Below are 57671 nucleotides of genomic sequence, written 5' to 3'. Positions count from 1 at the left end.
GTCCCTCGATTTTCCTGGTCCCTGGCGGTTGGCCTATAGTGGCCGCGACGCAGTATCGGTTCGTTCCGGCCAGGGTCACAATGTCGTAGAGTTGCGGCAAAATGGGCGCTTTGTGGGGAATAACACGAAATCACGGCGTTATGAACTTTGACGCATGCCGGAGAGTATATCGCTTGCCCCCGTGTATCGCCACCCGGCCGCGGCCTCCTCGTTGCCTTGCAATCTACTCTGCCGCTGCCCGGCCGCAAGACCGCGTTCACATCGGGCAAGGGCTGAAACGATCGGGGGACAAGCCCGCACGGAACGGCGAAAGCGGGACCGGCGTGATAAGCGTAGCGAGTGCCGGCGAGGTGTCGGGACCGTCGCGCTCCGGCGGAACGGACGTCGCAATCTGAGGGGGAGCCTGATCGTCGTGCCCAGCGAGATCGCACGCCGTTTTCTTGATGTCTGTCGGCAGCGACGGGACAGGGAGATCCTTTGCACCTTGAAGCGCGGCAAGGAGGAGTTGCGGTTCACAGGGGGCGGCCTCGCCGAAGCTGCCGAAGCCCGTGCGGCGCAGCTCGGCAATATGGGGGCGGGGGTTTTGGTGTTGGCACTGCCGCCAGGTCCTGTGTTCCTGACGACCCTGTTCGGCTGCCTGCTGGCCGGCATCACCGTGGTGCCCGTTTCCCCGCCGCGCCGCGGCAGCGCTTCCGACAGGCTCACCCACATCGTGCGCGATTGCGGGGCTGCGGCCGTGCTCTGCACGTCGGTGCAGGAGCCTGCCATACGCGAGGCGCTTGCCGGGATTGAGACGCCGGTCGTGGTGCTCGCCGATGCGCCGGAAGAAGCGCTGCCGTCGATTGGTTCCGCCCCGTCCAAGAGCCTGCCCGCCGCCATCGTGCAATACACGTCCGGTTCGACGAAGGATCCCAAGGGCGTCCTAATCACGGGCGACAACATTCTCGCCAACTGCGATCTGGTGATGCGTTCCTGGCAGATGGATGAGCGCTGCCGGTTCGTGAACTGGATGCCGCATTTCCACGACATGGGGTTGATGGGCGGCATTCTCTACCCGCTTCTGAGCGGCGGCTTTTCCGTCCAGATGAGCCCTTACGACTTCGTGCGCAGCCCGCGGCTGTGGCTCAAGGCCATTTCCGATTGGCGCGCGACGTTCAGCGGCGGACCGGCCTTTGCCTTTGCCGATCTCGTCAAGCGCGTGTCGGCGGACGATCTCGATGGGCTGGATCTCTCCACCTGGGAACGCGGTTTCTGCGGGGCCGAGCCTGTTCCACCCGGATTGCTGGAGGCGGTCGCCCGGCATCTGGCACCGGCTCGGCTGCGCCGCGAGGCCTTGTTCTCTTGTTACGGCATGGCAGAAATGACACTGTTTGCCGCCGGTCTTCCCGAGGATGCGGGGCATGAGGGGAACGATAGGCCGGCGCCGTCCCATGCCTGCCGTGTGAATGGCGAGCTTGCGGAAGGCCTGAGGATCGTCGATCCCGATACCCGCCGCGAGGTCGTGCCGGGCGCAGAGGGGGAGATCTGGCTGAAGGGACCTTCGAAGGGGCTCGGTTACCTCAATCTGGCCGACGAGAGCGAGGCCGCGTTTCGCGCTCGCCTGGAAGACGGGGCGGAACACGAGGGGGACGGCCAGACGGATGCGTACCTCAGAACCGGCGATCTCGGCCGCATCGAAGGCGACCGGCTTTTCATTTCCGGACGCTCGAAGGACATTTTGATCAGCCATGGACGCAAGATGTCGGCGGCCGAAGTGGAATGGGTGACCTGCGCCCCGCATCGCGCGCTCAACCCGCTGGCCGCGGCCGCCTTCATGGCCGATGACGGTGCCTCGGGCGAGGCCGTTCTCGCGGTGGAAGCCGCTGATGGCGGCGGCATGCCCGAGGATCGCGAGGCTATCGAAAGTGCAATCCGTGCTCTTGCCCTTGGCGAATGGGGCCTCACCTTCACTGCAGTGCATATCGTTCCCCGCGGCCGTCTGCCACGCACGACAAGCGGCAAGATACGGCGCAGGCAGGTGGCGCAAGACTTCCGAAACGGGCTATTCGACAGCATGTCCCGGAAGAGGTGTTGAGACGTGGTCGCAATCGAGAAGAGCAAATGGAAAAGCCGCGAGCAGCGGGTCGACGATCCCGACCTGATCAAGGAGATCCTGCGCTCGGCGGTGATGACGCCCGGCGATTACGCGCCCTATCTCGATCAGCTCGAGGCGCGCGGAACGCGGCTGCCGCACTTCCGCGCGATGATCGAGCACAGCTTCATTTTCCTGTCGGGCCAGGAGCACCGCGCGCTGCGCCGCCGGGTTGCATCGTTCTTTTCCCATTCCGCCATTGAGCGCTGGCGCCCTCAGATAAGGGCGGCGACCGAGACAGGATTTGAGCGGCTGCGCAAAGCGCACGATCCCGACCTCGTGCGCGATTTCGTCGAGCCGGTCTTCGGCGATGTCATTGCCGACTTCGTCGGCTTTGACGGCGACGATCGCAACGAGCTGGTGAGGCTCATCGGTTGCGCCAACAACGCGACCGAACCGTTGCTGCCGCTCTCCGAACTGAAGCGCATCGACGCGGCGATGGGAGAATTGGCCGATCGCCTCGTTCGCTCCCGCCGCCCGGAAGGATCGCTGATCGCCTTCCTTGCGGGCGATGACCCGGAGCTCGATCCGCTGGGCGCCGACGTCAACATCGCGATCTCCGCCGCGATCGCCGCCTACACCATCGTCCAGACGATGTCGTTCGCCCTTCACGGCCTGTTGCTGCGTCCGCGCGAGGCCTGGGACGAGATCGGCGATCTTTCGAAGGCCGCGCACACGCTGGAACTCGTCGTCTCGCTCTACCTGCCGACGCTGATGCTCGGGCGGGTGGCGGAGAAGGACGCTGAAATCCGGGGATGTCCTTTTGCGGCCGGCCAGACGATCATCCTCGACATGGTGGCGGCGAATGCGGCGTTGCGGGCGCGGACGGGTGAACGTACCGCGCACATGTCGTTCGGTGCGGGCGTCCACAAATGCGTCGGCGAGCCGCTCGGGCGGGCCTTCATCGAGGAGGTTCTGCCGCGCCTCGCCCACACCTTTCCGGGCCTTGCGCTCCACCGCGATCGCATCCGTCCGCATCTGACGTCGATCCTGCAATGTCCGACGACGCTGCCCTGCGTGCTGGCGCCAAAGAACGAACGGCTCAACGCGCGCATGGTCGAGATCCGGTCCAAGGCGGATGCGCGGGCGATCGTCAACGACGACGCAACCTTCATGCCGCCGCCGATGGTGGAGCATCTGGAGGCGCTGCAGGAGAAATCGGGCCGGAACCTCGCGACCGCCATTACGGTTGCGCGCAACGCCCCGTTCTTTCTTTCAGGTCCTCGGCACGAGGCGCTGCGCCGGCTGGTCATGGATCAGCTCGGCGGCAACCGGATTGCCGCCTGGCAACCGCACTGGCAAAACGTCGCCGAAGAGGCCGCATGCGGGCTCAATGGGCGGGCGAAGGTCGATCTCGTCGCTGATTTCACCGAGGCCGTGTTCATGGCCGCGGTCAAGCCGGTGCTGGGGGTGAGAGCCGCCGACGAGGCCCGGTTCGACGCGCTTGCGCCGAAGATCCAGGAAGTCCTGCATCCGTGGCTGGCGATGCGCGACCTGTTGCGCATCCAGGATGTGATGGGCGAACTGCTGGAGCTCATGGTCCCGCCAGGGCAGGCCGCGGACAGGCCGCCGCCGCTTCTGGGCGCGCTCATGGCAGACATGCCCGACGGGCTCGATGCTTCGGATCTGAAGGCGCTGGTGCTCGTTCTATACGGGGCGAGTTTCAATGTGCGCCATACGCTCGCAAACGTGCTCTATCACATCCTCGTTCTGCCGCCCGAAGAGCGCCGTTTCGCGCGTGATCGGGAGGCGTTCGAGAAGCGTCTCGATGGCTTGATCGCGCTCTGCGCCGCCACCAAGTACATCTACCGGGTGGCCCGCAAGCCTGTCGAGGTCGGCGGCGAGCGGCTGGAGGCGGGAACGACGGCGCGGTTGCAGCTCCTGTCGATAAACCGGCACGAGCCGGTCGGCCACCTCGCCTTCGGTCACGGGTTGCACCGTTGCCTCGGCGCGGCCATGGCGCGCCAGATCCTTCGCGTGGCGGTCCCCGCACTTTTTGCGCGCCATCCGGAGATTGCGCTGGACCCGCAGCGACATCGTTATCTAGAGATGTCACAGACGGTCGCGCTCGAACGTCTTCCCTGTATTCTTCCCTGATATCGCAAAGAAAAACAGATGACCGAAAACGCCACACGCAATGACGTTGCCGCATTCCTGACCCGAAGGCTTGCCGAGATCACCAAGCGGGATCCGTCCGCGATCACCGGCTCGTCGGTCTTCGTGGAGATGGGGCTGCAGTCCATCGATGCGGTTCTGCTGTGTGGTGAGGTCGAGGACACGTTCGGCATCGAGCTCGACCCGGCTTCGATCTTCGAGCACGACACGCTGGACAGCTTCCTCAAGCACATCGACGAACGGATCGCTGCCCAGTGACCTTGCGGCCAACGACCTTCCGACCCGAGACGACCTGGTATCTCGGCCTGTCCACCTCGGGCCATGATCCGGCCTTGGCGATTGCCGATGAGACCGGACGGATCCGGTTCGCGGAGGCGACGGAGCGGTTCGTTCAGGACAAGCGCGCCTGGGGTATCGCCCCCGACCACGTCAATCATCTGGAACATGCGCTGAAGGTCTGCGGCGCAGATCCCGAGCGCGATCGCTTCGTGGTCGCGACCTCGTGGAAGTCGGTCAAGGCCGCGCTCGACATTTCCGTTCACGACGCGATGCTGCCGGCCACCGACACGTTGTGGATACGTGGCCTGCAGGCCGGGCTGCAGGCGGGCGCCGGCACCAACCTGTTGCGGCTCGGCGTGGAGGACGCGCGGCGAGAGACGCTTCATTTCGACCATCACCTCTGCCATGCGGCCACTGCGGCCTACTTCGCACCCGTCGATGACGCGGTGAACCTCGTTCTCGACGGCGAGGGGGAAGTGGGAGCGGCCTCGCTCTTTTCGATGTCCGGGCGCCGCCTGACGCGCAAGTGGCGCTCCTGGGGGCCGGGCAGTCTCGGCACTTTCTATGCGTGGCTGACCTTTCACTGCGGCTTCGACTGGCGGCTCGGCGAGGAATGGAAGGTCATGGGTCTTGCGGCCTATGGCACGGTGCTGCCCGACCTGATGAACGAATTGACGGGTCTTCTGTCGGCCGATCGCGGACGGCTGAAATTTACCGATGACCGCACGATTGCCGCCATCGATGCGCTAACGCGCGCCCATGCACGTGCGCCGGGCGCGCCCGTTATGGACGGGGCGGATCTCGCGGCAACGGGGCAGGCGGCCTACGCGGCACTCGCCGATCTGGTGATTTCGGCGGTTCGCGAGGATGGCGTGCCGGATCTGCTTCTTTCCGGCGGCTGTGCGCTCAACTCGTCCTACAACGGCACCATCGCCGGCCGGCTCGGTTTCGAGCGGTTGCACGTCCCGCCTTGTCCGGCGGACGACGGCAACGCGATCGGCGCGGCGCTGCTGGCCTTCATGCAGGACCGCGACGAGGAAGCCGTGCCGCAAAGCCCCGACGCCTCACCGTTTCTGGGCACCACGCCGGAGCGGGCGCTGGAGCGCAAGATGATGTTTGCGGCCAACGGCCTCGTCGTGGCGAACGTTGCGGGACGGTCTGCGGATGTGGTGGCCGGGCGCCTGTCGCAAGGCCGTGTCATCGGCGTGATGCGGGGCGCGGCGGAATTCGGCCCGCGCGCGCTCGGCCACCGCTCGATCCTTGCCGATCCGACCTATCCCGGCATCAAGGATCGCATCAACGCCGAGATCAAGGGCCGCGAGCCCTACCGCCCGCTGGCGCCCGTTGTGCCGGAAGCCGAGGTCGGCGACTGGTTCGAGCGGCCGCAGCCTTCGCCCTACATGTCGGTGACGCTGCCCTGGCGCAACGCGGTGCGCGACCTGGTGCCCTCGGTGGTGCATGCGGACGGGACGGGGCGGCTGCAGACCGTTTCGCCGGAAACCCAGCCCTGGATGAGCGGGCTCCTGGAAGCGTTGCGTCGCACGTCCGGCGCGCCCGTCGCGCTCAACACCAGCCTGAACGTCATGGGCAAGCCGATTGCCCATTCGGTGGAGGACGCGCTGGCGATCCTTGCCACCACCGGCCTCGATGGCGTGCTGTGCGAGGATTTCCTGGTCGAGAAGCCGGTCGTCGACTGACCGGTTCCCACAAGGCGCTGGGGGCTCAGGCGCAGCGCGCCATGGCGGCCTCGTATTCCATGCTTTCCAGCCGGTGGTCGGTATAGCCGCGGCCAAACGGCGGGGCGGGCATCTCACCCCACGCCATGTCGAACATGCCCGTTTTCGTCAGGTTGGACAGGATGGCGAGATAGCGGAACAGGATCTCTGAGACCGCCCAGCCGTTTTCCGGACGCTTGCGGGAAAAGGCCAGGCTGCGATCGATCAGCGAGCGAACGTCCCAGTCCATGGTCATGGCCTCGCGCAGAACCGCGGAGGTCATGCGCGCAACCGCCGGCCGCGGCGGGCGCTTGTGATTCTGCCCGCGCCCGATCCACGGCGGCGGCGCCAGCATGTCGGCGAGCCGTTCCAGCCGGTGAAGGAAGTTCTCCGGGTGATAGAGGCGGCTAATCAGCCAGCGCAGGCCGATATAGAGCTCGGCGCGCGACATTTGTGCGGGCTCGAAATTCGAGGTGAAGTGGCACGGTCCGAAGGAATCGTCGTTGACGAGCCGGCCCGCGGCCCGCATTTCATCGAAAAGTGGGGTGCTGATCGGCGCAACCAACGGGCTCAGCCGCGGCGTGCCGCTCGGCAGTGCCATGGCGAACTCGAACTGCCGTTCGAAGGCGGAAAGATCGTCGCTGTCGAAGCCGACGATGAAGGCCGCTTCCACCCGCACGCCAGCCTTGATCGATGTCTCGCACTGGCCGATGAGGTCGAAGCCCTTGTTCGGCACCTTGTCGCATTCCTCAAGCGCGGCCGGATCGTTCGACTCGATCCCCATGTAGGCGGTCAGGAGCCCGGCCCGGTAGCACGCCTCGAGCATGCTGGCGTGCTTGGTCATGTTGATCGAGAGCTGGGTCTGGAAGGTCACGAAATCGCGGCCCTCGGCGCCGTTCCACTCCTCGATCGCGGCCAGGATCTCGGTCGCCTTCTTGCGGTTGGCCGAAAAATTATCGTCAGTGATCATGATGGACGAGAAACCGAGATCGTAGAGAGCCCGGATCTCGTCCATGACCTGGCCGACCGGCTTGTAGCGCTGGCGGTTGCCCAGATACTGGATCACGTCGCAGAAGTTGCAGGTGAACGGGCAGCCGCGGCTCGTTTGGACGATGCCCGTGGCGAGCCTGTCCGTCGGGTAAAGATCCCATCGCGGAGCCGGAGACAGCGACATGTCCACGCCGGGGCCGTTGTAGTGCGGCTTCAGCGTCCCGGCTTTCATGTCCGCGAAGAAGCGCTCCGCGATGCCTTCCATCTCGCCGGTGAACAGGCAGTCGCAACGGCCACGAAAGAGATCGGGCGAGAGCGTGACATGCGGCCCGCCCATGACGACCGTCTTTCCCCGGGCGCGGAATTCGTCCGCGATCCACAGCGCTCGGCGGGCCTGGCCCACATTGGCGGTGACGCCGACGACCTCGGCGTCCGTGTCGAAATCGAGGGGTTGCGTCACCTCGTTGCACAGCTCGATCTGGATATCCCCGGGCGCCATGGCCGCGATCGTCGCAATCGCGGTCGAGGGGTTCATCTCGTACCCGCCGATCGACGCGTCGAACGCGTTCAGCGGGCTGATCTGTTCGTTTTCGGTCTCATAGCGTGGTGCGATGAGGAGGAACTTCACTCGGCTTCTCCGTTGCGTCCGTCTGGTTTCCTTCGCCTGCGCCGCAAGAGTATAGAGACATTGTCATCATTTGAATAACTCCAGACTGTTCACGAAGGAACGCCACCGTAAAGCCCAACCGCGCAACAGTTCGCTGCGCCGCTCCTGGCGTCCGACGGTTTTCTCCGCATGCCTGAGAGCTGCCGGTCCGAACCCGTTGAGCAGAAAATACCGCCAGATGGCAAGACTGAGCGACTGGTTCTCCGGTCCCGACGTCAGAACCTTCGCGAGCTCGTCGAGATAGCTTTGCGCCCAGCGGGCGCACCACGTGCCCTCCGGCTCGTCTGGTTCAGCCATGGGCAGCTGCGCAACATCGATATGGATCTTTCCCTTGCGCCAGATTGGCTGGACCCAGAAGGTGGGGATCCGCATCGCCCGGCTGATCTTCGGAACCGTATCCAGAATGGGGTAGGGAAAACCGAAAAGCCGGCCGACCGCGAGCGAGGTGGGGTCGTGCATCTTGACAGTGCCGATCGGAAGGTCCGGCAGGGAGTAGATGGAGTTGCCCTGCCTCAGGTTGCGGATGATCTCGACGGCGGTCTCATTTCTTTGCCCCCCGTAGTGAATGGAGCGACCTTCGGTCAATATTGCCCAGTCTTTCTGAAAGGGCTGGAGCAAGTAGCGCAGGCTGTCGTATTGCTCCACGAGAAAGGGGAGCATCGCGGGGCCGGAATGGCTCGTGACGATAAGGGTGGGGAGCCTGTCGCGCATCCGGTCCGTCAATGCGCTGTAATCGTCTTCAAGCTGCAACTGCCTGGGAGGGTCGATGAAGTGCGGGGCGCGTCGGATGATGTCCGCCGTGTTCTCTGCGTCGAGGATCGTACGGCGCCAGGTCTCGAAATGCCGCGAAGAGTTGCCGCTCAGCATCCAGGCGATCCAGAATCCGGGAAGCAGGACATCTCCGGCCACGGCCTTCTCGTCATTGAGATCAAGGAGACGCTCCAGCCTTTCTTTTGGCTGAGGTTGCGGTGATTGCCGTGTGGCGGTGGGACGATGTGGCGACGAGACGGCCTCCACCTCTCCGGTCAGGAGGCGCCTTTCAAACGCGATCTTGTCGCTTTTATGCAGGTGCGGCGGGGCGTTGCGGAGCAGGTCCGATGCCTGCTCGTTTCTGCCTGCCAGGAACATGTTCTTGGCGAGCTCGATATAGTCGGTCTCCGACACTGCCGCCGGGTTTTCCGCCCGCCCGACATTGATGTCGAAATACCGATCGATTTCGCCGCGCAACTGCAAAATCGTATTGTGCAGCCGGATCGTGGCCCGGTCGACCGGATTGCTTTCCAGAATCCGAAGAGCGCTCGTTTCGGCTTCGTCGAAACGAGCCAGTTCGAAGGCGGCCCGGGCGCGCAATGCCGTCAGGGCGAGGTTTCTCGGTTGCGCTCTTTCAAGGGAGGCGACAAGGGGATAAAGCGTCTTCCAGTCAAGGACGGTTGCGAGGACTTTCGCTCTCAGGGCCGAGACGGTGACCGCCGGAAGGCACGCCGCCTTGCGGTCGAGAAGGTCGTTCAGCCCGTTCAGGATCGCATGCACCGCGTCACGGTCGCTCGTTGCGTTTCTGAGGACGAAGAGTACCGCTTCCACCTCTGCATCGGGGACGGCAGTGCCCCCGGCGACGTCAAGGTGCCCGCTTGCTGCGGCTTCGAAGTCGCCTCTGTTCACGGCGATCCTTGTGAGCGCGCGTCGCACAGGCAGGGCGGTTCGCGCGTGCACGGGCAACGCGTCCAGAACCCGGTCACGCGCCTCGTCATCCCCCATGTCCAGACAGAGGTCCAGCAATGTCGCCCAAAGCGGCGGCGCATCGGTGAGGGTTGCAATCGCCGTCTCCGCAAAGGCGCGCGCCTCGGGGAGGTCGCCGGCCAGGCGATAGGCCCTGATCAGGCAAAGCGCGGTGCGCACTGTCTGGTCGCCCTCAGACCATCGCGTCCGAAGTGCCGGCAATGCGCTGTCGATCCGGCCCAGCGCGACATCGCTCTCCAGTCGGGCGAGCTGAAGCGCCGGCGTTTCCGGTCGGGCATCCGTTAGAAGACGGTCGCTTTCGATCAGGAGCCCCGCCTTTCGCAGGAGCATTGCTCTGCAAATGAGAAGGGGCTGCGATCGGGGAAGAGCAGACAAGGCCTCATCAGCTGCCGAGAGGGCCTCTTCCAGCAGCAGGAAATGGGCATGCGTCTCGATACGCTGAAGCCAGGCCGTCTGGTTTTGTGGCTCGCGCTCAAGGACCGCCGCGGCCGCCGCGAGGCTCTCTTCATATCGGCCGGCTTCACGTAATGCCTCGGCAAGCTCCAGTTCGATTTCCCCGCGCTCGGGAGCGTCCGGTGTCATTCCGTCGAGCAACGCCGACAGGCTCGCGGCGCCTTCGTCGGGACGGCCGAGCTGAACCAGCAACCGGCCCTTTTTCAGCTGCATCCTCGTATTTTTTGACGCCAGAGCTCCCGCCTGTTCGATGGTCGCCAGCGCGATCTCCCGCCTGTTGAAGTGAATGTTGGTGTCGGCATGTACACGCAGGGCGGGAATGCTGGTCCGGTCGAGTTCGATCGCCCTGGCGCTTGTCGCGAGGCTTGTGTCGCATTCGCCGGCCAGGCGCAATGAGATTGCAAGTTCGAGCATTACGGCGATGTCGTTGGGGAAACGTCGCAACACATCACGCAGGAGCTCAATGCTCTGCGGAAGCTTGTCTTCCCGGCGCAGGGCCACGGCACTATCGATTTCCTCTCCGGGCCCTCTGTCGGGCTCGGCGTTCGCATGCCGTCGTGCCGGTTCGGATCTGGGATCGCTGATCGGTTCGTCCTGTATCATGTCGGATCGGGAGTTGGCCCCCGCCGCGCGCAATCACGTGATGCCTCGGTCACTGGCTTCGCGCGAGGTGCAGACAAGTTCGGTCGGATCCGGTAACCGCCTACGGTCTTAATCTGGAAGCCGCGGGGCCAAGGTGATGCGGGAGAAAAGAAACGGATCCAAATCAATGTCTTGAGTCAATATTCATTCGGCGCAAGGCCACCTGAATCAGTCTGCCGGCTCGTAGGGCACTTTTCAATGGGAAATGTGCCGAAGGCCTCGCCGCCTGATCAGGCCGGGAGCCAGCGCGTGGTGCCGTTGCGCTCCACGACGCGCGCCCGTGAACGCGGGAAGGCGGCAAGCGCGTCCTCCAGTCCTTGCGTTCCCAGAACCAGTGCCGCAGTGGAAAGCCCGTCGGCGATCGCCGCGGAAGTCGCAATCACGCTTGCGCCGCGCAAGGGGCCGTCTGCGGGAGCGCCGCTGCGCGGATCGAGGATGTGGCCGATGCGCCCTTTCGCATCGAAGGTCGTGGCCGTGACGGCGGAACTGGCGACCGCCCTGTCCTTCAGCCGGATGCGTTGTGCGGCATTGCCCACACGTTCCGGATCGAGAGCGATCGGCCAGCCCGCGCCATCCGGGGGCGTGCCGTTTGCGCGGATCTCGCCCAGATCGACAAGAATATCCGTCAGTCCCTCTTCGCGCAGGAGCGCGCTCACCCGGTCGCTGATGAAGCCTTGCGCAATGCCGTTCAGCGTCAGCGCCATGCCGGGTCGGGCGAACGAGATCGCGTCGGTGTCGATGGAGACCCCGTCGAAGCCGACGCGGGCGCGCGCGGCCCGGATCGTCTCCTCGTCCGGTCCCGTCGCGGAGGTTGAAAAGCCTTCCGCGTAGGCCGCCCACAGCGGCTGGACGGACGGATCGAAGGCGCCGCCGGTTTCGCGGTGAAGCCGCTTGCTCAGTGTCAGCAGTTCCAGAAGCTCGAATGGCGGTGTTTCCAGCCGGCCGGTTTCATTAAGTCGGCTAAGCGAACTGTCGTGGCGGTACAGACTGAAGATCGCTTCCAGCCGGCGGATTTCTGCCTCTGCACGGGCAAAGATCCGCTGTGCCTCCGCTGCGTCGGGATGATAGAGGCGCATCTCGGCATCCGCGCCCAGAGCGATGCCGCGCCAGCTATGAAGGGGCGTATCCTGCACGACTGCAGCCCCGGCAGGGCCTGCGAGACCCGCCGCGCAGACGGCGAAGCCGGCGGAGATCTGCAGGAACCGGCGGCGGCTGACGGGCGTTGGCGTGATCCGTTGGTGCGCGTTCATGGTCAAAGCTCCCTGGCGGCGGATGTGTGCGCCATGCCGGTCGCATCGGCGGCGTTCATGTCCTTGGGCATCTCCACCGGCGCCAGCACGTAATCGTCGGGAATGTCGGCGAACCGCAGGATGCGTCCGCCGTTCGCGGCGACGAACGTCTCGGCATCCGTCTTCGCGCCGAACGGAATGGCCTCCGGCGCGCCCATGCCGCCGCGCCGTCCGCTTTCGATGACGAACCAGGCGGCGTCGGCGTCGATCCAGTTGTCCCGGCCGGGATGATCCCAGCTTTCTGCCTTGCCCATGTCGCTGACATAGATGGCGACGTAATCCTTGGGCTCCTCCGGCAGGCGGGTGAAGGCGACGGCGTCGCGTACCTGGGTGAACCACAGCGGCGCGGGATTGCCGGCCAAATGGATCTGCGCCTTCGGACCGTTGTGCTCCAGAACCGTCATCTGGCAGTAGTGGCCGGCGGCCTCCGCGGTGAGTTCGACCGGGGCGGGTTTCTCCGCGACCTTCTCCTCCTGACAGCCGCCCAGAAGCAGGGCAGCGACGGCCAGCGGGGCGAACAGGCGGGAAAACGTGGTCATGGCGTGATCCTCCGAACCAGCGCGACGGCGATGCCGAAGGCGGCGAGCGTGAAGGCGGCGATTGCCGCGAGCGCGGCCTCGGGCGGGAAGGGCAGGGCGTCGGAAACGCCGGCCATGCCGCCGACGAGATCGCTCGCGCCAAGGGCGGCGAGATTGAACAGGCGGAACGCGTCCGCCGGATTGGCGAGGATGGCGAGCGGGAAGATGCGGGTCGCAAACGTTCCCTCGGTATCCGCCACCAGCGCGCCGAGTAGCGCCAGATCGTAGAGCACGACGAGCACGAGCCAGGCGACGATGGCGAGCGCGGCCGCTGTTGAAACCTGGCGCACCGCTGCGCTCAGCACGTAGCCGACGGCGAGAAACGCCAGTCCCAGGAACGCCGATGTCGCGATCAGCCGGACGAAATCGACAAGTCCGGCGGAGCTTCCCGTGCCGACCGCCATCAGGAGCCCGGCCGTCACGCCGTAGCCGATGACGAGCGAGAGCGTGAGCACGGCGAAATGGCCGAGCCCCTTGCCGACGAGGAATTCCATCCGCGAGATCGGGCAGGAGAAGATGAGCAGCAGCGTTCCCCGGTCGATCTCGCCGGCCACCGCATCGAAGGCCAGCAGCAGAGCGATCAGCGGCACGAGATAAACCGACAGGCTCGCCAGCGAGGCGACCGTGATGGTCATGCGGTTGACGCCGAGCGTGCCGGCGGGCGCCGAGCCCAGCAGCGCCAGTGCCAGCGAGAAGGCGGCGAGGATCAGCGTTGCGAGCACGATCCAGCGATTGCGCAGGCCGATGCGCATTTCCTGACCGGCCACGGCGAGAATGCGGGTCAGCATGGCTCAGTCCTCCCGGGGCCGGGTGCGGGAACCGCGATGCCCGAGAAATGGCGGTAGACGTCGTCGAGGCTCGGCAGATGCACGTCGATGTCGATGACAAGATCGCCCAGTTCCGAAATCGCGGCGAGGCGCTGCAGCTTCTCGCTCGGATCGCAGACCAGTTCGACGGAACGGCCGTTGAGCCTGTGGCCGCCGAGCCGGTTCTCGATTTCCTCGACGCTCGCTTCCGTGCCCTGCACCTTCAGGCGGATCGGCAGATGCGCTGCGTTGCGCAGGTTCGCCAACGTGTCGTCGGCCACGAGCCGGCCCTTCGACAGGATCAGGATGCGGTCGGTGCGCGCCTCCACTTCGGTCAGCGCGTGGGAGGAGAGAAGCACGGTCGCCCCGGTCGCCGCGACCTCCTCCACGAGGGTATAGAAATCCTGTCGGGAAATTGGGTCGAGGCCGCTGGTCGGCTCGTCGAGTAGCACGAGGCGGGGCCGGCCGATCAGTGCCTGGGCGAGGCCGAGGCGCTGGCGCATGCCCTTGGAATAGGCACCCACCCGCCGTCGCGCCGCATCCGCCAGACCGACGCGCTCCAGAAGGGCTGCGGCTTTCGCCGGATCCTCGCCCTTGAGGCGGGCGTAGAAGCGCAGGATCTCTTCGCCCGTCAGCGCCTTCTGGAAGGCAACTGCCTCGGGCAGGTAGGCGGTGGCGCGGCGGGCGGCGGCCTGTCCGGGGCCGGCGTCCAGCACCGAGATCGTCCCCTCGTCCAGCGGCAGGAAACCGAGGATCATCTTGAACAGCGTGGTCTTGCCGGCGCCATTGTGGCCGAGCAGCGCCACCCGCTCGCCGGGCTCCAGATCGAAGCTCACCCGGTCGACGACCGTGTTGCGCGAAAAGCGCTTGGTGACCGTATCCAGGCTCAGAACGTGGCTCATCCCTGGCCTCCCGTTTCTGGCAATGAAACCTTCGGCGCCGTCTCTTCCGGCGGGTGCATCAGCGGTGCGGTGTCGACCACGCCTCCCGGCAGTAGGGCCGGAAACTGCGATTGCGTCCAGCGCAGCAGCTGTACCGCGGGGCTGCCCGTCAAAAGCTTCGCCGCCGGCTGGGTCCACAGGATCTGGTCGACCATGTCGTTGGGCCGGTAGGCGCTTTCCGCGATGCCGTCGCCATTGGTGTCGAAGGCGGAATGATCGGACCAATAGTTGCCGCGCCCGTTTTCGCTCCACACCACATCGCGGGTGCCGACATACTTCACCTGCGTGCGGTTGCCGATGAAGGCATTGCCGGAAATTCTGTTGTCGGCGGAACCGGCGGTGAAGTGGATGCCGATCGGACAGCCCTCGAACCGGTTGCCGTGCACGACGTTCTTGTTGGCGTTGTACATGAAGAGGCACTTCTCGCCGCCCTCGCGCACCGTGTTGCCGGTGATCACGGCATCGTTTGCGTAGTTCAGCATCAGCCCGTGATTGCGGTCGCGTACCGAGGTGTTGTTGCGGATCGTCAGGCCTTGCGAAAACATCAGCGCGTAGCCGATGTCGTTTCCGATGGAGACGTTGCCCTCCACCGTACCGTCGTTGCCGTACATGTAGTGGATGGCGAAGCGAAGCTTCTCGAAGCGGTTGCCGCGCAGCGTGTCCTCGCGGCTCGTGTTGACGAAGATGCCGTCGCGGCCGTAGCGGATGGTGTTGCCCTCCGCCAGAAGATCCGGCGCGTTCCAGACATAGATGCCGTTTCCGCGTTCGTTCATGCGCAGGTCGCGCCGTCCCTCGATCAGGTTGCCCGAAACGGTCGCGCCGATCGCGCCGTGAACGTCGACGCCGACGAGGTTGTTGAGAAGCCTGTTGTCGCGCACCACCGCGCGCTTGACGCCCTTCACCAGCTTCACGCCGGAATCGAGCGTTTCGTTGGAAAGTCCCGATCCGGTGATGGTGAGGTTTTCGACCGACACGTCGTCGGCCTCGATGGTTATCACGCTGCCGGAGCCGTTGCCCTCGATGATCGCCCCGCTCTCGCCTTCGAGTGTCAGCGGCTTGTCGAGGACGACGGGGCCGACATGGGTGCCGGGGGCAAGCCGGAGGGTATCCCCGGCTTGCGCTGTTTTTACCGCCCGCACGAGCGCATCCGCCCCGGCCGCGACCATCCGCTCCGCCGCCGCCGCCGGCAAGGCGGACGCGAGGAGGATGGCCAGGGCAAGGCCCGCAAGCGAGCCCTTGAAGGGGCGGATGCGTTTCATGGTCAGGCCGACTTCGGTTCGACGAGCATGCGGCCGCGCATTTCCATGTGCAGCGCATGGCAGAACCACTGGCAGTAGAACCAGTGCACGCCAGGCCGGTCGGCGGTGAACGTCACCGAGGCGGTCGCCTGCGGCGCGACTTCCATGGCCACGCCGTAGTTGGAGATGGTGAAGCCGTGGGTCAGGTCGTCGATGTCGTCGATGTTGGTGACATAGACGGTGACCTCATCGCCTTCCTTGACGGTGAATTTCTCCAGGCTGAAGGTCGGCGCGGTGGAGTACATGTAGACCCGCACCTTGTTGCCGTCGCGGATCACGTCGGCGGCATCCTCCGGATCGATCCCGTCGGCCTTGGCCTGGGCAACCGCATCGGCAAACATCGGATCGTCGCGTTTCCAGACCGTGACCGGGTTTACGACGGAGGCCTTGACGATGATGCTGTCATGCGGTTCGGCAAAGGTCGGGCCGTCGTGGACGACCTTCATCTCGTCGGAGGAGATGTCGATAAGCTGTTCGTTCTCCGGCTTCAGCGGACCGACATTCAGGAAGCGGTCCTTGGAGAACTTGTTCATCGACAGCAGCCACTTGCCGTCGGCCTCCGCCGTCTCGCCCATCGAGGTGGAGTTGTGGCCCGGCTGATAGTGCACATCGACTTTGGAGATGATCGGGTCGACATCCTCGCCCGCATAGGCGCGCACGGCCTTCTCGATGTTCCACTTCACGATCTGGCTGTCGAGGAAGAGCGTGGTAAACGCGTTGCCCTTGCCGTCATAGGCGGTGTGAAGGGGCCCGAGACCGAGCTGCGGTTCGGCGACGACCGCGGAGCGCGGATCGGCGTCGGTCTCGAACAGCGCGTCGAGCTTTTCGACGTCGATCACCGAGCAGGTCGGCGACAGCTTGCCGTTGATCACGACGTACTTCTTGTCCGGCGCGGTGTTGACGCCGTGCGGGCTGTTGGGGATCGGAATGTAGCGGGTGTACTTCTTGTTCTGCCCCTTGCGGCCGTCGATCACCTTGACGCCGTTGAGCTCCTGGTAGTCGCCCGCCTCGATGCCCTTCTCGATCTCCTTCAGGTTGAAGACGACCACGTGGTCCATCTCGTTCGCCGTCATCTCCGCAAGGTTCATGCCCATCTCGGAGTTGTAGGAGGTGGAGAAGGCGTACTTGCCCTGATAGTCGCAGTCGGTGTTGTCGAGGTTGCCCGACACGATCACCTGCCAGGCGACCTTCATCTCGTCGCCGTCGATGGCGGTGAAGATGTTCACGTATTTCGACGGCTCGTCGAGGATCTTGCCGTCGTTGACGAGCGGAGCCTCGTGCTCGGAGTTGGCGAAGATGTAGCCGGTGCGCGGATATTTCTGCGGGCGCATGCCATGGATATCGTGCGCATTGGGGATCTCGAGGATCTTGTCGCACTTCATCACGTCGCAGCGTACGCGCGCCACGCGGGTATTCGCCTTGTCGTTCATGAAGAGGTAGCGCCCGTCATAGGTGCCCTCGGTGAACGACATGTGCGGATGGTGCAGGTCGCCATTGTCGTAGGTTACCTTGCCGCGCGCCGCGAGAAAGGCCTTGGTCTCTTCCGTCAGGCCTTCGGTCAGAACCTTGAGCGACTCGTTCGTCTGACCCCATCCGGTGGCCGAACAGCGGTTGAAGACGGGAACGCGCATCAGCTCGCGCATCGACGGAACGCCCAGAATGCGCAGCTCGCCCGTCTGGCCCGATGACCAGAAGCCGTAATATTCGTCGAGTTCGCCGGGCGCGAGCTCGAACTTGGCGCCCTCCGCGGCCTGCGCGGACGATACCGCCGCGCCGCCCATCGCGAGCGCGCCCATGCCGCCGATCAGTGCGGCGCCGGCCGTTCCGCTGAACAGGTCGCGGCGCGAGACGCCGGCCTTATCTGACTTGTCTTGCATTTGCCTCTCTCCTTGGCTTTTGCGAGTTCATTCGGCCGGCGCGGGCGCGTCGGTGCCCGCCTCCGGTTTCACAAGCCCGGTCTGGATCTCGAACCGCCTGCGCTTGGCGGCCTTCTTGATGCACACGGGACATTTCTGGTCGTGCTGGTAGAGCACCTGGCAGTGCAGGCAGTTCAGGCACTCGTTGGGATTGATGTCGCCTTCCGGATGAATGGCCTGGACCATGCATTCCTTGGCACAGCGCTGGCAGGGATTGCCGCACTCGCGGTAGCGCTTCAGCCAGTTGAACATCCTCAGGCGAGCCGGAATGGCCAGCGCCGCGCCCAGCGGGCACAGATAGCGGCAGTAGAAGCGCTCAACGAAGAGCCCGATGCCCAGAAGCACGACCACGAAGGCGACGTAGGGCCAGGCGCGCTGGAACTTCAGGATGATCGCCGTCTTGAACGGCTCGACCTCGGCATAGTGTTCTGCGACATCAAGCGAATAGAGCGACAGGCCGAAGAGCGCGAGGAAGATCATGTACTTGATCGGCCACAGCCGCTCGTGCAGGCCCCACGGCAATTCCCATTGCGGGATGCGGGCGAGCTTGGCCAGGCGATTGGTGAGTTCCTGCAAGGCGCCGAAGGGGCAAAGCCAGCCGCAAAAGGCGCCACGCCCCCAGAACAGCAGTGCGGCGGCGACAGCGAACCACAGCAGGAACACCAGCGGATCCATCAGGAACGCGTCCCAGCTGAATTCGCCCGTCAGTGAGGAGAAGAAGGCCAACACGTTAACGACGGAGAGCTGCGCGTTCTCGATCCAGCCAAGCCAGACGAGGGTGAAGACGAGAAAGGCGATGCGGAACCAGAAGGTGAAGCGCTCGTGGCGGGTCACCTGCATCTGGAAGAAGAACACCAGCGTGAGGACGGCGAGCGCGGCGCCGAGCACGATGATATCGATCTTGCGGTCTTGCCAGATGCGCATCCACAGCTTCTGGCGCGCGTCGCCGTCGGTTGAGGCGGCAAGCGCGGGCGAACCCGAGCCGCCGGAGGCCGACGCAACGTTCGCCGGTGCCGCCGGAGCGATGGTCTTCAGGTAGCGTGCGGGCAGATCGTAGCCCAGATCGAAGGTCAGGAATGCCTTGTCGATGGCACCGATCCGGCGCTGCACCAGGAGCTGCAGCCGGAAGTCCTTCGCAGGATCGAAACCCGAGGATGCCGGAATGACGAACAGGTCCATCTCGGTGAAGCCCGGCGCGCCGTCGGCCGCGATAGACCCGATACGCACATGTTGGCGATCGTGGAAGCGCACGGAAACGTCGTTCTGAATGAGCTGGATGCGGTCGAAGATGCCGCCGCGCACGTAGCCCGATCCCTTGAACGAATAGCGCCCACGGCCCATCACCGCGATGGCGTGATCGCCATCCTTCAGCCGCTTCATGAGATTTGCGTAATCCGCCTCTCCCAGCAGCGACAACCCGATGGAGGGCACGTCGGCGAGCGCGAGATACATGTCGACATAGGCATCCGTATCCGGTCCGTGTTCGGGGCGTGCGGAGGCCTTGGGGTCTCCGAGCCCGTCGAAGGCCTCGTTGATCTGGCCGACATCGAGCGACAGCCGGCGCACCGAGCCGTCGCCGGTCAGTTCCATCCAGTCGCGGACCTCGCGCTTGTCGGCGTCGATGATCTTTTGCGGTCCCTTGGCGGCCGTCGCGTCGGCGAGCCCGCCGAGGCCGAGCGCACGGGCCACCTTCAGGCTCGCGCGGACGATCGAATCATCGATCACCATGATGGTGACGGTCGCCCCGGAGATGATGTCGAGGTCGTGCGCTGCGCCGGCATCCTCGGCCTCCTTCTTGAGGTCGAGGCCGGCGTATTTCTCGGTCACGGCACGGATCTTCGCGTCCGGGATGCCGACCAGCACGATCGGTTCGGAATGCTTGACCAGCCGCACCCCGGTCAACACCGCGTCCGGCCCGATGCCGACGAGCGTGTGAATCGGCTTTCCGGAATAACCGGTCGTGGAGACGAAGTCGGAGGTGAGGAAGACGTAGCCGATTGTCTTGCCGTCCTTGATGGCGGGCACCACGGGCACGTCGGCCTGTCGTTCGCCGTAGGCGTCGGCGCCGGGAACAAGCTCGCCCACGGGAACCTTCTCGAGGAACGTGCCGACGAGTGGCGCGGCAATGCCGGCCCCCGCCAGCCAAAGGCTTGCAAGCGACGAAAGGACGAGAAGGCGCAGAAAGGAGAGGACTGACACGGGGAACACCGTAGGGAAGAGGAGGCAGCTTCTGGCGCACCATCTCTCAATGCGTGCGGGCTCTCTTTGCTTTTGCGCAAACAGGAATCATTTATTATGTGATTTGAGTCAAGTGAAGCTGAGGAATGTGAAAATACAACTACGGAAATCGCCGTTTTCTGGGAGATAAATTATATTCTATTTTTGGAATTTATTGATAGGAGAGGGGTACGTATTATCCGTTATTTTTTATCAAGTACGGTGCGAAAGGCTTCGCCCACGCGCGGGTGCTTGTTTGACGTGGAAATTTATTTGACCGCTAATGACAGGCTCGCCGCCCGTGCGCCCTCTCTCCCGTTCGCCATGACGCCCATCCCGATGCCACAAGCCCGGCCGCGCGACGTTGCGGGGCGACAAACTCGAAGGCGTTTTCTTCGGAAGAGGGGGATACGAGGGGGGCGGCCGTCAGCCGGCGGTCCCGCTCAGGTCTGCCAGCCTCTGCGGTTCCGTCACAACGATGTGGCGGCGGGTGCTTTCCACGATGCCCTGCTTCTGCCAGGCGCTGAGCAGGCGACTGACGGTATGCAGCGTCGTGCCCGTCATGTCGGAGATGTTCTGCCGCGTGACCGGAAAGGCGATTTCCACGCCGCCGTCCACCTTGCGGCCCGACTGGTTCGCCATGCGCAGCAGCGCCGAGGCGAGCCGCTGTTCCACCGCCTGGGTCGCCAGTTCAACGATCTGAGCGTGCAAGTCCTGCATCCGTTCGCCGACGACCTTGTAGGTCTCCGAGGCAAAGCCGTCGTATTTTTCCACGAACGTCTGCCAGAGGCTGACGGGCCAGGAAAGGGCGATCGATTCAGCCGCCGTCATCGCTGTCGCCGGATAGGTGTCGCGACCGATCGCCGGCGCGATGCCGAAGAGCTGGCCCGGCGCGATGTGGAGCGCGATGACGTGCTCGCCGCCGGGCGTGCTCCGCACCACGCGGATGTAGCCGTCGAGCAGCAGATAGAACCGGTCCGCCTTCAGGCCCTCGGAAAAGACGGCGATGCCTTCCTCGAAGCGTCTGGATGTCGCGAGATCCAGGATTTCGCGGATCTGCGAACGTTCAAGGCGCCTGAAAGGCGGCAGTGCGGACAGCAGGCTCTCGTCGATTTTGCTCAAGGTAAGACCGGAATTCTTGCTGGTTCTGCATGGGGTTGCACAGCACTAGAGCATAATGCCGAAGCGCTCACAAACCCTGAAGGCATGTCCATTGCGCGCAGTCTTAGCACGATGAAGGTTGCGCTTCGACAACGAAGGGCCGCAAGGCGTGGGCTAGCGTGTGCCCTATTCGCGGCGCCGGGAAACGCGAACTTCAGCGGCGCGTTCGGCGCCTGGCCGCGTCATGCGGCGGATTTCCCGCAATCATCCGGTGATGCTCCATGATGAACGCACGCACGATGCCCCTCTGGCTGACCGGTGGCTTCCGCCCGTTCTTCTTCCTCGGTGCGGTGGCGATGGCGGCCTCCGTCGCGATCTGGATACCCGTCTATCTTGGGCAGTGGCAGGTGCCCACCGCCTTCGCGCCGCGGGACTGGCATGTTCATACGATGCTGTTTGGTGGTGTGCTTGCCATCATCGCGGGCTTTGCGCTGACCGCCGTCAGCAACTGGACCGGCCGTCCGCCCGTGGCAGGCCGCGAGCTGCTCGGCCTCGTCGTGCTGTGGCTCGCCGGGCGCGTCGCGGTCTCGGCCTCGCTCCTGATCGGCCCCGTGACAGCCGCGGCTGTCGATCTTCTGTTTCCGTTGGCGCTCGTCGCCATCTTCGCCCGCGAGGTGATCGCCGGTGGCAACTACCGCAATCTCAGGGTCGTCGCCCTGGTTGCGCTCTTCGGCGTGGTCGATCTGTGCTTTCATGTCGAGGCGGCGGTGACCGGAAGCGCCGATCACGCCCTGCGTGCGGCCGTCGCCGTCGTGGTGACGATCATCATGTTGATCGGCGGGCGGATCGTGCCCGCCTTTACTCGAAACTGGCTGGCCGCGCGCCGGCAGGCCCGGCTGCCTGCGGGTTTCTCGTCCGTCGACAAGATCACGATGATCGCCTCTGTTACGGCGCTGATCGCCTGGATCGTGGTGCCGGAAAGCCTCGTGACCGGGGGCTTACTGCTCGTGGCCGGACTGCTGAACGCCGTCCGCATGGCCCGGTGGTGCGGTCTTGCAACCCGCCGCGAGCCGCTGCTCTTCGTGCTGCATCTAGCCTTCGCCACCATTCCGGCCGGCTTTGCCTTTCTGGGCGCGGCGATCGTCAGCGACGGGGTGCTCGATCCGGTGGCGGCCGTGCATGTGTGGACGACTGGCACCGTCGGGCTGATGACGCTCGCGGTGATGATGCGGGCGAGCCGCGGGCATTCCGGCCGCGCGCTTGAGGCAGGGTGGCTGGAGGTGACCGTCTATGTTTTGGCCGGACTGGGAGCGCTCGCCCGCGTCATTGCGCCGCTGATGCCGGTCTGGATGCTGCCTCTCTTCGAGATCGCGGCCCTGGGGTGGGTGGCGGCCTACCTGCTTTTCGCCGCTGGCTATTTCCGCATGCTTTTCGTAAGGCCGTGACGGGGGCGTCCAGCGTGAACAAGACGGCATGCCGCCGATCGGAAGCCACGGCCCGGTCGCGGGAAAACAGCAGCAAGAAAACGGAAAGACAATGAACACGGAAGAGATCGCGCGAAAGCTCCTCGAAGGGCTTCCCGACGCCCTGGTGATCGCCGACCGCGCCGGCATCATCCGTTTCTGGAACGCCGGTGCGGAGAGGATTTTCGGCTTTCGCGAAAGCGAGGCGCTCGGCCAGTCGCTCGATATCATAACGCCCGAAAGGCTGCGCGAGCAGCATTGGCAGGGGTATGAAAGAACGATGCGGACCGGCAAGACGCAATATGGCGCCGGCGATCTGCTGGCCGTGCCGGCGATCCGCAAGGGCGGGGCGCAGATATCGGTTCAGTTCTCGATCATTCCGATGCGGGATGAATCCGGCGAGCTGGAGGCGATTGCGGCGGTCATGCGCGACGTGACGCTGGACTTCGAGGAACGCAGGATGCTGCGAAAGGCGCTGCGGGACGCTCAGTCATAGCCTCACTCGCGGCGGATGCGGCCGCCCCGCTCTGCCATCCGTTTCCTTCGTCCCTCAGGTGGTGCGGTCGTCGATGAGCGCGCTCGGCTTGGCAAGCGTGGTGAGCGCCGGCATGTCCGTCAGGCGGATCACGTTGCCGTCCACGTCCACGCCATAGGGGCGCAGCGTGTTCAGCGCCCGCGAGAGGTTTTCCGGGGTCATGCCGAGCATCGACGCCAGCTTGCGCTTGTCATAGGGCAGCACGAGTTCGCCGGTGCCGCCCTGCTCCTTCTCGAAGCTGACAAGCCGGTTCGCCAACCGCTCCACGGCCGAGCGCAGTTTCAGATCCTTGTGCTCCTTCACCATGCCGCGATAGCAATCGGCCAGTTCGCTGATGATGGCGCGGGCGAAATCGGAATCCGCCTCGAACACCTGCCGCACGTCCTCGGCCGGTATCAGCAGCACCTTCGACTTGTCCACGGTGCGTGCGGACATCAGATAGGGCGCGTCTTTGATCACGGCCGCAAGAATGAAGGTGCCGATCGGATGGACCATGCCCATCGTCGCCTGGCGGTCGTTCCAGCTGGCATAGAGCTCGACGCAGCCCTCCACCACCACATAGAGAAAGTCGGCGCTGTCGCCTTCGGCGATCAGGTCGAGCTGGGCGGGAAAGGTCTGCAGATAGGCGGCCTGCATGAGCTCGGCGAACCGTTCCTCCGACATCGAGCGGAACAGTTGCAGGTCGCGAACCTCCGGCAAATCGCTGGAGCGCATCGAGGTTCGATCTCCCTCGGATCCTTGATAATTATCAAGCAACGTCACGTCGCTTTTAGCAATGTCGGCGCGGCTTCGCAAACGATTGCGTGATGGCCGTAAAGCCGCATCTTGATCGTGAAACGGCGTGCCCTTGTTTCTTCGATACAGTCGGCGAGAGTTGATTCAGGTCAAGAGACTTCCGCATTCCTGCGCAGACCTTGCGCACATCTTCAAAGGTACAGGCAACAAAAGCCGTCCAATCGAAGGGGTGCACGATGCATGCGTTGGAAGGGGTTTCTCGCCCGGATCAACTGAGGGCCCTCGGGCTCAGCACATTCGCCTTCACGGTCTGCTTCGCCGTGTGGACGATCTTTTCGATCATCGGAGTGAAGATCAAGGGTGAGCTCGGCCTGACCGACACCCAGTTCGGCCTCCTCGTGGCCACGCCGGTCCTTACCGGTTCGATCAGCCGCATCTTTCTCGGCGTGTGGACCGAGCAGTTCGGCGGGCGGATCATGTTTCCGCTGCAAATGCTGATCACCGCGGTCTGCGTATGGCTGCTGACCTCCGTGCACAGCTATCACGTCTTCCTGCTGGCCGCGCTGGGCCTTGGGCTGGCCGGCGGGTCCTTCATCATCGGCGTCGCCTATGTCTCGCAATGGTTCGAGAAGGAGCGCCAGGGCACCGCGCTTGGCATCTTCGGGGCCGGCAACGTGGGGGCCGCGGTCACGAATTTCGCTGCCCCCTTCCTTGTAGTGGCGCTCGACTGGGAAGGCACAGCGCGCGTCTATGCCGTCGTGCTGGCTGTAACGGCGGTGCTCTTCTACCTGCTCTCCAAGGACGATCCGGCCCAGGAAGAGCGCAAGCGCACCGGACGCAAGCCCGTCTCCGCAGCCGAACAGCTCGCCCCGCTGAAGAACATCCAGGTCTGGCGCTTCGCCACCTACTACTTCTTCGTCTTCGGCGGCTTCGTGGCGCTCGCTTCCTTCCTGCCGCGCTACTATGTGGGCGCCTACGGGCTGCCGCTGACAACTGCCGGCGTCTTTGCCGGCCTCTATTCGCTGCCCGGCTCCGTCTTTCGTGCGCTCGGCGGCTGGATGTCGGACAAGTGGGGCGCGCGCTCGGTGATGTACCTCACCTTCATCGTCTCGCTCTGCTGCCTTTTCGTCATGAGCTACCCGCAGACGAGCTACACCGTCTCGGGCATCAAAGGCGAGATCAGCTTCCATTTCGGTATTGGCGTCACCGTCTTTGTTGCGCTCACCGTCCTGCTCGGCTTCGTCATGAGCCTCGGCAAGGCCGCGGTCTACAAGCACATCCCGGTCTACTATCCGCACCACGTGGGCGCGGTCGGCGGCCTGGTCGGCATGATCGGCGGCCTCGGTGGGTTCTTCCTGCCCATCGCCTTCGGCGTGCTGCTGGATGCAACGGGTGTGTGGACCGCCCCCTACATGCTGATGTTCGTTCTCGTCGCGGTCTCCACGGTCTGGATGCATGTCGCCATCCGCCGGATGGAGAAGAGGCGTCATCCCGCGCTCGCGGACGAGAGACATCTCTCAGACGTGCCGGATGCGCCGCTCGCGCAACCCGATGCCGGAATGACGCGAGCGCCTGACGCCGCGCATCCGCATCCGATCGCCTGAACCCGGGCTCGCCGGCGCCGGGCCTTGAGGTCCGGGCCGGATGCCCGATGGCGCGGGCCAGAGCGCGTCTCCCCGCCGCCCGCGCCTCCCTTTTTCTCCGTGACAGGAACCTTGATCATGTCTTCCGCGACATCCGCCACCGGCCGAAGCAGCCATACCCTGATCGACTGGCGGCCCGAGGACGAGCCGTTCTGGGACGCCACCGGCAGGGCTATCGCCACCCGCAACCTGTGGATCTCGATCCCCAACCTGCTGCTGGCCTTCTCCGTGTGGATGGTCTGGTCGGTTGTGGTCGCAAAGATGCCGGCCATCGGCTTCGACTTCTCGGTCGGCGAACGCTTCTGGCTCGCCGCATTGCCGGGGCTTTCTGGCGCCACCTTGCGCATCTTCTACAGCTTCATGATCCCGATCTTCGGCGGACGGAAATGGACCGCACTGTCCTCCGCGTCGCTTCTCCTGCCGGCCATCGGCATCGGCATCGCCGTGCAGGATTCCACGACGTCCTACACGACCTTTCTCATTCTGGCGCTGATGTGCGGCTTCGGCGGCGGCAACTTCGCCTCCTCCATGGCCAACATCGCTTACTTCTACCCCAAGAAGACCAAGGGCAACGCGCTGGCGCTGAATGCCGGTCTCGGCAATCTCGGCGTCTCGGTGATGCAGTTCCTGGTGCCGCTGGTCATCACCGCCGGCGTCTTCGGCGCGATCGGCGGCGATCCGCAGACTTTGTCGGACGGCTCCCGGCTGTGGCTCCAGAACGCCGGCTACGTCTGGGTGCCCTTCATCGCGGTGAGCGCGCTCGCGGCCTGGTTCGGGATGAACGACATCGCCTCCGCGCAGGCGAGCTTCAAGGAGCAGTCGATCATCTTCACCCGCAAGCACAACTGGATCATGTGCATCCTCTATACCGGCACCTTCGGCTCCTTCATCGGCTATTCGGCGGGCTTCCCGCTCCTGATGAAGACGCAGTTTCCCGCCGTCGATGCGCTTTCCTATGCCTTTCTCGGTCCACTCGTGGGCGCGCTCAGCCGGGCGGCGACGGGCTGGATCTCCGATCGCTGGGGCGGCGGCCGGGTGACGCTGTGGACCTTCGTCGGCATGATCTTGGCGGTTGCGGGCGTGCTCTACTTCCTCGCCGCCAAGGACCAGCCGGGCGCCTTCTGGGGCTTCTTTGCCTGCTTCATGGCCCTGTTCTTCCTGACCGGCGTCGGCAACGCCTCCACCTTCCAGATGATCCCCTCGATCATGCGCCGCGAAGTGCCGCGGCTGATGCCGGAACTCGCCGGCGACGCGCTGTTCAAGCAGTCGGAGCGCGAGAGCGCGGCGATCATCGCCTTCACCTCGGCCATCGCCGCCTACGGCGCCTTCTTCATCCCCAAGGCCTACGGCACCTCCATCGCCATGACAGGCGGTCCGGAAGCGGCCCTTTGGTGCTTCGGCATCTTCTATGCGGTCTGCGTCGTCATCACCTGGGCCTTCTACGCGCGCCGCTCCGCGCCGGTGCCCTGCTGAGAAACCCGCGGGAAAGGTAATCGCAATGTCAAATCTGATCGACCGATTGAACTTCCTCAAACCGCGCAACGTCGGCACCTTCGCCGATGGCCACGGCGTGACCACCAACGAGAGCCGCGCCTGGGAAGACGCCTACAGAAAGCGCTGGCAGCACGACAAGATCGTGCGCTCCACCCATGGCGTGAACTGCACCGGCTCGTGCTCGTGGAAGGTCTACGTCAAGGGCGGGATCGTGACCTGGGAGACCCAGCAGACCGATTATCCGCGCACCCGGCCGGACCTGCCCAACCACGAACCGCGCGGCTGTTCGCGCGGCGCCAGCTACTCCTGGTACATGTATTCTGCCAACCGGGTGAAATACCCGCTGATCCGTTCCCGGCTTCTGAAGCTGTGGCGACGCGAGAGAGCCGTGAAGACCCCGGTCGGCGCCTGGGCGGCGATCCAGGAGGATCCGGCAAAGCGGGCCGAATACGTCAAGGTGCGCGGTCTCGGCGGCTTCGTGCGCGCCACCTGGGACGAGGTCAACGAGATCATCGCCGCCGCCAACGCCTATACGGCGAAGACGTGGGGTCCGGACCGGGTCGTCGGCTTTTCGCCGATCCCGGCCATGTCGATGGTCTCCTATGCGGCCGGTGCCCGCTACCTGTCGCTGCTGGGCGGCACGTGCCTGTCCTTCTACGACTGGTACTGCGACCTGCCGCCGGCCTCGCCGATGACCTGGGGCGAGCAGACGGACGTTCCGGAATCGGCCGACTGGTACAATGCCGGCTTCCTGATGCTGTGGGGCTCCAACGTGCCGCAGACGCGCACGCCGGACGCCCATTTCTACACCGAGGTCCGCTACAAGGGCACCAAGTCGGTGGTGGTCTCGCCGGACTATTCCGAGGCCGCGAAATTCTCCGACATGTGGCTGCACCCCAAGCAGGGCACGGATGCGGCGCTGGCGCTGGCCATGGGCCACGTCATTCTGCGCGAATTCCACCTCGACCGGCAGGCGGAGTATTTCGAGGACTATTGCCGCCGCTACACCGACATGCCGATGCTGGTGAAGCTCGTCGAGAAGGACGGCCGCCTCGTTCCCGACCGGATGCTGCGCGCCTCCGATTTCTCCGACGAACTGGGCGAAGCCAACAATCCCGAGTGGAAGACGGTCGCCATCGACGCGGACGGGGCACTGGTGACGCCCAACGGCTCCATCGGCTTTCGCTGGGGCGAGCAGGGCAAGTGGAATCTGGAGGCCAAGGACGGCAAGGGCAGGGACGTCGCCCTGCGCCTCTCGCTGATCCTCGGCGAGGACCATGACGAGGTCGCCTCCGTCGGTTTCCCCTATTTCGGCAATCGTGAGCACGATTTCTTCGAAGGAACCGAGCATGACAGCGTGCTGGTGCGCAAGGTTCCGGCCCGCAGGCTGAAGCTGGCCGACGGCGAGACCATCGTCGCCACCGTGTTCGACCTGTTCGTGGCAAACTACGGGCTCGACCGTGGCCTGGACGACGCCAATTCCGCCAGCGCCTACGACGAGGATCTGCCCTACACGCCGGCCTGGGCGGAGCGGATCACCGGCGTGCCGCGCGACCATATCGTCACCGTGGCGCGCGAATTCGCATCCAACGCGGAAAAGACCAACGGCCGCTCGATGGTCATCCTCGGAGCCGGTCTCAACCACTGGTATCACATGGACATGGCCTATCGGGGGATCATCAATCTCCTGGTCATGTGCGGTTGCGTCGGCCAGTCCGGCGGGGGCTGGAGCCATTATGTGGGGCAGGAAAAGCTCCGGCCGCAGACCGGCTGGCTGCCGCTCGCCTTCGGTCTCGACTGGTCGCGCCCGCCACGGCAGATGAACTCCACATCGTTTTTCTATGCCCACACCGACCAGTGGCGTTACGAGACGCTCAAGGTGGAGGAAATCCTGTCGCCGACGGCGCCGGAAGGACCGTGGGACGGCGCGCTGATCGACTACAACATCCGCGCCGAACGCATGGGGTGGCTGCCGTCGGCGCCCCAGCTTCGCACCAATCCGCTGGAGGTCGCCAAGGCGGCGGCCAAGGCCAGGGTGGAGGCGAAGGACTTTGTCGTCTCCGCGCTCAAGGACGGCAGCCTCAAGATGTCGTGCGAGGACCCGGACGATCCCGCCAACTGGCCGCGCAATCTGTTCGTCTGGCGCTCCAACCTGCTGGGCTCGTCGGGCAAGGGGCACGAGTATTTCCTCAAGCACCTGCTCGGCACATCGCATGGCGTGCTGGGCAAGGATCTTGGCGAAGAAGGCGTAGCGCAGTCCAAGGAAGTCGCCTGGCACGAGGAGGCGCCGGAAGGAAAGCTCGACCTGCTGGTCACGCTCGACTTCCGCATGTCCACCACCTGCGTCTATTCCGACATCGTCCTTCCCACCGCAACCTGGTACGAGAAGAACGACCTCAACACCTCCGACATGCACCCCTTCATCCACCCGCTGACGAGCGCGGCCGATCCCGCCTGGGAGGCCAGAAGCGACTGGGACATCTTCAAGGGGATCGCCCGCTCGTTCTCTGACGTGGCGCCGGAAGTGCTGGGCGTGGAGAACGACGTCGTGATGGTGCCGATCCTGCACGACACGGCCGGCGAACTCGCCCAGCCGCTCGACGTGCGCGACTGGAAGAAGGGCGAGACCGACCCGGTTCCGGGGCGCACGATGCCGGCGATCACCGTGGTCGAGCGCGACTATCCCAACCTCTACAAGCGCTTCACGTCGCTCGGGCCGCTGATGGACAAGCTCGGCAACGGTGGCAAGGGGATTTCCTGGAACACCGAGCACGAAGTGGATCTGCTCGGTCGCCTGAACGGCCTCGTCACCGAGGACGGCGCATCGAAGGGCCGGCCGCGGATCGAGACGGATATCGATGCGACCGAGGTCATCCTGTCGCTTGCGCCGGAGACGAACGGCGAGGTCGCGGTCAAGGCCTGGGAAGCGCTGTCGAAGGCCACGGGCCGCGAACACGCCCATCTCGCCATCCCCAAGGAGGACGAGAAGATCCGCTTCCGCGACGTGGTCGCCCAGCCGCGCAAGATCATCTCCTCGCCGACCTGGTCCGGCCTTGAATCGGAAAAGGTCTGCTACAATGCCGGCTACACCAACGTCCACGAGCTGATCCCCTGGCGCACGCTCACCGGCCGCCAGCAGCTCTATCAGGACCATCTGTGGATGCGGGCCTTCGGCGAGGGCTTCTGCGTCTATCGCCCGCCGATCGACACCAAGTCGGTCAATCCCGCGCTCGCCGCCAAGGCCGACGGCGCGCCGCATCTGGTGCTGAACTTCATCACCCCGCACCAGAAGTGGGGCATCCATTCGACCTACACAGACAACCTGCTGATGCTGACGCTCAATCGCGGCGGGCCTGTCGTTTGGCTGTCGGAGACCGACGCCGCGAAGGCCGGTATCGCCGACAACGACTGGGTGGAGGTCTACAACGCCAACGGCGCGCTGGTCGCCCGTGCGGTCGTCTCCCAGCGCATGAAGGACGGAACGCTCTTCATGTACCACGCGCAGGAGAAGATCGTGAACACGCCGGGATCGAAGATCACCGGCCAGCGCGGCGGCATCCACAACTCGGTCACCCGGACGATCACCAAGCCGACCCACATGATCGGCGGCTACGCCCAGCAATCCTACGGCTTCAACTACTACGGCACCGTCGGCGCCAACCGCGACGAATTCGTCGTCGTGCGGCGGCTGGAGAAGGTCGACTGGCTCGACGGCGAGGAGCGAACCGCAGGCACCCATGCCAAGGAGGCGGCAGAATGAAGATCCGTGCCCAAATCGGAATGGTGTTGAACCTCGACAAGTGCATCGGTTGTCACACCTGTTCCGTCACCTGCAAGAACGTGTGGACCAATCGCGAGGGCGTCGAATACGCCTGGTTCAACAACGTGGAGACCAAGCCCGGCATCGGCTACCCGAAGGAGTGGGAAAACCAGAAGAAGTGGAACGGCGGCTGGGTGCGCGGCAAGAACGGCAGGATCCGGCCGAAGGCCGGCGCCAAGTGGCGCATCCTCGCCAACATCTTCGCCAACCCAGACCTGCCGGAGATCGACGACTACTACGAGCCGTTCGACTTCGACTACGAGCACCTGCAGACGGCACCCGAAGGCAAGACCATGCCGACGGCCCGGCCGCGCTCGCTGATCTCCGGCGAACGCATGGAAAAGATCGAGTGGGGGCCAAACTGGGAGGAGATCCTGGGCGGCGAGTTTTCCAAGCGCTCCAAAGACGTCAATTTCGAAGGGGTCGAGAAGGAGATCTACGGCCAGTTCGAAAACACCTTCATGATGTATCTGCCGCGCCTGTGCGAGCATTGCCTCAACCCGGCCTGCGTCGCCTCCTGCCCCTCGGGCGCGATTTACAAGCGCGAGGACGACGGCATCGTCCTGATCGACCAGGAGAAATGCCGGGGCTGGCGAATGTGCGTCTCCGGTTGTCCGTACAAGAAGATCTACTACAACTGGTCGTCGGGAAAATCGGAAAAGTGCGTCTTCTGCTATCCGCGCATCGAGGCGGGGCACCCGACCGTGTGCTCGGAAACCTGCGTCGGCCGCATCCGCTATCTGGGCGTCGTGCTCTATGATGCCGACCGCATCGAGGAAGCGGCATCCTGCTCGGACGAGAAGGATCTCTATGAGGCGCAGCTGAAGATCTTCCTCGATCCGAACGATCCCAAGGTTATCGAGCAGGCCCGCAAGGACGGGATTTCTGACGCCTGGCTGGAAGCTGCCAGGCACTCGCCGGTCTACAAGATGGCGATGGAATGGAAGGTCGCCTTCCCGCTCCATCCCGAATACCGGACCCTGCCGATGGTCTGGTACATCCCGCCGCTCTCGCCCATCCAGTCGGCGGCCGAGGCCGGCAAGATCGGCATGGACGGTGCCATGCCCGACGTGCGCTCCATGCGCATCCCCGTTCGCTATCTCGCCAACCTCCTGACCGCCGGCAACGAGAAGCCGGTCGTCCATGCGCTGGAACGCATGCTGGCGATGCGCGCCTACATGCGTGCCAAGACCGTCGACGGCGTCATCGACGAGGCGGTGGCAAAACGCGTCGGCATGAGCCCTCAGATGATCGAGGACATGTACCAGGTGATGGCGATCGCCAATTACGAGGACCGCTTCGTCATCCCGACCTCGCACCGCGAGATCTCCGAGGACGCCTACGACGTGCGCGGCTCCTGCGGCTTCTCCTTCGGCAACGGCTGTTCGGGCGGCACCTCCACCCCCGATCTCTTCTCCGCCAAACGCACCCGCACGGTCCACACCCCGAGCGACGTCTTCAAGGAGCGCGCATGATGACCCCGAGCCTCAAGATCCTCTCGCTGTTGCTCTCCTATCCGGGCCCCGACCTTCAGCGCGCCGCGTCGGAGATGGTGCAATTGGTGCGTGACGACGCTTCTCTCTCAGCCACCGCGCGCGCCGCGTTGTTGGAGCTGATCGACGATATCGCGAAAGGAGATCTCACCGATCTTCAGGAGCGCTACGTCTTTCTCTTCGACCGCACGCGCACGCTGTCGCTGCACCTGTTCGAACACGTACACGGCGAAAGCCGCGACCGCGGGCAGGCCATGGTCGATCTGATGGCGACCTACGAGGCCGCTGGCCTTCAGATCGATGCCAGGGAGCTGCCCGACTACCTGCCGCTGTTTCTGGAGTTCCTGTCGCAGCGCTCGGAAGCGGAGGCGGGCGAATTCCTCGGGCAGACCGCGCACATCCTGACAGCCCTCAAGGAGCGGCTGGAAAAGCGCGGCTCGGTCTATCGCAACGCTTTCGCCGTGTTGGAGGAGATGGCGCTCACCGCGCCCGACCGCGCGCTTCTGGACGAGTTGCGCCAGATGCCGGAGGACGATCCGCAAGACCTGCAGGCGCTCGATGCGATCTGGCAGGAGGAAGCCGTCACCTTTGGCGGCAATGCCGGGGAGGGCGCCTGCGGCCCCGACCGCTTGCAGCGCCGGATGCGCGCATCTTCGCGCGACGTCTCCACCCATGCCGGCCACCGGGCCTGAGGAGGCAGAGATGGAACTCACCTTTCACAATTTCGTCTTCGGCATCTATCCCTATATCGCGCTGACCGTCCTGATCGTCGGTTCTATCATCCGCTACGACCGCGAACCCTACACGTGGCGCTCCGGCTCCAGCCAGCTTCTGCGGCGCAGGCAATTGATGTGGGGCTCGGTGCTGTTCCACGTCGGCGTGCTGGCGATCTTCGCAGGTCACGTCGTCGGCCTGCTTACCCCGATCGCGATCTTCGAATGGCTGGGCATCCCTCATGAGGCCAAGCAGATCGTCGCGATCGTTCTCGGCGGCGTGGCCGGGCTCATGGCGATCGTCGGCGCGAGCCTGCTCATCCATCGCCGCTTCTTCGATGCCCGCGTGCGCGCGGCCTCCAACATCTCCGACAATTTGATCATCGTGCTGTTGTGGCTGCAGCTCGCCCTCGGGCTCTGCTCCATTCTCGTCTCGCTCCAGCACCTGGACGGATCGGAAATGGTCCGCTTCATGGCATGGGCGCAGGCGATCTTCACCTTCGATTTCGCCGCTGCGCGCTATGTCGATGGCACGCACTGGATCTTCGAGCTTCACATCCTGCTGGGCCTGACGATCTTCGTGCTGTTCCCCTTCTCCCGGCTCGTCCACATGCTGTCGGTTCCGGTGCGCTACATGTGGCGGCCGGGCTATCAGGTGGTGCGCGCGAAGGACCGCCGTACCGCGAACCTTCGCCTTCCTGCGGAGTAGGCTCATGACCACGCTCTACGACAACCGCAATCCCTCGCCCGGGGCCGCTTCGCCCGCCCGGCAACAGGCTGGCTACACCAGCTATGTGGAACCGGATACGCGCATTCCGCCCAAGGCACGACCCGTGCTGGACACGGTCAGCGTCGACGGGGTGGAGATCCCCGAGGCGTCGATCCTGGCCGAAGCGCAGAACCATCCCGGCGCCAATCCGGGGGAGTCTGTCCGGAAGGCGGCGCGCGCGCTCGTCGTGCGCCAGCTTTTGCTGGGCGAAGCGCGCAGGCTCGGCATCGAGGCGGACCCCGAGCCTCTTGGCGAGGGGCGGATGGAAGCCGCCGAGGACGCGCTCATACGTGCGCTGATCGATCAAGAGGTCGAGGTGCCCAGAGCGCGCGAGGCGGAGTGCCGACGCTACTTCGAGCGGAACCGAGAGAAGTTTCGCACCGATCCCTTGTGGGAGGTCCGTCATATCCTTCTGGCTGCGCCCGAAGGCGACGCCGCCGCCCACGAACAGGCTCGACAAAAGGCGTTGGAGCTCTGCCGCGCGCTGCAGGATAGCCCAGCTGCCTTCGGCGAGGCCGCGGCCAGCTATTCGGCCTGCAGTTCGGCGCGCGACGGCGGGCGCCTTGGTCAGGTCTCCTGCGGTCAGACGACCGAGGCCTTCGAGGCGGCATTGACGACGATGCGGGCGGGTGAGGTGTCCCGCACCCCAGTTGCCACCCCCTACGGCTTTCACGTCATCGCCCTCGACCGGGTCGAGCCCGGCCGGGCGCTTGCCTTCGAACACGTGAAGGGGCGCATCGCGGGATGGCTGGAAGCGGCCAGTTGGTCGCGGGCGGTGGCGCAGTACGTCGCCCTGCTGGCGGCTTCCGCGAAGATCACCGGCGTGTCGCTGGAGACGGCGGACGGGCCGCTGGTGCAATAGCGGCGGGTCCGATCCCGAGCCGGGTGGCGGTGCCGCGCTCGCCACCCGATTGAAACCGGTTCCCCGCGCTCCATTCGGATAAGATCTGTAATAACCCCTAGAGTAAATAGGATATTTTATATATTATCTTCGTTCTTGAAATAGATTAAAATTAATTTGCATAGATAAGTGATAATACAAATGGCGTAATAGTCCATTATTTACAATTGCGCTTCAAGTTGACAGGACTGGATTGAAAACAGGTCTTTCATACTGTTCATGCCTCCGATCAAGAGCGGGATTGTCAGTCGATGGCGGAAGGGCTCCGGACGGACGATGTCCGTCCGCGCGATCGCCTATGTGGGCGCGGCCTGCCTGGTTGCCGCGGGTCTGGGCCTTTTCCTCGCGGCTGTCGCCGGCCGGAGTGGTGCCCTGCCTTCAGTCCTGGCCGCAGGTCTCGTCTGTCTCTGCCTTGGCTTCCTGATCGGACGTCATCACATGCGCTCGCGCGAGGCGGAGCTGGAGACGATCCGCGAGCGGCTTGAGCGGCAGACGGCGGCCATCGGTCAGCTCGCGGAAGAGGCCCACGAGGCCCGCACGACCCTGCTGGATGCCATCGAGAGCACGCAGGAGGGCTTCTCGATCTTCGACAAGAATGATCGGCTCGTGCTGTGCAACGCCCCCTTTCGCGGCTTCTACCCGCAGGCGGCAGAAGCACTGACGCCCGGCGCTGATTTTCGCGACATCATCCGCACGGCGGCAAGGGGCGGTGCCTACGGTACCATCGACGATCTTGAGTGTTTCATCGACCACCGTGTGAAACGGCGCCGCAGCAGGGCCTACGCGGTGGTGGAGGAGAGCCTTGCGGACGGTCGCTGGGTCCGGATTTCCAACCATTCGACGCGCACCGGCGGTGTCGTCAACGTGCTGACCGACATCAGCGATGCCAAGGCTCGTGAGCAGGCGCTTTCGCAGGCCTACATGCGCCTGGAACAGCAGGCGGCAGCGCTGGAATCTCAGGCCGCCCGCACCGAGGAACTGGCAAGCGAGGCCCATCGCGCCAACCGTGCAAAATCCGAGTTCCTGGCGATGATAAGCCACGAGATCCGTACGCCGATGAATGCGGTCATGGGGTTTTGCCAGCTCCTGCGCGATACCGAACTGAGCGACGACCAGCGTCTGTTTTCCGATGGCATCGACGAGGCTGCCCAGAACCTTCTGGCTCTGGTCAACGACATCCTGGACATTTCGCGGCTGGAAAGCGGCCGGATGGAGCTGCGCCCCAGCGATTTCAATCTCGAGGCGATGCTCGCCCGCCTGCTGAACATCGCGCGCGTCCTGATCGCGGAAAAACCGATCGAGCTGCGTTACACCTTCGCCCGCGACCTGCCGCAGATCATTCATGCCGACCGCGACCGCCTTCACCAGATCGTCCTCAATCTGCTGGCCAACGCCGTCAAGTTCACCGAGGCCGGCTGCGTGGAAGTGGTGGCGGGGCGACGCACGCAGGACGGCAAGAACGGCCTCTATTTCGAAATCCGGGACACGGGCATTGGCATCCCGGAAAGCGACGTGCGGCGGCTGTTCAAGGCCTTCGAGCAGGGTCGATCCCAAAACCCCAGGGGGGCGGCCGGATCGGGCATGGGGCTGGCGATCAGCAAGCGCCTTGCCGATCTGATGGGCGGGACGATCGGCCTGTGCGAGAGAGCCGGGTACACGACCACGTTTCGCGTCGACATTCCGCTGGTCGATGCCGCGGAGGAGGACATCCCGTCACCGCAAGGGTCGATGGAGCCGTTGGAGGGGGCGTCGGACGTCGGTCGGCGGGCTCTGCGCATTCTGGTTGCCGAAGACACGCCCGCCAGCCGCGTGGTTGTTGTCAAGATGCTGGAGCGCAACGGTCACACGGTCCATGCCGTTGCCGACGGGCAGGAGGCGTTGGATGCCGTTCGTGCGATGCCCTTCGATCTGGTGATCCTCGATATCCAGATGCCGCGCCTTGATGGGTTCACCGCGGCCATGATGATACGCCGACTGCCTGCGCCTGCGAACGCCGTCCCGATCTTCGCCCTTTCGGCGCAGGCCCACACCGAGAGCCGGGAGCGTGCCATGCAGGTCGGGTTTGATCGCTATCTGGTCAAACCCCTGCGCCAGGCCGACCTGGAGGCGGCAGTCGATGAGATCGCGACGGCTTCCCTCGTGCGTCCGGAGCGTCCGGAGATGGAGTCGTTCGTTCCGCAAGCCGCAGCGGCGGGGGAAGTCGCCGCGTCGTCGCGCGCCTGCGACATCGCATCTTCCTCCACGGAGCGTCTCCCGCCAGAGGAGCCTCAACCGGAAGCGTCCCGTGTCGACGGCGCAACCTTGCGTGAGCTCAAGGGGGCGGTCGGCGCGGAGACGTTCGAAGACCTCTTGCAAAAGCTTCGTGCCAACACCGTCGAATATGTTCTCGCTCTGGAAACCGCGGCGGAGAACCGGGACCTTGTTGCCATGGCCCAAGCGGCGCATCGCTGCGCGGGACTGTTCGGACAGTTCGGGCTGGAGGATATCGCGGTCCTCGCCCGCCGGGTGGAGGATGCGGACGACCAGATGCGGAGCGCCTGCGCGGTAAAGCTGCTGACCTCGCTCCACGACGCCATCAGGCTGCTCGATGACGGCGCGCTTCGGCGCGCTGCGGAGTGATACTGCGCGCTGCGGGATGTCGTGGAATCCCTTATGGAAGTAATTATATCTGTATTTCTACATATGAGTTTCTATATATGCGTGCAAATGCACTGAATTAAAGGTTATTTAATCAGTTTGAGGCTTAAGTATTGTTATAAATATACGATTTATCTCTGCGTCAATTTTGGCGCATGGATTAAACGAAAGTTCTAACGATAGTTCCACGCGAAGAATAGATGTTGACCATAGACCTTCCAGAAAATCTCGACATCGAGGCGGCAAGCGAGCTCAAGGCGGCGCTGATGGCCGAGAGCCGCGGCGACCGCGCCGTTTGCATCGACGCGCGTCGGGTCGACCGGGTGGGCACGGCCTGCATCCAGGTTCTCCTGTCCGCCGGCCGCACGCTGAGCGCGGAGGGATGTCCCGTAACCATCGTGGCCCCCTCGCCGGCACTCATCGCCGCCTTCGCCGATCTGGGGCTTGTCGAAGAATTTCAGTGCTGGAGTGCGGAATAAATGGGCAAGCGGGTCCTGACCGTCGACGATTCCAAGACGATGCGCGACATGGTGCGTTTTACGCTGAGCGGAGCGGGCTTCGAGGTCGTGGAGGCCGAGGACGGCGTCAAGGCCCTCTCGCTTCTCGACGGCACGCGCGTCGATCTGATCATCACCGACATCAACATGCCCAACATGGATGGCGTCACTTTGGTGAAGCGGGTTCGGGCGGGGACGAGCCATCGTTCCATTCCGATCCTCATTCTGACGACCGAAGGCGGCGACCAGAAGAAGGCGGAAGGTCGGGCGGCCGGTGCGACGGGCTGGATCGTCAAGCCCTTCGCACCCGACAAGCTGTTGCAGGTCGTCAACAAGGTCTGCCCGGCGGGCTGACGACAGGAGGAGCGAACCGTTGAGTTCCGATCGCCCCGACACCGACGAATTCGCGCAATTTCGCCAGACCTTCTTCGAGGAATGCGCGGAGTTGCTGGCCGCGCTCGATGAGCATCTGACCGACCTGCAGGAGCGTGCAGCCGATACGGAAGAGCTGAACGCTATTTTCCGCGCCGTACACTCGATCAAGGCCGGCGCGGGAGCCTTCAATTTCACGCGGCTCGTCGCCTTTTCCCATACCTACGAGGCCCTGCTCGACGCGTTGCGCGATGGACGGGTGCATCAGGGTGAGGTGATCACCTCTGCGCTCGTGCGCGCGGCGGATGTCCTGGCGAGCCTGGTGGAGGCGGCACAGGAGAAACGCGAACTCGCCGCCGATTTCGGCGTGGCAGAGGAAGAGGAGCTGCGCGCGCTCCTCACCGAGGCGGGCCTCGTGGGGAAGGTGGAGGGCGCCGGAAAGGAAACGTCCCCGGCCGATGCAGCCACCGTTCAGGCAGACGCCGCCGCCGCGCCGGCTGAGGCGTCTGCCCGCTATTCCATCCGCTTCGCGCCCCATCCCGAACTGTTTCGGCACGCCAACGAACCGCTTCTGCTGATCCGGGAACTCATGCGGTTGGGCACGGTGACGCTCACCTGCGACACGGCCCGCCTGCCGTCTCTTGCGACGATTGAGCCCGAGGACGCCTATCTCGCATGGAATATCGAGATCGAGACCGCGAGCCCGCTTGCCGAACTGCACGAGGTCTTCGAATTCGTCGACGAGGATTGCGATCTCGTCATCGCCGCGCTGGAGCCGGGTTGCGAGACGGGGGCCGCCGACGCGGATGCGGCGGCCGAGCCGCCCGCGCCGAGCATCGGCGCAGACGATGAGGCCGCATCTCCGCCCGATGACCGGCCGGCGCCGCAGGGCTCCGTTCCCCGGGGCTCCGTTCCCCAGGCCCCGGCTTCCCAGGCCTTGGCATCATCGGAGCCGGCGCAGGCCGAGGCCGGACCGGCTGCCTCCAGCCAGAAGAGCGCGGGCGTAACCTCCATTCGGGTGGAACTTGCCCGCGTCGACCGTCTCGTCAACGTCGTTGGCGAGCTGATCATTGCGCAATCGATGCTGGTGCAGCAGCCGCCCTCGGAAGGGAGCGACATGCCGCCGCTGGCGGCGACGCAAGGCTTTGACGAAATCGCCACGCTGACGCGCGAGTTACAGGAATGCGTGATGGCGATACGCATGCAACCTGTCAAATCGGTCTTTGCGCGCATGCCGCGGATGGTCCGCGACATCTCCGCCCGACTGGGCAAGAAGGTGCGGCTCGTGACGGCGGGCGAGCAGACCGAAGTCGACAAGACGGTCATCGAGGAACTCGCCGATCCGTTGACCCACATGATCCGCAATGCGGTCGATCACGGTATCGAGCCGCCGGACGTGCGAAAGGCGAACGGCAAGCCGGAACTGGGAACGATCCGCCTGGCGGCCAGCCACGCCGGCGGCAATATCCTGATCGAAGTCACAGATGACGGCGCAGGCATCAGCCGCGAAAAGCTCCTCGCAAAAGCGGTGGAAAAGCGGATCGTCTCCCCGGAAGCCAAGCTCTCCGAAGACGAGATCGACGATCTGATCTTCGCGCCCGGCTTCTCGACGGCGGCAACGGTCTCCGATGTCTCCGGCCGCGGTGTGGGCATGGACGTGGTGCGCCGGAACATCATCAATCTCGGCGGACGCATATCCATGCGCTCCAAGGCGGGCAAGGGCACGCGCTTCACGTTGAGCATCCCGCTGACGCTCGCCGTCCTCGACGGCATGCTGGTGGCGGTGGGGCGGGAGAAATACATCCTGCCGCTGACGAGTATCGTGGAGAGCTTCAAGCCGGAACAGGCCCATGTCCGCGCGCTGACCGGCGGCGGCGAGGTCGTGTTCATTCGCGGCGAATACATCCGCCTCATCCACCTCAGCCGCATCTTCGGCGTGCGCGAGGCCGTTCCCGAAGCCTGGAACGGGCTCGTCGTGCTGGTGGAAAGCGCCAACAACAGCAAGATCGGGATCGTGGTCGACGAGCTCATCGGTCAGCAACAGGTGGTGATCAAGAGCCTCCACGACAATTTCGAGCCGATTCCAGGCATCTCCGGCGCCACCATTCTGGGCGATGGCCGCGTCTCGCTGATCCTCGATGTGGAACAGCTGCGCCGGATGCCCGATCGCTCCGCTGGCATGCCGCAGGTCCCGGTTCCGACGTCGGCGCCGACCCCGGTTTTGGCGCGTGCCGGCGATGCCCATCCATCACACCCCGAACCCGAAGCGCCGATGGCTGCGCTGGCCTGAGCGACACGGAGGATTGTCATGACCGCCACAGAAGAGACGTCCATGCCCGCAGTCCAGGGAGACGGGGGCCAGGCTTCTGGCAAACCCGAGCACCTTGTGCGTCCGCCGCGCCAGTTCATCAGTTTCCGCGTCGACAACGAGGAATTCGCGATCGACATCATTTCGGTACGCGAGATCAAGGGCTGGACGTCGACGGCGACCCTGCCCAATCAGCCTCCCTACAATCGCGGTGTGATGAACCTGCGCGGCACCATCGTGCCGATCTTCGATCTGCGGTGCAGGTTCGGCATGGGCATGACGGAAGCCTCCGCCTTTCACGTCGTCATCATCGCCAGCGTCATGGACCGTACGATCGGCCTGCTCGTCGACGCGGTCTCCGACATCCTGACCGTCGACGGGCAGGACATTCGCCCGGTCCCCGATACCGAGCACGCGGCCTCCGCTTCCTACCTGGCCGGCATCGTCACCACCAAGAGCGGAATGGTCATCGTTCTCTCGCTCGAAAAGCTCTTCGGCCGCGAACAGATGACGATGAACGGAGAGATCGCCGCCTGACGAGAACGATCCTGTGCCGCCGCCTTCGAGCCCTTGGCGACGGCTCTTGCGAGCTTGAACCCTTGCCGGGCGCTGAGGACAGCAGCCCTGCCAGCCCGATCCGGAAGGTCGAAAGGAAATAGAAGATGTCGTGGTTCAACTTAAGCTCCGCCGCAAAAGCGGATACCCCGGAGCAGGGGATCGATCGCCACATGCGTCAGGCGATCGACAATGTCTCTGCCGCGATCATGATGGTCGACCGGGATCTCACGATCACCTATGTCAATGATCGCACGATGGAGCTTCTGAGGGAGAACGCGGAGCACTTCCGTGAAATCCTGAGGGACTTCGATCCCGAGAGGATCGTCGGGACGAATATCGACGTGTTCCACAAGAACCCCGGCCATCAGCGGCGCATGCTTTCCGATCCGGCAAATCTTCCGCACAAGGCGGAGATCGAAGTCGGTCCGCTCACGCTTCAGCTCAATATCACCGGGATCTTCGATGCGGCCGGCAACTATGTCGGCAACACCCTTGAATGGGCGGACGTCACCGAACTCAACGAATTGAACGCGAACTTCCGCGGCCAGATCAACGCCATCAGCCAGTCGCTGGCGGTGGTCGAATTCGCTCCGGATGGCACGATCCTCACCGCCAATGCGAATTTCGAGCAGGCCACCGGTTACCGCCTCGACGAGATCAGGGGGCGGCACCATTCCATGTTCGTGCCGCAGGACGAGCGCGATAGTCAAGATTATCGTCTGTTCTGGCAAAAGCTCGGACGCGGCGAATTCGATCGCGGCCAGTACAAGCGCATCGCCAAGGGCGGGCGCGACCTCTGGCTGGAGGCCAGCTACAACCCGATCCTCGACAAGGATGGCAATGTCTTCAAGGTGGTGAAATACGCCTCCGACATCACCGAGCAGACGGAGCGCAACACGGATTATCGAGGCCAGATCGAAGCCATCGGCAAGGCTCTGGCAGTCATCGAATTCACGCCCGACGGCACCATCCTGTCCGCCAACCGGAATTTCGAGGAGGCCATGGGCTACAGCGCCGACGAGATCGTCGGCAAGCACCACTCGATCCTCATGCCGCGCGGGGAGAAGGATAGCCCGCAATACCGCCTGTTCTGGGAGAAGCTGGGACGCGGCGAGCTTGATCGCGGCCAGTACAAGCGCATCGCCAAGGATGGCCGCGAGGTCTGGCTGGAAGCCAGCTACAACCCGATCCTCGATGCGGAGGGCAGGGTGCGCAAGGTGGTGAAATACGCCTCCGACATTACCGAACAGACCATCCAGAACGCTAATTTCCGCGGCCAGCTGGAAGCGATCAACAAGGCGCAGGCGGTCATCGAGTTCACGCTCGAGGGCACCGTCATCACCGCCAATCAGAACTTTCTGGCCACGCTCGGCTACAGCCTCGAGGAGCTCAAGGGCAAGCACCATTCCATTTTCGTCGAGCCGTCGTACCGTCAGTCGCCGGAATACCGCCAGTTCTGGGAAAAGCTCGGCCAGGGCATCTATGATCGAGGCCGCTACAAGCGGATCTCCAAGTCCGGCGAGGAGGTCTGGATTCAGGCCAGCTACAACCCGATCCTCGATGCGGAGGGAAAGCCCTACAAGGTGGTGAAGTTCGCGACCGACATTACCGAGGAAGTGCGGCTGTCGAAGATGCTGGAGCACGCCGTCGCAAGTTGTCAGTCTGCCGTTGAAGCGGCCAAGTCGCATGATCTGCGCAAGCGCATTCCTCTCGCAGATATGACCGGCGATGTCGCCGACATGTGCGAGGGCATAAACGGGCTGCTCGACACCATGTCGGGCCTTGTCGGCTTCATCATCGCCGCCTCGCGGTCGGTCAACGACGGAGCGGAAGAGATCACGACCGGCACAAACGATCTGTCGCAGCGAACCGAGCAGCAGGCCTCCAATCTGGAGGAGACGGCCGCCTCAATGGAAGAGATCGCGGCCACCACCAAGCAGAACGCCGACAACGCCCAGCAGGCCAACCAGCTTGCCATAAATGCCCGCAGCGTGGCGACCGACGGCGGCGCTGTCGTCACCCGTGCGGTCGATGCGATGTCGCAGATCGAGTCGTCCTCGCAGAAGATCTCCGACATTATCGGCGTGATCGACGAGATCGCCTTCCAGACCAACCTGCTGGCCCTCAACGCGGCCGTGGAGGCGGCGCGTGCCGGCGACGCCGGCAAGGGCTTCGCCGTGGTGGCGTCGGAGGTCCGTTCTCTCGCGCAGCGTTCCTCGCAGGCCGCCCGCGATATCAAGGCCCTGATCGTGGAAAGCGGGCGACAGGTGAAGGACGGTGTCTCGCTGGTGAATGACGCCGGCAGGTCGTTGACGGAGATCGTCGATTCCGTGAAGCGCGTGACCGATATCGTTTCCGAGATCGCCGCAGCCAACCAGGAACAGTCCACCAGCGTGGAGGAGATCAACAAGGCCATCGGTCAGATGGACGAGATGACCCAGCAGAATTCCGCTCTGGTGGAAGAGAGCGCCGCCGCCTGCCGCATGCTGCAGGAACAGGCCGAACATCTCTATCAGCGCATGGCAGTCTACAAGCTCGACGAAGCGGCGGCCGAAAAGGTCAATGCGGCGAGCGAGCAGGTCACCCGGCTGCCCTCCGCCGCGCCGCAGCGCCCGCCCGCCCGCACCCGACCCGCCGCGATGCCGCAACGGATGGCCGCGGGCGGAGGCGGCGGGGTCGCGGCCATGCAGGCCAACCTGCAATCCGCGCTGGAAGACGACGACTGGAAGGACTTCTGAGCCGCAGATGGCGGCAAGTGCCGCCACCTTGTGCGCCAACATGCCGGCCGGCCGTGCTGCTGCTTCGGCAGCACGGCCCCGGGCCGGGGTCCAATCCAGGGTCTTCCCGCCATGAATTTGCAGTCCGCCGTCTCCTTGCAGAAACAGCCGGAATTCCCGTTTACGGACGAGGATTTCGCAATGCTCGCCAAGCTCGTCCACGACAACAGCGGCATCGTCCTCAAAGCGCACAAGAAGAGCATGGTCTACTCGCGGCTTGGCAGGCGCCTGCGCGAGTTGAACCTCAGGACCTTCGCTGACTACTGCGGACTGGTTGCGGGGCCGCGGGGGGATGCGGAACTCGGGTTGCTGATCAACGCGATCACCACCAACCTCACCAGGTTCATGCGCGAGCCTCACCATTTCGAGCACCTGGCGGGGACTGTTCTGCCGCAGATCGTGGAGGATGCCCGTCATGGCGGGGCACGTCGTCTGCGCATCTGGTCGGCCGGCTGCTCCACCGGCGAGGAGCCCTATTCCATCGCCATGACGGTGCACCAGAGCTTGCGCGATCTCAAAGGATGGGACGCGCGTATTCTCGCGACCGATCTCGACACCAATGTGCTCGCCCATGCAGCGGCCGGCGTCTATCCCGAGGAAGGGTTCGTCCAGGTCCCGCGCGCGCTGGCCACGCGCCATTTCGCTCGCGCGCCGGGCTCCGTGCCCAGCCTGGGCGCGAGCCCGGAACTGCGGGGCATGATCACGTTCAAGCAGCTCAACCTGTTGGGCCAATGGCCAATGCGCGGGCCCTTCGACGCCATCTTCTGCAGAAACGTGATGATCTATTTCGATCAGCCGACCAAGTCCCGGCTTGTGGCGCGGTTTGCGGACCTGCTGCGCCCGGGCGGATGGCTCTATATCGGCCATTCGGAAAGCCTGCTCGATCGTCAGACCGTTTTCGAGCTCAAGGGGCGCACGATCTATCGCAAGAGGGGCCCCGCATGACCGCCTCTCTGCTAGCTGCCTCCAGCGCCAATTCAAAAGCCGGCGGCATGCCCGCCGTCTCGCGTTCCTACAGCCAGGAATACGGCATGCAGCAGGTTCGCGTGCTGCCAGGCGCCTACTACACGACAAGCTCCGCGCAGGAGATGATCGTCACCATTCTCGGTTCCTGTGTGGCTGCCTGCGTGCGTAACCCGCGCACCGGATATGGCGGGATGAACCATTTCATGCTGCCGGAAGGCGACGACAGCAAATGGGGCGGACCCAATTCGGCCATGCGCTACGGCAATTTCGCCATGGAAGCGCTGATCAACGACGTTCTGAAGACCGGGTGCGCGCGCTGCGAACTGGAGATCAAGCTTTTCGGAGGGGCCAATCTCTACAACGGTGCGAGCATGGTCGGCACGCACAATCTCGAATTCGCCCTCGGCTATCTGAGGGCGGAGGGCCTGCCTCTCGAAACGCACGATCTCGGCGGTCCGCGAGGCCGCCGGATCCACTATTTCCCGGCCACAGGCAAGGTCAAGCGCCTGCTCCTGAAACCCACGACGGACCAGCGCCTCGTCCGCAGCGAGCAGGACTACATCAAGTCCCTGCTGCAGCAGCCGATCGAAGGCGACGTCGATCTCTTCGAGTGAGAACACCGATGCCGCCCACGCCAATCCGCGTCCTTATTGTCGACGACTCCGCGCTCATCCGGCAGTTGCTGACCAGCCTGCTGTCGCAGGACCCGGACATCGAGGTCGTGGGCAGTGCTTCAGATCCCTATGCCGCGCGCGAGAAGATCAAGCAGCTGCTTCCCGACGTGATCACGCTCGACATCGAGATGCCGCGCATGGATGGTCTGGAATTCCTTCACAAGATCATGACTTTGCGCCCTATGCCGGTGGTCATGGTGTCTTCCCTCACGCAGCAGGGGGCCGGCACCACGTTGCAGGCGCTGGAAATGGGAGCGGTGGATATCGTCGCCAAGCCGACCCTGGATCTGCAAGCGGGCCTTGCGGAAATGGGTGAGGAGATCCGCACCAAGGTCAAGGCGGCGGCCTCCGCCAATGTCCGCTACGCCCACCGGCAAGCTGTTCCTCGTGCGACCGCGGGCAGGTATGTGTCCACGGAAAAGATCGTTGCGATCGGCGCATCGACCGGCGGCGTGGAGGCTTTGCGCACCGTTCTCGGCGCACTGCCGGCCAGCAGTCCGGCCATTCTCGTCACCCAGCACATGCCCGTCCACTTCACCTCCACCTTTGCCAACCGCCTTGACGGATTGTGCGAGATCTCGGTCGAGGAGGCTCGCGACGGCGCGCGCGTCCTGCCCGGTCACGCCTATATCGCTCCTGGAAACCGGCACTTGCGCCTTTTGCGAAGCGGCGCGGACTATGTGTGCAAGGTAGGAGGCGAGGAGCGCGTATCGGGCCATTGTCCCTCCGTCGATGTGCTGTTCGGCTCGGTCGCCACAGCGGCCAACGGCAATGCGATCGGCATCATCATGACGGGCATGGGCAAGGACGGTGCCCGTGGCCTTCTGGAGATGCGCAATGCGGGGTTGCTGACCCTTGGACAGGACGCCGCCAGCAGCCTCGTCTACGGCATGCCGCGCGCGGCCATGGAATGCGGAGCAGTGCAGGAGCAGGTCCCGCTTGACCGCATCGCCCAGAAGATAATCGATGAATGTGGAGCGCCGAGCAGACGCGCGACGCGGATATAATTAAATACGCATGAAATAATACGTACTATTATATTTTATCCAGATAAACCTCATTTAAACCATTTCAAAACAGTAATAACCACTCGTTTCCGTTGATGGAAATTCAGATTACAGAGAGTTTTTCGAAGCAATGCGCGAAGACCTAAACAAGGAGCCAGCGGTCGATCTCCTGGACAGGTGGCTGGGCCTTTCGCGCACTCAACGTCGGGCGCTTGAGGCGCTTGTGTCCGAACTCGACACGGCATCGACAGATGTTGAGGGAAGTGTTTCGGATCTGACGGGGCGCTTCCATTCCATCGCCAGCAAGACGCGGGAACAGGCGCGTTCTGTTCAGGAAATCGCGGAGCTGACGAATTCTGTTGTCGTCGAAGGCGAGGTCATCCCGCTGACCGATTTCGCCGAAGGACTGGGGACGACGCTTGCGGACCTGATCGAGCGGATCATCCATCTGTCCTCGCGCAGCGTGTCGATGGTCTACACGCTCGACGACGTGATGGCGGAGCTGAAGGATGTCGACAAGAGCGTTCAGCAGATCGACAAGATCAACTACCAGACCAATCTTCTGGCACTGAATGCGAAGATCGAGGCGGCGCGGGCGGGCGAGGCCGGACGGGGATTTGCGGTCGTTGCCCAGGAGGTCCGTGACCTTGCCATGCGGGTCGGCGATATGGCCGGCACGTTGAAGAAGCAGCTTGGTGCGATTTCGGACAACCTGCACAAGACCTACGCCCTAGTGCAGGACATCGCGAGCCTCGACATGGCAGAACAGAACGTGGAGACCAATGACCGCTTCACGACCATCATGGACTGTCTCGTCAGCCAGAACGCCCGGTTGACGCAATTCCTTGAGGACACCGCCTCCACGTCCCAGGAGATCACCAACGACATCTCGGCCGCCGTGGTCAGCATGCAGTTCCAGGACCGCACGACGCAGCTTCTTCAGAATGTCGGCATCGGTCTCAATGCGCTGGCGGCCGGCAATGCGGATCTGGAAAGCCGCACCAGACGCGAGATACCGCAGACCGAACAGACAGAGGAACTGGACGGCGAATGGGCGCGAGCGGTCGCCAGCGAGTTTTCGCTGGGGGACGTGAGAGCCCGTTTCCTCAAGCACCTCAGGCTTTCGGTGGACACCGTCGCCATGCAGGTCGAAAGCGCCGCCCACTCCCGCGATGCGTCCGAACTCGACGACACGATCGAGCTGTTCTGAAGGAAACCAAGCCATGAATGTCGAGACAAGCCAGACGGAGCAGACCTACCTGATCAAGTTGTCGGGCCGTCTGGTATTTTCTGACCATGGTGAGTTCCGTCATCTTCTCAATCAGATAACGGCTGCGCGCGTGAAGGCCTGCGTCATCGACCTCGCCGAGTTGCAGTCCATCGACTCCTCCGGCCTCGGCATGTTCATGGTGGCCCTGGAGACTGGCAAGGAGCACGGCTGGTCGCTGACCCTGCGCTCCCCGCGTGGCCACGTGAAGGCGCTGATCGAACTTGGCAAGTTCGACAGGCTCCTGACCGTCGAAGACTGATGTTGCCGTCATGAGTGTCGGGCGGCAGGAATTCGAAGGGGAAATCGGGCGCCGGTTCGGCGACAACCTCGGGTTCGAGTTGAAGAACGCGCGCATCCTGATCGTCGACGACACGTTGACGGTGCGTGCCGTCATCGCCGGCTACCTGCGCAATTACGGTTACATCAACCTGCGCGAGGCGTGCGATGGCGCCGAAGGGATCGATATCGCACTCGACTGGAATCCCGATCTCGTCATCACCGACCTGATGATGCCGGGCATGGACGGTTTCGAGCTGTGCTACCGCCTGCATTCGTCGCCGAAAACGGAAAACGTGCCGATTCTGGTCCAGACGGCGCTCAACAAGTCCGAAGAGCGCTCCGCCGTCTTCAGCGCCGGCGCGGCGGACCTGATCTCCAAGCCGATCGACCCCCAGGAATTGCTGGGCCGGGTGCGCACGCATCTGGAAAAGCGGCGCCTGATCGCCCGGCTTTCCGATTTCCAGCGCAGGATGGAAAACGAACTGGCGCTCGCGCGCACGATGCAGGAATCCATTCTTCCCGAAGAGGAGGTGGTGGCCCGGATAAGCGCACGCTACCGCATCTCGATGGCCAGTCATTACGAGGCGTCCATCGGCCTTGGCGGCGATCTCTGGGGGCTTACGCCGATCGACGACGATCGCCTGCTCCTGTACAGCGCCGATTTCTCCGGCCACGGTGTCGGTTCGGCCCTGAATACGTTCCGGCTGCACTCCTTCATCGTCGGCGGCGCGTTGCAGGCGAACTCGCCGGCCGAATGGTTGTCACGACTGAACACGTTTTTCTACAAGCTTCTGCCCGTTGGTCAGTTCGCAACCGTCTTCTGTGCCTTCATAGATTTCGCTCGTGGCACCTTCGACTACGCCTCCGCCGGTGCGCCTCCACCCATTCTGAATGCGCCCGAAACCGCCGGAGCGTTCCGCCCGCTGTGCAGTGCCGGTTATCCCATCGGCCTGCTCGGCGAAGCACATTACGAGAATGCGACCTGCGCCTTTCCTCCCGGCAGCACCTTGTTCCTCTACAGCGACGCGCTGATTGAAACGCCCGAGCCGCCGGACGCGGTCTTCACCACGCAGTCGCTGTGCGATTTCCTCCAGTCCCTTCCACCGGACGCCTCACCGCTCCTGTGCAAGGAACAGGTTCTCAAGCACCTGCGAAAAACCGGGATGGAAAAGCCCGAGGATGACCTGACGATCGTCGTGCTCAAATCGGAGAAGGGGCTTGCATGAAACGGTCAGCTCCTCCTATGGCGTCGCGCTCACCCTCCCGTGGCAGGGCCTCGTCCCCTGACCCCTCCGCCCTCCTCGCGATCCTCTCCGACGATGCGGCGCGAATTCTGTCCGCCGCCGCCGTGTTGCAGAAACACGGCGCCCGCTTCCGGTTCATCGAGAGCCCGCATGACCTCGACCAGATCGCCCGCGCCTGCCGTGACCACATTGAGGTGGTGCTGGTCGAGGATACCCTTCCGCGCGGCCGGATCCGCGACCTGTTGCGAACCGGGCCTCTGGCGAAGCCCGGTCCCGGCGTGCGCCCGGTCGTCCTGATGGAGGACGCAGACAAGGCCCTGCGAAAGGATGCGCGCAAAGCCGGAGCGGTCCTTGTAGCGGAGCCGCCGCAGAACTCCCGCGCGCTCCAAAGACTGCTCCGCCCCCTGACCTCCCCGGTCTCCCCGTCGGCCGGCTCGCTCACGCGCGGCCGCAGCGAATTCGGCGCGCTCCTGTCCGGCCTTTTCGAGATCCGCACGCTGGAGGAGGCGGAAAACCTCGCCACGCTGTTGGCCAGCAACACGCCCGAACCGGAGAAGGTTCGCCTGGGCATCTGGGAGCTGTTGTCGAATGCGATCGAGCACGGAAATCTCGGGATCACTTTCGAGGAAAAGACCAGTCTTCTGGAGACCGGGCATTTTCACGAGGAGATCTCGCGCCGGCTCGGGCTCGACCGCTACCGGGATCGTGTCGCCCGCGTCTATTTCTCATTGGGCCCCGGCAGTGCTCACCTGAAGGTCAGCGACGACGGTCCCGGCTTCGATTTCCAAGAATTCATGAACAGCGAGCCCCAGATCGAGCGCCCCAACGGCCGGGGAATTCGTCTGGTCTGCCAGATGTGCTTCGACGAACTCGCCTTTGTGGGCACGGGCAATGCGGTCGAGGCGACGGTCCATTTTCGCGAGCAGGCGAACGAGCATGACGGCGACGAGCCGGCTCGCGAAGACGGGGATGCCAGTTGAAACCATGATGGAGATCGACATGAAAACGCTGCTCGCCACGCTGTTGGCCCTGATTGCAATCGCTCCGCTTGCCGTGGCGGATGTCCGGGCCGGGCCGCTGCCGGAGCCGACCGGCAAGACGCTGCTCGTGGTGCGCGGAAACATCGAGCGGACCAACCGCGGAGACGCCGCCCATTTCGATCTGGCAATGCTGGAGGCGCTGCCCGGCCGGACGGCTCGGGTCGAGACCCCCTGGACCAATGGCACCGTTGCGTTTGAAGGCCCGCTCTTGCGCGCCGTTCTCGACCATGTCGGCGCACAGGGCGAGAAGCTCGTCATTCGTGCGCTCAACGACTACAGCGCCGAGGTTCCGCTCTCCGATGCGCGGGACTTCGACACTATCCTGGCGCTCAAGAAGGACGGAAAGCATATGAGCGTGCGGGAGAAGGGGCCCATCTTCCTGATCTATCCCTTCGACAAGAATCCGGAACTCTACAACGAAAAGTACTTCGTGCGTTCGGTCTGGCAGATAAAGGAAATCGAGGTCATGCGTTGAAAAGCGAACTGAAGGACAGTCAGCTCGCAGTCGAGCGCGCGGGGCGCGCGACCTACTACCTTCTGGCCCTCTCGGTGATCCTGCTTCTGGCCGCCGCCGTCATGTTCATGATCATCTTCAAGCGCGAGAGCCAGCTGCAGGATGGCATCCGCGAGGATGCGATGTGGGCGTTTCATCAGTTCGATCGCGAGGCACGCGAACTGTCACATCTGGTGGTCCTGGCCCGCGCCGCACATGCGATCGGGGGGGGCGGCGCACTGCGCTCGCCCGATCCGGCGGAGGTGGCCCTCAAATACGACATCCTCTATTCCCGGCTGGCGCATCTGGGGGAGGCCGATCTCAACACCAGCCTCACCAAGACCCCGCTCATTCGCGAGCTGACAAGCACTGCCGAGGCCATCATTTTCGATGTTGAGCCGGTCTTCAACGCGCTTGCCGTACGGGGAACGCTCGATATGGCGGCGCTGACGGCGATCACGGAGAAGCTGCAACGGCTGGAGGAGGTCACCGGCACCTTGCTCACGCGCGCGAATGCCGCGCTCGCGACGGACCGGGCGGAGGCGCGCAACGACATCTTCTCCATCCAGACCTATGCCTTCGGGCTCATTATCGCGCTTGGCGTCTGCACGATATTCCTCATCCTGAACCTCATGCGCCAGATGGGGTTGATCCATCGCAGTCGTTTGCGGCTTTCGCAGGCGGCGCAGGAGATGACGGCGGCCTATCAGCAGGCCGAAGCGGGCAATCGCGCGAAGTCGGTCTTCATGGCGACGATCGGCCACGAGATCCGCACGCCGCTCAACGCCATCCTCGGCATGGCGGAGCTTCTGTCGCAAAGCCGATTGCCGGAAAAGGAACGGGACAAGGCCCGCACCATCGCGCGGTCGGGGCAGACCCTTCTGGAAATGCTGAATGAAATTCTCGATTTTGCCAAATTCGAGCAAGGGTTGGCGCCGCCCGAGGCTGTCGCCTTCCGTATCTGCGATGTCGTGGACGCGACTGTCGATCTGATGCAGGGCCGGGCGATCGAACGCAACAACCGGCTGAGCGTCGATTTGGGCAATGCCGGCTCGACCACCTATGTCGGCGATCCCAAGCGGGTTGGGCAGATTCTCCTGAACCTTGTGTCCAATGCCATAAAGTTCACCGTGAACGGGGAGGTTGGCGTGCGGGTTTGCGAGGAGACCCGCGAGGCAGCGTGCTGGCTCTCTGTCGCCGTTACCGATACCGGTATCGGCATCTCGAAAACGGCGCGGGCACAGCTTTTCACGCCGTTCAATCAGCTGGATGCCTCGATTTCCAGGCATTATGGCGGTACCGGCCTCGGCCTTGCGATCTGCAAGCAGCTTCTGGAAAGTCTGGAAGGGACGATCGATGTCGAAAGCACGCCCGGTCGCGGGAGCGTCTTCCGCTTCGCCTTTCCCGTGTGCATCGCGTCCGGCGAAGAGCTTTCCCCGCCCGTCGAGGTTGACGACGGCGCGCCAGAGTTCGATCTGCCCACCCTGTCCGTCCTTCTGGTGGAGGACAATCCGGTCAATCGGCAGATCGCGGAGGCCTTTCTCGCCAGGCTCAACCAGAGGGTGCGCTCCGCCACGAGCGGCCTGCAGGCGCTCGACGAGATGCGCAGGGGCGATTTCGATCTCGTGCTGATGGACGTGCAGATGCCGGAAATGGACGGCATCAGCGCCACCCGGGCGATCAGGCTGCTCGGCTCCGCTGGGGCGGAAGTTCCCATCGTCGCAATGACGGCAAATGCCTCGGACGAGGACCGCGCCGCCTGTCTGGATGCCGGCATGAACGCCGTGGAAACCAAGCCGATGACAATGAAGGGGCTCTCCGCAATCATCCGCCGGTTCGCACCGCCATCCCCCTCCACAATGACGACGGCCGACCGCGAGGCGATCTAGGAACAGTCTCCATATACGGGTTCCGTTGACGCGTGCGACTCGATCCAACTTCCCTGATAAGAGGGTTGCCATTGCCGGCACGAACCGAGCGACCTGGCAACTGCAAGTTGTTGCTTTCCCCTCTTCCGCCGTTCGGCGCCTTCAGCCTTTACTTCCGATCCGATCGCAATCCCCATGGATCTCGCCATAGGAGGGGCAGTCGGGCATGGTCCGGCCTTCCGTGTCTGTGCCGGGGCAACCTTGAGACCGGGATCGACGAGCAAGTGTCTGGTTGAACAAGCCTAATTCGCCCCGGCGATCATGCGCTCGCGCCATTGCATTCGTCATTTGGCGGGACATTGGATTCGGGAAGCGGTGGTATCGAAAATTGGCCCTGTTTCGGCCGAGTACAGACAAAAAAAAGCCAGCGCCGGAGCGCTGGCCTTATCTGGTGCATATCTCAGCTTGTTAACGGCTGGACTGCGTTTTCTGAACGCCGAGATCATTGCCTGAGGTGATGATTTCGTCAATCCTAACCTTGCGGTAATTCCGTAGGGGGGAAGCAATGACGGACAAGCTCGTCACACTCGGCATCGATCTTGGAACCCATTCGCTCGGCTGGTGCCTGAACGAGACGGCTGGCGAGCCCGGAAGCAGCGAATCCGGCCGCATTCTCGATATCGGCGTGCGGATCTTCTCACAATCGGACATGGCGGGCCGCGATCCGCAGTCCAAGGCCTCGCTCGCCGTCGCGCGCAGAGAGGCGCGCGGCATGCGGCGGCGGCGCGATCGATATCTCAAGCGCCGTGCGCGGCTGCTCGATCTCCTGACTGAAAACGGCCTGATGCCCGCCGAGACAGAAGCGCGCGAGGCGTTGCTGCGCGAGACCTCCGACGGCCCGGGCGGCGATCTGGGCACGTCCGTTTTCGCCCTTCGTGCGAAGGCGCTCGATCATGCGCTTGAGCCCTTTGAACTCGGCCGCGTTCTCTTCCATCTCAACCAGCGACGCGGCTTCAAGTCGAACCGCAAGGCCGACAGCAACGACACCGAGACGGGCAAGATCGCCGAAGCCGTCGGCCGGCTTGAGATACAGATGATGGAAGACAAGGCCCGCACCTTCGGCGAATGGCTGCATCACCGCCGCCAGGCGGGGCTTTCGGTGCGCGCGCGCATGACGGCCGATGGCAAGGCCTATACGTTCTACCCGTCCCGTGCCGTGCTGGAGCGTGAGTTCGACCGGATCGTCCAGAGCCAGAAGCGCTTTCATGCCGGTATTCTGGGCGAGGATCTGATCGCGGAACTGAAGGAAACGATCTTCTTCCAGCGTCCGCTGCGACCTGTGAAGCCCGGCAAGTGCGCCTACAATCCGGCCGAGACGCGGCTGGCGCGATCTCATCCGCTGTTCCAGACCTTCCGGCTGGTGAAGGAGGTCAACGAACTGGAGTATTTCGGCGACGACCAGCAGCACCGCAAGCTGACGCCGGATGAGCGCGACGCGCTGCTGTTGCTGTTGCGCACGTCTCTCAACAAACAGGGCATGGCGCCGTTTTCGAAAATGCGCAAGACCCTGAAGCTCGGGCCGGAGGTCCGCTTCAACAAGGAAAGCGACAACCGCAAGGGGCTGGAGGGCGACGTGGTTGCCTTCCGCCTGTCGCGGCCCGAATGCTTCGGCAATCGCTGGCAGGCGATGCCGCCCGCCGAGCAGGCGGCGGTGACCGAGAAGCTGCGCACCGAAGCCGATCCGGAAAAGCTCTCCAACTGGCTCGTTTTCGATCTCGGGCTGGAGGAGGCCAATGCGCGGGCCGTGATGGATGTCCATCTGCCTGACGGATTTGGCCGCCTGGGGCCGAGTGCGCTCGCCGCGCTGACGGATGAAATGCTGCATTCTGTGGATGCGGGCGGTTTCGTGATCACCGAAGCGGCAGCGGCCAAAGCCGTCTATGGGCGGACGAACTCCGAGACCGACCCGGACCGCAAGGGCCTCGACCTCCTGCCCAAATATCAGGAGGTGCTGGAGCGCCACATTCCGCCGGGTTCGGGCGGGGAGGTGGCGCCGGAAGATCCGGAATGGGACGAGGTGATGGGCCGGATCACCAACCCGACCGTCCACATCGCGCTCAACCAGCTGCGCCGGGTCGTCAACGCGTTGATCCGGAAGCACGGGCGGCCCGACAGGATCGCCATCGAACTCGGGCGCGATCTGAAGCTGAACAAGGAGCAGCGAGACGAGATCAACAAGAGGATCGGGCAGAACACCAAGGATGCCATGGAGCGCTCCCGCGAACTGCAGGAGACGTTCCGTCAGCGCGACAACGGCTACAACCGCCTGATTCTGAAGTTGTGGAGCGAACTCAATCCCGACCAGCCGCTCAACCGCGTCTGCATCTATTGCGGCAGGCCGATCGGCGCCGGCATGCTGTTTTCGGGCGAGACGGATGTAGATCACATCCTGCCCTATTCCAGGACGCTCGATGACAGCCAGGGCAACAGGCTTCTGTGCTGCACCGCGTGTAACAGGCAGAAGGGCGACAAGGCGCCGTCCGAGGTGCCTCAATGGCAGGCGCGTTATCCGGAGATCCTCGCGCGTGCGGCGGTGCTGTCGAAGAACAAACGTTGGCGCTTCGCCGAGGATGCGATGCAGCGTTTCGGCGACGAGGCGGAGTTTCTCGCCCGCCAGGTCACTGACATGCAATACGTCTCGCGCCTCGCGCTGACCTATCTCGCCGCGCTCTATGATGCGGAGGAACCGGGCATCGACGGCGTCTACCGCCGCCACAGTCGGGTGCGCGCGCTGCCGGGCCGCATGACGGAGATGCTGCGCCGCAACTGGGCGCTCAACGATATCCTCACCGACCACAATCGGGTGGAGACCGCCAAGCCCAAGAACCGGCAGGATCATCGCCATCACGCCATCGATGCCGCTGTGATCGCGGTAACGTCCCGCTCGCTCATTCAGAAGCTGGCGACCGAGGCGGGGCGCGCGGAGGCGGACGGCGCGGAGCGTCTGGTGGAGAAGGTGCCTGAGCCCTGGCTCGGCTTCCGCGATGAGCTGCGCGAGCGGGTTCTGGCCATCGTTGTCAGCCACAAGCCCGATCACGGCACGGTTTCGCGTGCGGGTTACGACACAGGCCACGGGCGCACGGCGGGAAAGCTGCACAACGATACCGCCTACGGCTTCACCGGCGAGAAGGATGCGAAGGGCAACGATCTGGTGGTCCGCCGCATTCCAATCTCCAACCTGAAGAAAGCGGCCGACCTCGATGCCATCCGCACCAACGAGCACGGCCATTCGGAACTGCGCGATAGGCTGTTCGAGGCAACGCGCGGGCTTGAGGGAAAGGCCTTTGAGGCGGCGGTGCAGGCCTTCGTCGAAGGCGATGCGAAGTTCAAGGGAATCCGGCACGTGCGCATCCAGGAGGTCGCCAACCCCGTCTGGATCACCCATGGCAACGGACGGCATAAGAAGGGCTATCTGCCCGGCGGCAACTATCGCTACGAGGTCTGGGAGCTGCCGGACGGCAAGTGGGAGGCCGAGGTCGTCTCCATGTTCGATGCCCACAAGGAGGGGTATGTCTCCCCGATCCGGCAACGGCACCACAACGCGCGCAAGATCCTGTCGCTGATGAAGGGGGACATGGTCGCCTATCAGGATCCGGACAGCGGCGAGCGGGTCATCGCCAAGGTGCGCAAATTCGACCAGCGCAACAAGCAAATCTACCTCGATCCGCACAACGAGGGCGGCAATCTGGAAGAACGCGAGCGGCAAAAAGAATACAGGCCGCGCCGGCCGATGCCGAACCCGCTGAAGAAGCTGAAGCCGCGCACGGTTCGTATCGACGAAATCGGACAGGTCTTCGATCCCGGCATCTGGTGGGAACATTCGGACGGCTAATCATAAATGCCGTTACGGAATTTATAGGAATTCCGAAGTATAAATGACGCATGCAGCGCGTGGTCGATCTCTCTACTGACGGCCTTCATGTCGCCGTCCATCGCGGCTTTCTCACGATCTCGCAGGATCGGGAGAAGATCGGCCAGATCGCGCTCGACGATATCAGTGCCGTCATCGCCCACGCGCATGGGCTGACATGGTCGAGCACGGTGTTCACCCGGCTTGCCGAACGTTCGGTTCCCGTTGTGCTTTGCGCCCAGAACCATGCGCCCGTCGCCTGCGTCTGGCCGATGGAAGGCCATCACCTTCAGGGCGCGCGTCTGAACGCGCAGGCGGATGCCTCCCGGCCGATGGCAAAGCGGCTGTGGCGCGATGTCGTCGTCGCCAAGATCCGCATGCAGGCGGCGGTGCTCTCCTCGCTTGGACGCGAGGCCGGTGCGTTCGAACTCCTGGCGCGCAAGGTTCGCTCCGGCGATCCGGACAATGTGGAAGCCCAGGCCGCACGACGCTACTGGCCCTTGCTCATGGGGGCGGACTTCCGCCGTGACAGATCGGCCGAGGGCGCCAACGCGCTTCTCAATTACGGCTACACGGTCCTGCGCGCGACCATCTGCCGGGCAATCTGTGCGGCTGGACTTCACCCCGCGATTGGCCTGCATCATGCCAATCGCGGCAACGCCTTCGCGCTCGCCGACGACCTGATGGAACCCTATCGCCCGCTGGTGGACCGTCTGGTCGTAAATCTGCGCGAGGCAGGGACGGAGAGCGTCGATACGGACGCCAAGACGGAACTGGTAAGGCTGACGACCCTCGATCTGGAAAGCCCGCAGGGAACGAGCCCGCTCCATCTCCATGCGACCCGGCTTGCGCAACAGTTTGCGGCGATGTGCCTGGGAGAAGGCGGCAAGCCGGACCTGCCCGTGCCGCCGCCACCTCTGGTGCTGGCAGGTCTCGGCAAAAGTGCGGCGGAGACGACATGACCACACGCTACACGCAACAAAGAGGGGAGCGGACAGAGCCGACGCACCTGTCCGCCTACAGGCTCATGTGGATGCTGGTGACCTTCGATCTGCCGGTGGAGACGAAGAAGCAACGCGCGGCGGCAACGAAGTTCCGCCAGTTCCTGCTCGATCAGGGCTTCGAGATGAGCCAGTTGTCGAACTATTTGCGCCTTGCCAACGGGCAGGAACAGTTCGACACTTACGCTCGCAGGATCGAGTCTAACTTGCCGGAGCGCGGCGATGTCTTCATCTTCCAGTTCACCGACCGGCAATACGAGAACATCGTCCGATTTTCGGACCAATCCCGCCGCGTGCGCAAGAAAAATCCGGATCAGATCGCTCTATTC

General features: G+C 63.9%; 40 protein-coding genes and 2 pseudogenes. 31 read left to right on the top strand and 11 right to left on the bottom strand.

Going from position 1 to position 57671, the window contains the following annotated elements; all coding sequences use genetic code 11:
- Positions 1–154 precede the first annotated feature (154 nt).
- The 4 genes from V2L18_RS08770 to V2L18_RS08755 are packed head-to-tail and all read left to right on the top strand — an operon-like array spanning position 155 to position 6222.
- Positions 155–2074: an AMP-binding protein gene (locus V2L18_RS08770; protein ID WP_336177818.1), complete on the top strand. Its 1920-nt coding sequence runs from the start codon at positions 155–157 to the stop codon at positions 2072–2074.
- Between the two features lie 3 nt (positions 2075–2077).
- A complete protein-coding gene (locus V2L18_RS08765) occupies positions 2078–4228 on the top strand; it encodes a hypothetical protein (protein ID WP_336177817.1) in 2151 nt (716 codons plus the stop codon).
- Positions 4229–4246: 18 nt separating this feature from the next.
- Positions 4247–4504 carry an acyl carrier protein gene (locus V2L18_RS08760; RefSeq protein WP_336177815.1) on the top strand — a complete coding sequence of 86 codons (258 nt, stop codon included), beginning with the start codon at positions 4247–4249 and terminating at the stop codon, positions 4502–4504.
- Positions 4501–6222 carry a carbamoyltransferase C-terminal domain-containing protein gene (locus tag V2L18_RS08755; protein WP_336177814.1) on the top strand — a complete coding sequence of 574 codons (1722 nt, stop codon included), beginning with the start codon at positions 4501–4503 and terminating at the stop codon, positions 6220–6222. Before V2L18_RS08760 ends, V2L18_RS08755 begins: the two co-directional genes overlap by 4 nt.
- 25 nt (positions 6223–6247) lie before the next feature.
- Here V2L18_RS08755 and V2L18_RS08750 read toward each other — a convergent pair whose 3' ends face one another.
- The 10 genes from V2L18_RS08750 to V2L18_RS08705 form a co-directional block, all read right to left on the bottom strand.
- On the bottom strand, positions 6248–7858 hold the full coding sequence (locus tag V2L18_RS08750; RefSeq protein WP_336177813.1) for a radical SAM protein: 1611 nt from the start codon (positions 7856–7858) through the stop codon (positions 6248–6250).
- 66 nt (positions 7859–7924) lie between these two features.
- Positions 7925–10690, bottom strand: a complete 2766-nt coding sequence (locus tag V2L18_RS08745) for a tetratricopeptide repeat protein (protein WP_336177810.1) — start codon at positions 10688–10690, stop codon at positions 7925–7927.
- Between the two features lie 269 nt (positions 10691–10959).
- Positions 10960–11979 (bottom strand): FAD:protein FMN transferase, encoded by a 1020-nt coding sequence (locus tag V2L18_RS08740; RefSeq protein ID WP_336177808.1) that lies wholly within the window; start codon positions 11977–11979, stop codon positions 10960–10962.
- 2 nt (positions 11980–11981) lie between these two features.
- Positions 11982–12557 (bottom strand): nitrous oxide reductase accessory protein NosL, encoded by a 576-nt coding sequence (locus tag V2L18_RS08735; RefSeq protein ID WP_336177806.1) that lies wholly within the window; start codon positions 12555–12557, stop codon positions 11982–11984.
- On the bottom strand, positions 12554–13384 hold the full coding sequence (locus V2L18_RS08730; protein ID WP_336177804.1) for an ABC transporter permease subunit: 831 nt from the start codon (positions 13382–13384) through the stop codon (positions 12554–12556). The genes V2L18_RS08735 and V2L18_RS08730 overlap by 4 nt, the downstream gene beginning before the upstream one ends.
- A complete protein-coding gene (locus V2L18_RS08725) occupies positions 13378–14304 on the bottom strand; it encodes an ABC transporter ATP-binding protein (protein ID WP_336177802.1) in 927 nt (308 codons plus the stop codon). Before V2L18_RS08725 ends, V2L18_RS08730 begins: the two co-directional genes overlap by 7 nt.
- A complete protein-coding gene (locus V2L18_RS08720; RefSeq protein ID WP_336177801.1) occupies positions 14301–15602 on the bottom strand; it encodes a nitrous oxide reductase family maturation protein NosD in 1302 nt (433 codons plus the stop codon). The genes V2L18_RS08725 and V2L18_RS08720 overlap by 4 nt, the downstream gene beginning before the upstream one ends.
- 2 nt (positions 15603–15604) lie before the next feature.
- Positions 15605–17518, bottom strand: a complete 1914-nt coding sequence (nosZ, locus tag V2L18_RS08715) for a TAT-dependent nitrous-oxide reductase (RefSeq protein WP_336177799.1) — start codon at positions 17516–17518, stop codon at positions 15605–15607.
- A 27-nt stretch (positions 17519–17545) separates the two neighbouring features.
- Positions 17546–19756 carry a 4Fe-4S binding protein gene (locus V2L18_RS08710; protein ID WP_336177798.1) on the bottom strand — a complete coding sequence of 737 codons (2211 nt, stop codon included), beginning with the start codon at positions 19754–19756 and terminating at the stop codon, positions 17546–17548.
- 444 nt (positions 19757–20200) lie between these two features.
- Positions 20201–20896, bottom strand: coding sequence for a Crp/Fnr family transcriptional regulator (locus tag V2L18_RS08705; RefSeq protein ID WP_336177795.1), 696 nt, complete (start codon positions 20894–20896; stop codon positions 20201–20203).
- Between the two features lie 260 nt (positions 20897–21156).
- Between V2L18_RS08705 and V2L18_RS08700 the strand changes: the two genes are divergently transcribed.
- Positions 21157–22320 (top strand): NnrS family protein, encoded by a 1164-nt coding sequence (locus V2L18_RS08700; protein ID WP_336177793.1) that lies wholly within the window; start codon positions 21157–21159, stop codon positions 22318–22320.
- Positions 22321–22411: 91 nt separating this feature from the next.
- Positions 22412–22834 carry a PAS domain S-box protein gene (locus tag V2L18_RS08695; RefSeq protein ID WP_336177791.1) on the top strand — a complete coding sequence of 141 codons (423 nt, stop codon included), beginning with the start codon at positions 22412–22414 and terminating at the stop codon, positions 22832–22834.
- A 54-nt stretch (positions 22835–22888) separates the two neighbouring features.
- Here V2L18_RS08695 and V2L18_RS08690 read toward each other — a convergent pair whose 3' ends face one another.
- Complete coding sequence (locus tag V2L18_RS08690; protein WP_336177789.1) at positions 22889–23587, bottom strand: cyclic nucleotide-binding domain-containing protein; 699 nt, start codon at positions 23585–23587, stop codon at positions 22889–22891.
- A 257-nt stretch (positions 23588–23844) separates the two neighbouring features.
- Between V2L18_RS08690 and V2L18_RS08685 the strand changes: the two are divergent.
- The 25 genes and pseudogenes from V2L18_RS08685 to cas2 form a co-directional block, all read left to right on the top strand.
- A pseudogene (locus V2L18_RS08685) lies at positions 23845–25086 on the top strand (nitrate/nitrite transporter); the annotation flags it as partial.
- A gap of 261 nt (positions 25087–25347) precedes the next feature.
- Positions 25348–26703: pseudogene (locus V2L18_RS08680) on the top strand (NarK family nitrate/nitrite MFS transporter); the annotation flags it as partial.
- A 46-nt stretch (positions 26704–26749) separates the two neighbouring features.
- A complete protein-coding gene (locus V2L18_RS08675) occupies positions 26750–30505 on the top strand; it encodes a nitrate reductase subunit alpha (protein ID WP_336177788.1) in 3756 nt (1251 codons plus the stop codon).
- Entirely contained in the window at positions 30502–32040 is a 1539-nt protein-coding gene (narH, locus tag V2L18_RS08670; RefSeq protein ID WP_336177786.1) for a nitrate reductase subunit beta, read from the top strand. Before V2L18_RS08675 ends, narH begins: the two co-directional genes overlap by 4 nt.
- Positions 32040–32750, top strand: a complete 711-nt coding sequence (gene narJ / locus V2L18_RS08665) for a nitrate reductase molybdenum cofactor assembly chaperone (protein ID WP_336178273.1) — start codon at positions 32040–32042, stop codon at positions 32748–32750. Before narH ends, narJ begins: the two co-directional genes overlap by 1 nt.
- Positions 32751–32760: 10 nt before the next feature.
- Positions 32761–33480: a respiratory nitrate reductase subunit gamma gene (narI, locus tag V2L18_RS08660; protein ID WP_336177784.1), complete on the top strand. Its 720-nt coding sequence runs from the start codon at positions 32761–32763 to the stop codon at positions 33478–33480.
- A gap of 4 nt (positions 33481–33484) precedes the next feature.
- Complete coding sequence (locus V2L18_RS08655; RefSeq protein WP_336177783.1) at positions 33485–34402, top strand: peptidylprolyl isomerase; 918 nt, start codon at positions 33485–33487, stop codon at positions 34400–34402.
- 315 nt (positions 34403–34717) lie between these two features.
- A complete protein-coding gene (locus tag V2L18_RS08650; RefSeq protein WP_336177782.1) occupies positions 34718–37060 on the top strand; it encodes an ATP-binding protein in 2343 nt (780 codons plus the stop codon).
- Positions 37061–37278: 218 nt separating this feature from the next.
- The gene (locus V2L18_RS08645; protein ID WP_336177781.1) at positions 37279–37557 is read left to right on the top strand and encodes an STAS domain-containing protein; all 279 of its coding nucleotides are present in this window, start codon (positions 37279–37281) and stop codon (positions 37555–37557) included.
- The gene (locus V2L18_RS08640; RefSeq protein ID WP_336177779.1) at positions 37558–37929 is read left to right on the top strand and encodes a response regulator; all 372 of its coding nucleotides are present in this window, start codon (positions 37558–37560) and stop codon (positions 37927–37929) included.
- 19 nt (positions 37930–37948) lie between these two features.
- Complete coding sequence (locus V2L18_RS08635; protein WP_336177778.1) at positions 37949–40237, top strand: chemotaxis protein CheA; 2289 nt, start codon at positions 37949–37951, stop codon at positions 40235–40237.
- Positions 40238–40255: 18 nt separating this feature from the next.
- Complete coding sequence (locus tag V2L18_RS08630; RefSeq protein WP_336177777.1) at positions 40256–40792, top strand: chemotaxis protein CheW; 537 nt, start codon at positions 40256–40258, stop codon at positions 40790–40792.
- Positions 40793–40917: 125 nt separating this feature from the next.
- Complete coding sequence (locus tag V2L18_RS08625) at positions 40918–43551, top strand: PAS domain S-box protein (RefSeq protein WP_336177775.1); 2634 nt, start codon at positions 40918–40920, stop codon at positions 43549–43551.
- 111 nt (positions 43552–43662) lie between these two features.
- Entirely contained in the window at positions 43663–44535 is an 873-nt protein-coding gene (locus tag V2L18_RS08620) for a protein-glutamate O-methyltransferase CheR (RefSeq protein WP_336177774.1), read from the top strand.
- A complete protein-coding gene (locus V2L18_RS08615; RefSeq protein ID WP_336177772.1) occupies positions 44532–45170 on the top strand; it encodes a chemoreceptor glutamine deamidase CheD in 639 nt (212 codons plus the stop codon). The genes V2L18_RS08620 and V2L18_RS08615 overlap by 4 nt, the downstream gene beginning before the upstream one ends.
- Before the next feature lie 8 nt (positions 45171–45178).
- Entirely contained in the window at positions 45179–46237 is a 1059-nt protein-coding gene (locus V2L18_RS08610) for a chemotaxis response regulator protein-glutamate methylesterase (protein ID WP_336177770.1), read from the top strand.
- A gap of 130 nt (positions 46238–46367) precedes the next feature.
- Positions 46368–47447, top strand: a complete 1080-nt coding sequence (locus V2L18_RS08605; protein WP_336177768.1) for a methyl-accepting chemotaxis protein — start codon at positions 46368–46370, stop codon at positions 47445–47447.
- 13 nt (positions 47448–47460) lie between these two features.
- The gene (locus V2L18_RS08600; RefSeq protein WP_336177767.1) at positions 47461–47766 is read left to right on the top strand and encodes an STAS domain-containing protein; all 306 of its coding nucleotides are present in this window, start codon (positions 47461–47463) and stop codon (positions 47764–47766) included.
- Positions 47767–47776: 10 nt separating this feature from the next.
- Positions 47777–49012, top strand: coding sequence for a fused response regulator/phosphatase (locus V2L18_RS08595; RefSeq protein WP_336177766.1), 1236 nt, complete (start codon positions 47777–47779; stop codon positions 49010–49012).
- On the top strand, positions 49009–50010 hold the full coding sequence (locus V2L18_RS08590) for an ATP-binding protein (RefSeq protein ID WP_336177764.1): 1002 nt from the start codon (positions 49009–49011) through the stop codon (positions 50008–50010). The genes V2L18_RS08595 and V2L18_RS08590 overlap by 4 nt, the downstream gene beginning before the upstream one ends.
- Entirely contained in the window at positions 50000–50545 is a 546-nt protein-coding gene (locus tag V2L18_RS08585) for a molybdopterin-dependent oxidoreductase (RefSeq protein WP_336177762.1), read from the top strand. Before V2L18_RS08590 ends, V2L18_RS08585 begins: the two co-directional genes overlap by 11 nt.
- Positions 50542–52452 carry an ATP-binding protein gene (locus V2L18_RS08580; RefSeq protein WP_336177760.1) on the top strand — a complete coding sequence of 637 codons (1911 nt, stop codon included), beginning with the start codon at positions 50542–50544 and terminating at the stop codon, positions 52450–52452. The genes V2L18_RS08585 and V2L18_RS08580 overlap by 4 nt, the downstream gene beginning before the upstream one ends.
- A 544-nt stretch (positions 52453–52996) precedes the next feature.
- The gene (gene cas9 / locus V2L18_RS08575) at positions 52997–56323 is read left to right on the top strand and encodes a type II CRISPR RNA-guided endonuclease Cas9 (RefSeq protein ID WP_336177759.1); all 3327 of its coding nucleotides are present in this window, start codon (positions 52997–52999) and stop codon (positions 56321–56323) included.
- A gap of 50 nt (positions 56324–56373) precedes the next feature.
- Positions 56374–57303, top strand: coding sequence for a type II CRISPR-associated endonuclease Cas1 (cas1, locus tag V2L18_RS08570; RefSeq protein WP_336177758.1), 930 nt, complete (start codon positions 56374–56376; stop codon positions 57301–57303).
- On the top strand, positions 57300–57671 hold a 372-nt coding region (gene cas2, locus V2L18_RS08565), incomplete at its 3' end, for a CRISPR-associated endonuclease Cas2 (RefSeq protein WP_336177756.1). The genes cas1 and cas2, both read left to right, overlap by 4 nt.

It is taken from the genome of Breoghania sp. JC706, assembly GCF_037026715.1.
In the GTDB taxonomy this organism is placed as follows: Bacteria; Pseudomonadota; Alphaproteobacteria; order Rhizobiales; family Stappiaceae; genus Breoghania.
The sequence above is the reverse complement of the archived record's forward strand: the minus strand, read 5'-3'. Positions and strand labels throughout refer to the sequence as shown.

Coding starts and splice junctions, on each gene's coding strand:
- V2L18_RS08650 (WP_336177782.1), top strand. CDS start 34,718: ATGTCCGTCCGCGCGATCGCCTATGTGGGCGCGGCCTGCCTGGTTGCC.
- V2L18_RS08695 (WP_336177791.1), top strand. CDS start 22,412: ATGAACACGGAAGAGATCGCGCGAAAGCTCCTCGAAGGGCTTCCCGAC.
- V2L18_RS08725 (WP_336177802.1), bottom strand. CDS start 14,304: ATGAGCCACGTTCTGAGCCTGGATACGGTCACCAAGCGCTTTTCGCGC.
- V2L18_RS08655 (WP_336177783.1), top strand. CDS start 33,485: ATGACCACGCTCTACGACAACCGCAATCCCTCGCCCGGGGCCGCTTCG.
- narH (WP_336177786.1), top strand. CDS start 30,502: ATGAAGATCCGTGCCCAAATCGGAATGGTGTTGAACCTCGACAAGTGC.
- V2L18_RS08730 (WP_336177804.1), bottom strand. CDS start 13,384: ATGCTGACCCGCATTCTCGCCGTGGCCGGTCAGGAAATGCGCATCGGC.
- V2L18_RS08745 (WP_336177810.1), bottom strand. CDS start 10,690: ATGATACAGGACGAACCGATCAGCGATCCCAGATCCGAACCGGCACGA.
- V2L18_RS08590 (WP_336177764.1), top strand. CDS start 49,009: ATGAAACGGTCAGCTCCTCCTATGGCGTCGCGCTCACCCTCCCGTGGC.
- V2L18_RS08700 (WP_336177793.1), top strand. CDS start 21,157: ATGATGAACGCACGCACGATGCCCCTCTGGCTGACCGGTGGCTTCCGC.
- narJ (WP_336178273.1), top strand. CDS start 32,040: ATGACCCCGAGCCTCAAGATCCTCTCGCTGTTGCTCTCCTATCCGGGC.
- V2L18_RS08720 (WP_336177801.1), bottom strand. CDS start 15,602: ATGAAACGCATCCGCCCCTTCAAGGGCTCGCTTGCGGGCCTTGCCCTG.
- V2L18_RS08620 (WP_336177774.1), top strand. CDS start 43,663: ATGAATTTGCAGTCCGCCGTCTCCTTGCAGAAACAGCCGGAATTCCCG.
- narI (WP_336177784.1), top strand. CDS start 32,761: ATGGAACTCACCTTTCACAATTTCGTCTTCGGCATCTATCCCTATATC.
- V2L18_RS08640 (WP_336177779.1), top strand. CDS start 37,558: ATGGGCAAGCGGGTCCTGACCGTCGACGATTCCAAGACGATGCGCGAC.
- V2L18_RS08630 (WP_336177777.1), top strand. CDS start 40,256: ATGACCGCCACAGAAGAGACGTCCATGCCCGCAGTCCAGGGAGACGGG.
- nosZ (WP_336177799.1), bottom strand. CDS start 17,518: ATGCAAGACAAGTCAGATAAGGCCGGCGTCTCGCGCCGCGACCTGTTC.
- V2L18_RS08600 (WP_336177767.1), top strand. CDS start 47,461: ATGAATGTCGAGACAAGCCAGACGGAGCAGACCTACCTGATCAAGTTG.
- V2L18_RS08760 (WP_336177815.1), top strand. CDS start 4,247: ATGACCGAAAACGCCACACGCAATGACGTTGCCGCATTCCTGACCCGA.
- V2L18_RS08625 (WP_336177775.1), top strand. CDS start 40,918: ATGTCGTGGTTCAACTTAAGCTCCGCCGCAAAAGCGGATACCCCGGAG.
- V2L18_RS08605 (WP_336177768.1), top strand. CDS start 46,368: ATGCGCGAAGACCTAAACAAGGAGCCAGCGGTCGATCTCCTGGACAGG.
- V2L18_RS08595 (WP_336177766.1), top strand. CDS start 47,777: ATGAGTGTCGGGCGGCAGGAATTCGAAGGGGAAATCGGGCGCCGGTTC.
- V2L18_RS08735 (WP_336177806.1), bottom strand. CDS start 12,557: ATGACCACGTTTTCCCGCCTGTTCGCCCCGCTGGCCGTCGCTGCCCTG.
- V2L18_RS08675 (WP_336177788.1), top strand. CDS start 26,750: ATGTCAAATCTGATCGACCGATTGAACTTCCTCAAACCGCGCAACGTC.
- V2L18_RS08770 (WP_336177818.1), top strand. CDS start 155: ATGCCGGAGAGTATATCGCTTGCCCCCGTGTATCGCCACCCGGCCGCG.
- V2L18_RS08690 (WP_336177789.1), bottom strand. CDS start 23,587: ATGCGCTCCAGCGATTTGCCGGAGGTTCGCGACCTGCAACTGTTCCGC.
- V2L18_RS08610 (WP_336177770.1), top strand. CDS start 45,179: ATGCCGCCCACGCCAATCCGCGTCCTTATTGTCGACGACTCCGCGCTC.
- V2L18_RS08615 (WP_336177772.1), top strand. CDS start 44,532: ATGACCGCCTCTCTGCTAGCTGCCTCCAGCGCCAATTCAAAAGCCGGC.
- cas9 (WP_336177759.1), top strand. CDS start 52,997: ATGACGGACAAGCTCGTCACACTCGGCATCGATCTTGGAACCCATTCG.
- V2L18_RS08740 (WP_336177808.1), bottom strand. CDS start 11,979: ATGAACGCGCACCAACGGATCACGCCAACGCCCGTCAGCCGCCGCCGG.
- V2L18_RS08585 (WP_336177762.1), top strand. CDS start 50,000: ATGCCAGTTGAAACCATGATGGAGATCGACATGAAAACGCTGCTCGCC.
- cas1 (WP_336177758.1), top strand. CDS start 56,374: ATGCAGCGCGTGGTCGATCTCTCTACTGACGGCCTTCATGTCGCCGTC.
- V2L18_RS08645 (WP_336177781.1), top strand. CDS start 37,279: ATGTTGACCATAGACCTTCCAGAAAATCTCGACATCGAGGCGGCAAGC.